The 56,808-nt window shown below is 74.3% G+C and carries 48 protein-coding genes and 4 pseudogenes (1 of these 52 only partly in view); 26 read left to right on the top strand and 26 right to left on the bottom strand.

The genetic code is table 11. The annotated features are described in order from the left end of the window. Window positions 1-479 precede the first annotated feature (479 nt). Both AB0953_RS26250 and AB0953_RS26255 read left to right on the top strand, forming a co-directional pair. Window positions 480-2,324, top strand: a complete 1,845-nt coding sequence (locus tag AB0953_RS26250; RefSeq protein ID WP_366862024.1) for an ABC transporter ATP-binding protein — start codon at window positions 480-482, stop codon at window positions 2,322-2,324. A 799-nt stretch (window positions 2,325-3,123) separates the two neighbouring features. Then, the gene (locus AB0953_RS26255) at window positions 3,124-3,342 is read left to right on the top strand and encodes a hypothetical protein (protein ID WP_366862149.1); all 219 of its coding nucleotides are present in this window, start codon (window positions 3,124-3,126) and stop codon (window positions 3,340-3,342) included. Window positions 3,343-3,379: 37 nt separating this feature from the next. On the opposite strand, the pseudogene AB0953_RS26260 reads toward AB0953_RS26255, so the two are convergent. Further along, window positions 3,380-3,619, bottom strand: a pseudogene (locus tag AB0953_RS26260) (AAA family ATPase); the annotation flags it as partial. A gap of 94 nt (window positions 3,620-3,713) precedes the next feature. On the opposite strand from AB0953_RS26260, the gene AB0953_RS26265 reads away from it, so the two are divergent. Then, the gene (locus tag AB0953_RS26265) at window positions 3,714-4,466 is read left to right on the top strand and encodes a hypothetical protein (protein WP_366862025.1); all 753 of its coding nucleotides are present in this window, start codon (window positions 3,714-3,716) and stop codon (window positions 4,464-4,466) included. Between the two features lie 315 nt (window positions 4,467-4,781). Here the strand turns inward: AB0953_RS26265 and AB0953_RS26270 are convergent, their stop codons facing one another. Continuing rightward, on the bottom strand, window positions 4,782-5,258 hold the full coding sequence (locus AB0953_RS26270) for a hypothetical protein (protein ID WP_366862026.1): 477 nt from the start codon (window positions 5,256-5,258) through the stop codon (window positions 4,782-4,784). Window positions 5,259-5,464: 206 nt separating this feature from the next. Beyond that, window positions 5,465-5,725 carry a hypothetical protein gene (locus AB0953_RS26275; RefSeq protein ID WP_366862027.1) on the bottom strand — a complete coding sequence of 87 codons (261 nt, stop codon included), beginning with the start codon at window positions 5,723-5,725 and terminating at the stop codon, window positions 5,465-5,467. Between the two features lie 55 nt (window positions 5,726-5,780). On the opposite strand from AB0953_RS26275, the pseudogene AB0953_RS26280 reads away from it, so the two are divergent. Next, window positions 5,781-5,888 (top strand): annotated as a pseudogene (locus tag AB0953_RS26280) (IS5/IS1182 family transposase); the annotation flags it as partial. Window positions 5,889-6,021: 133 nt separating this feature from the next. On the opposite strand, the pseudogene AB0953_RS26285 reads toward AB0953_RS26280, so the two are convergent. The 5 genes and pseudogenes from AB0953_RS26285 to AB0953_RS26305 form a co-directional block, all read right to left on the bottom strand. Continuing rightward, window positions 6,022-6,137: pseudogene (locus AB0953_RS26285) on the bottom strand (IS5/IS1182 family transposase); the annotation flags it as partial. Between the two features lie 91 nt (window positions 6,138-6,228). Continuing rightward, the gene (locus tag AB0953_RS26290; protein ID WP_366862028.1) at window positions 6,229-7,728 is read right to left on the bottom strand and encodes a cellulose binding domain-containing protein; all 1,500 of its coding nucleotides are present in this window, start codon (window positions 7,726-7,728) and stop codon (window positions 6,229-6,231) included. A 262-nt stretch (window positions 7,729-7,990) separates the two neighbouring features. Next, on the bottom strand, window positions 7,991-9,430 hold the full coding sequence (locus tag AB0953_RS26295; protein ID WP_366862029.1) for a hypothetical protein: 1,440 nt from the start codon (window positions 9,428-9,430) through the stop codon (window positions 7,991-7,993). A 517-nt stretch (window positions 9,431-9,947) separates the two neighbouring features. After that, complete coding sequence (locus tag AB0953_RS26300) at window positions 9,948-10,412, bottom strand: hypothetical protein (RefSeq protein ID WP_366862030.1); 465 nt, start codon at window positions 10,410-10,412, stop codon at window positions 9,948-9,950. Continuing rightward, window positions 10,409-10,984, bottom strand: a complete 576-nt coding sequence (locus AB0953_RS26305) for a MarR family transcriptional regulator (protein WP_366862031.1) — start codon at window positions 10,982-10,984, stop codon at window positions 10,409-10,411. The genes AB0953_RS26300 and AB0953_RS26305 overlap by 4 nt, the downstream gene beginning before the upstream one ends. A 364-nt stretch (window positions 10,985-11,348) precedes the next feature. On the opposite strand from AB0953_RS26305, the gene AB0953_RS26310 reads away from it, so the two are divergent. The 3 genes from AB0953_RS26310 to AB0953_RS26320 all read left to right on the top strand — a co-directional run bounded on the left by AB0953_RS26310 (window position 11,349) and on the right by AB0953_RS26320 (window position 16,078). Continuing rightward, a complete protein-coding gene (locus AB0953_RS26310; protein ID WP_366862032.1) occupies window positions 11,349-12,551 on the top strand; it encodes an MAB_1171c family putative transporter in 1,203 nt (400 codons plus the stop codon). Between the two features lie 5 nt (window positions 12,552-12,556). Next, the gene (locus tag AB0953_RS26315; protein ID WP_366862033.1) at window positions 12,557-14,152 is read left to right on the top strand and encodes a pyridine nucleotide-disulfide oxidoreductase; all 1,596 of its coding nucleotides are present in this window, start codon (window positions 12,557-12,559) and stop codon (window positions 14,150-14,152) included. A 495-nt stretch (window positions 14,153-14,647) separates the two neighbouring features. Further along, window positions 14,648-16,078, top strand: coding sequence for an amidohydrolase family protein (locus tag AB0953_RS26320; protein WP_366862034.1), 1,431 nt, complete (start codon window positions 14,648-14,650; stop codon window positions 16,076-16,078). A 35-nt stretch (window positions 16,079-16,113) separates the two neighbouring features. Here AB0953_RS26320 and AB0953_RS26325 read toward each other — a convergent pair whose 3' ends face one another. From AB0953_RS26325 to AB0953_RS26345, 5 genes are all read right to left on the bottom strand, one after another. Further along, window positions 16,114-18,552 carry a SpoIIE family protein phosphatase gene (locus AB0953_RS26325; RefSeq protein ID WP_366862035.1) on the bottom strand — a complete coding sequence of 813 codons (2,439 nt, stop codon included), beginning with the start codon at window positions 18,550-18,552 and terminating at the stop codon, window positions 16,114-16,116. A gap of 524 nt (window positions 18,553-19,076) precedes the next feature. Continuing rightward, complete coding sequence (locus tag AB0953_RS26330; protein ID WP_366862036.1) at window positions 19,077-20,186, bottom strand: glutamate--cysteine ligase; 1,110 nt, start codon at window positions 20,184-20,186, stop codon at window positions 19,077-19,079. A 158-nt stretch (window positions 20,187-20,344) separates the two neighbouring features. Next, window positions 20,345-21,091 (bottom strand): ZIP family zinc transporter, encoded by a 747-nt coding sequence (locus AB0953_RS26335; protein ID WP_366862037.1) that lies wholly within the window; start codon window positions 21,089-21,091, stop codon window positions 20,345-20,347. 160 nt (window positions 21,092-21,251) lie between these two features. Next, window positions 21,252-22,229 (bottom strand): cytochrome c oxidase subunit II, encoded by a 978-nt coding sequence (locus AB0953_RS26340; RefSeq protein WP_366862038.1) that lies wholly within the window; start codon window positions 22,227-22,229, stop codon window positions 21,252-21,254. 357 nt (window positions 22,230-22,586) lie between these two features. Further along, window positions 22,587-22,940, bottom strand: a complete 354-nt coding sequence (locus AB0953_RS26345) for a hypothetical protein (RefSeq protein ID WP_366862039.1) — start codon at window positions 22,938-22,940, stop codon at window positions 22,587-22,589. Window positions 22,941-23,402: 462 nt separating this feature from the next. On the opposite strand from AB0953_RS26345, the gene AB0953_RS26350 reads away from it, so the two are divergent. From AB0953_RS26350 to AB0953_RS26360, 3 genes are all read left to right on the top strand, one after another. After that, window positions 23,403-24,809, top strand: a complete 1,407-nt coding sequence (locus AB0953_RS26350) for an MFS transporter (RefSeq protein WP_366862040.1) — start codon at window positions 23,403-23,405, stop codon at window positions 24,807-24,809. A 32-nt stretch (window positions 24,810-24,841) separates the two neighbouring features. Further along, entirely contained in the window at window positions 24,842-26,854 is a 2,013-nt protein-coding gene (locus tag AB0953_RS26355; protein ID WP_366862041.1) for a GAF domain-containing protein, read from the top strand. Between the two features lie 310 nt (window positions 26,855-27,164). Further along, on the top strand, window positions 27,165-27,878 hold the full coding sequence (locus AB0953_RS26360; protein WP_366862042.1) for a hypothetical protein: 714 nt from the start codon (window positions 27,165-27,167) through the stop codon (window positions 27,876-27,878). 65 nt (window positions 27,879-27,943) lie between these two features. Here AB0953_RS26360 and AB0953_RS26365 read toward each other — a convergent pair whose 3' ends face one another. Then, entirely contained in the window at window positions 27,944-28,846 is a 903-nt protein-coding gene (locus tag AB0953_RS26365; protein ID WP_366862043.1) for an MBL fold metallo-hydrolase, read from the bottom strand. A 101-nt stretch (window positions 28,847-28,947) separates the two neighbouring features. Between AB0953_RS26365 and AB0953_RS26370 the strand changes: the two genes are divergently transcribed. Next, on the top strand, window positions 28,948-29,904 hold the full coding sequence (locus AB0953_RS26370; RefSeq protein WP_366862044.1) for an AraC family transcriptional regulator: 957 nt from the start codon (window positions 28,948-28,950) through the stop codon (window positions 29,902-29,904). A 14-nt stretch (window positions 29,905-29,918) separates the two neighbouring features. On the opposite strand, the gene AB0953_RS26375 is transcribed toward AB0953_RS26370, so the two are convergent. Next, entirely contained in the window at window positions 29,919-30,578 is a 660-nt protein-coding gene (locus AB0953_RS26375; RefSeq protein WP_366862045.1) for a DUF4360 domain-containing protein, read from the bottom strand. Window positions 30,579-30,796: 218 nt separating this feature from the next. Here AB0953_RS26375 and AB0953_RS26380 point away from each other — a divergent pair, with 218 nt between their 5' ends. The 6 genes from AB0953_RS26380 (at window position 30,797) to AB0953_RS26405 (ending at window position 38,170) form a co-directional block, all read left to right on the top strand. After that, the gene (locus AB0953_RS26380; RefSeq protein WP_366862046.1) at window positions 30,797-32,752 is read left to right on the top strand and encodes a galactose oxidase-like domain-containing protein; all 1,956 of its coding nucleotides are present in this window, start codon (window positions 30,797-30,799) and stop codon (window positions 32,750-32,752) included. Between the two features lie 447 nt (window positions 32,753-33,199). After that, window positions 33,200-35,197 (top strand): RICIN domain-containing protein, encoded by a 1,998-nt coding sequence (locus AB0953_RS26385; protein ID WP_366862047.1) that lies wholly within the window; start codon window positions 33,200-33,202, stop codon window positions 35,195-35,197. Window positions 35,198-35,406: 209 nt separating this feature from the next. After that, window positions 35,407-36,057, top strand: a complete 651-nt coding sequence (locus AB0953_RS26390) for a hypothetical protein (RefSeq protein WP_366862048.1) — start codon at window positions 35,407-35,409, stop codon at window positions 36,055-36,057. Between the two features lie 67 nt (window positions 36,058-36,124). Then, a complete protein-coding gene (locus tag AB0953_RS26395; protein ID WP_366862049.1) occupies window positions 36,125-37,006 on the top strand; it encodes a pirin family protein in 882 nt (293 codons plus the stop codon). Between the two features lie 170 nt (window positions 37,007-37,176). Next, entirely contained in the window at window positions 37,177-37,536 is a 360-nt protein-coding gene (locus AB0953_RS26400) for a DUF6204 family protein (protein ID WP_366862050.1), read from the top strand. Window position 37,537: 1 nt separating this feature from the next. Beyond that, window positions 37,538-38,170 (top strand): class I SAM-dependent methyltransferase, encoded by a 633-nt coding sequence (locus AB0953_RS26405; RefSeq protein WP_366862051.1) that lies wholly within the window; start codon window positions 37,538-37,540, stop codon window positions 38,168-38,170. A 116-nt stretch (window positions 38,171-38,286) separates the two neighbouring features. Here the strand turns inward: AB0953_RS26405 and AB0953_RS26410 are convergent, their stop codons facing one another. Beyond that, window positions 38,287-39,789: an MFS transporter gene (locus tag AB0953_RS26410; protein WP_366862052.1), complete on the bottom strand. Its 1,503-nt coding sequence runs from the start codon at window positions 39,787-39,789 to the stop codon at window positions 38,287-38,289. A 139-nt stretch (window positions 39,790-39,928) separates the two neighbouring features. Here AB0953_RS26410 and AB0953_RS26415 point away from each other — a divergent pair, with 139 nt between their 5' ends. Next, window positions 39,929-40,366 carry a MarR family transcriptional regulator gene (locus tag AB0953_RS26415; RefSeq protein ID WP_366862053.1) on the top strand — a complete coding sequence of 146 codons (438 nt, stop codon included), beginning with the start codon at window positions 39,929-39,931 and terminating at the stop codon, window positions 40,364-40,366. An 83-nt stretch (window positions 40,367-40,449) separates the two neighbouring features. On the opposite strand, the gene AB0953_RS26420 is transcribed toward AB0953_RS26415, so the two are convergent. From AB0953_RS26420 to AB0953_RS26440, 5 genes are all read right to left on the bottom strand, one after another. Then, window positions 40,450-41,037 carry a HutD family protein gene (locus AB0953_RS26420; protein ID WP_366862054.1) on the bottom strand — a complete coding sequence of 196 codons (588 nt, stop codon included), beginning with the start codon at window positions 41,035-41,037 and terminating at the stop codon, window positions 40,450-40,452. Next, the gene (locus AB0953_RS26425; protein WP_366862055.1) at window positions 41,034-41,741 is read right to left on the bottom strand and encodes a hypothetical protein; all 708 of its coding nucleotides are present in this window, start codon (window positions 41,739-41,741) and stop codon (window positions 41,034-41,036) included. Before AB0953_RS26425 ends, AB0953_RS26420 begins: the two co-directional genes overlap by 4 nt. A gap of 69 nt (window positions 41,742-41,810) precedes the next feature. Then, the gene (locus AB0953_RS26430) at window positions 41,811-42,197 is read right to left on the bottom strand and encodes a hypothetical protein (protein ID WP_366862056.1); all 387 of its coding nucleotides are present in this window, start codon (window positions 42,195-42,197) and stop codon (window positions 41,811-41,813) included. A gap of 103 nt (window positions 42,198-42,300) precedes the next feature. Beyond that, window positions 42,301-43,143, bottom strand: coding sequence for an NAD(P)-binding domain-containing protein (locus tag AB0953_RS26435; protein WP_366862057.1), 843 nt, complete (start codon window positions 43,141-43,143; stop codon window positions 42,301-42,303). A 40-nt stretch (window positions 43,144-43,183) separates the two neighbouring features. After that, complete coding sequence (locus AB0953_RS26440; RefSeq protein WP_366862058.1) at window positions 43,184-44,545, bottom strand: FAD-dependent oxidoreductase; 1,362 nt, start codon at window positions 44,543-44,545, stop codon at window positions 43,184-43,186. Window positions 44,546-44,793: 248 nt separating this feature from the next. On the opposite strand from AB0953_RS26440, the gene AB0953_RS26445 reads away from it, so the two are divergent. After that, window positions 44,794-45,852 carry a PHP domain-containing protein gene (locus tag AB0953_RS26445; protein ID WP_366862143.1) on the top strand — a complete coding sequence of 353 codons (1,059 nt, stop codon included), beginning with the start codon at window positions 44,794-44,796 and terminating at the stop codon, window positions 45,850-45,852. A gap of 93 nt (window positions 45,853-45,945) precedes the next feature. Here the strand turns inward: AB0953_RS26445 and AB0953_RS26450 are convergent, their stop codons facing one another. Then, a complete protein-coding gene (locus tag AB0953_RS26450) occupies window positions 45,946-46,395 on the bottom strand; it encodes a hypothetical protein (protein ID WP_366862059.1) in 450 nt (149 codons plus the stop codon). A gap of 243 nt (window positions 46,396-46,638) precedes the next feature. Between AB0953_RS26450 and AB0953_RS26455 the strand changes: the two genes are divergently transcribed. The 3 genes and pseudogenes from AB0953_RS26455 to AB0953_RS26465 all read left to right on the top strand — a co-directional run. Further along, window positions 46,639-46,827 carry a DUF6381 family protein gene (locus AB0953_RS26455; RefSeq protein ID WP_366862060.1) on the top strand — a complete coding sequence of 63 codons (189 nt, stop codon included), beginning with the start codon at window positions 46,639-46,641 and terminating at the stop codon, window positions 46,825-46,827. A 97-nt stretch (window positions 46,828-46,924) separates the two neighbouring features. Continuing rightward, on the top strand, window positions 46,925-47,434 hold the full coding sequence (locus AB0953_RS26460) for a DUF664 domain-containing protein (RefSeq protein ID WP_366862061.1): 510 nt from the start codon (window positions 46,925-46,927) through the stop codon (window positions 47,432-47,434). Window positions 47,435-47,446: 12 nt separating this feature from the next. Continuing rightward, window positions 47,447-47,707, top strand: a pseudogene (locus AB0953_RS26465) (carboxylesterase family protein); the annotation flags it as partial. A 303-nt stretch (window positions 47,708-48,010) separates the two neighbouring features. Here the strand turns inward: AB0953_RS26465 and AB0953_RS26470 are convergent. Further along, a complete protein-coding gene (locus AB0953_RS26470; protein ID WP_366862062.1) occupies window positions 48,011-48,658 on the bottom strand; it encodes a hypothetical protein in 648 nt (215 codons plus the stop codon). 218 nt (window positions 48,659-48,876) lie between these two features. Here AB0953_RS26470 and AB0953_RS26475 point away from each other — a divergent pair, with 218 nt between their 5' ends. The 4 genes from AB0953_RS26475 to AB0953_RS26490 all read left to right on the top strand — a co-directional run bounded on the left by AB0953_RS26475 (window position 48,877) and on the right by AB0953_RS26490 (window position 51,749). Continuing rightward, window positions 48,877-49,239 (top strand): MarR family transcriptional regulator, encoded by a 363-nt coding sequence (locus AB0953_RS26475; protein WP_366862144.1) that lies wholly within the window; start codon window positions 48,877-48,879, stop codon window positions 49,237-49,239. After that, entirely contained in the window at window positions 49,236-50,657 is a 1,422-nt protein-coding gene (locus tag AB0953_RS26480) for an MFS transporter (RefSeq protein WP_366862063.1), read from the top strand. The genes AB0953_RS26475 and AB0953_RS26480 overlap by 4 nt, the downstream gene beginning before the upstream one ends. A 40-nt stretch (window positions 50,658-50,697) precedes the next feature. Then, the gene (locus AB0953_RS26485) at window positions 50,698-50,991 is read left to right on the top strand and encodes a DUF1330 domain-containing protein (RefSeq protein WP_366862064.1); all 294 of its coding nucleotides are present in this window, start codon (window positions 50,698-50,700) and stop codon (window positions 50,989-50,991) included. A 185-nt stretch (window positions 50,992-51,176) separates the two neighbouring features. Further along, entirely contained in the window at window positions 51,177-51,749 is a 573-nt protein-coding gene (locus AB0953_RS26490; RefSeq protein ID WP_366862065.1) for an XRE family transcriptional regulator, read from the top strand. 4 nt (window positions 51,750-51,753) lie between these two features. On the opposite strand, the gene AB0953_RS26495 is transcribed toward AB0953_RS26490, so the two are convergent. The 3 genes in view from AB0953_RS26495 to AB0953_RS26505 are tightly spaced (at most 41 nt apart) and all read right to left on the bottom strand, a layout consistent with a single transcriptional unit that may run on beyond the window. Continuing rightward, window positions 51,754-52,965 (bottom strand): acyltransferase, encoded by a 1,212-nt coding sequence (locus AB0953_RS26495; protein ID WP_366862066.1) that lies wholly within the window; start codon window positions 52,963-52,965, stop codon window positions 51,754-51,756. A gap of 41 nt (window positions 52,966-53,006) precedes the next feature. Then, complete coding sequence (locus AB0953_RS26500; protein WP_366862067.1) at window positions 53,007-54,920, bottom strand: hypothetical protein; 1,914 nt, start codon at window positions 54,918-54,920, stop codon at window positions 53,007-53,009. Continuing rightward, a protein-coding gene (locus tag AB0953_RS26505; protein WP_366862069.1) for a DUF5682 family protein crosses the window boundary here: on the bottom strand, window positions 54,917-56,808 show its 3' portion. Its footprint extends 1,699 nt past the window's final position; only the last 1,892 of its 3,591 coding nucleotides appear in the window; the start codon falls outside the window, past its right edge — the gene reads right to left on this strand; it ends in the stop codon at window positions 54,917-54,919. Before AB0953_RS26505 ends, AB0953_RS26500 begins: the two co-directional genes overlap by 4 nt.

The raw sequence follows: 56,808 nt of genomic DNA on the forward strand, positions 1-56,808 counted from the left end.
CGGCCCGGCGCGGGCGGGCGCGGCCCGGCGCGGGCGGGCGCGGCCCGGCGCGGGCCGCGCAAGGCCTTTCCGGTGGGCGCCCCCTTCCGGCGGCCGGTTCCGGCCAACCTGCCCGGCGCGGGAGCCCGGCAACGCAGGCGGCGTCCGACGACGGCCGCCGGGCCGCCGGTGGTGTCGGCGCGGGCAGGTCGGCCGGATCCCGCTGCTCCGCCCTCCGGGCTGCGCTCTACTCGCTCCTCCCGGTTCCCCCGTGACAGCAGCCGCCCTCCCCCGACGCCGGGGGAAGGGCTACCTCGCGATGCCGTCGTCCACGGGTGAACCGGCTTCCCTCATCGGCGAGTTGGAGGAGAGGCGACATGTACCGGAAGCAGGCCGGCAGGAAACCGGAACCCGGCGCCGCAACATCCGCAGTACCCGCACAGCCCGGACGGCCCGCACAGCCCACGCCCCCCGCACCCCCCGCACCCCCCGCTCCGCCGGTGCTGCCCGCACCGGCGGAGATCACGTTCACCTGGGGGCAGCACAACCAGGCCATGGAGCGGCTCTCGCTCCGGCAGATGGCCCGCCGGGTGCCGGCGGCCCTGGCCCAAACCGCCCGCCTGGCCTGGGCGGTGAACCGCACCGCCTTCGCCTGGCTCGTCGGCGCCCAGGTCCTCGGCGGGATCTGCACCGCGGCCGCCCTGGCCGCGGTCTCCCGGGCCATGGGCCCGCTGCTGGCCGGCGGCTCCGTCGAGCAGCGGCTCTCCGGTGCCGCGTGGCCCCTGGCGGCCGCGGCCGCCATGACGGCCCTCGGGGCGCTGTCCTCCATCGCCTCCGGGAGCGCGGCCCGCCGCCTGACCCCCGGGATGTCCACGACCGCCGACCTGGCCATGGTCGACGCCCACATGGACGTCGAGCTGTCCGCGTACGACGCCCCCGACTTCAGCGAGCGCTCGGAGGCGGCCGAGACCGGCTCCGCCCGCTCCTCGATGCTGATGCAGGACGCGCTCGGCTTGACGGGCGGCCTGATCGACATGCTCGCGGTGGCGTCGGTGCTGTCCGTCGTCCACCCGGTACTGCTGCCGCTCCTCCTGCTGTCGGTCGTGCCGCGCGGCCTGGGCTCGGTCTTCGCCGCCCGCCTGGACTACCGCCTGCACAACGAGACCATCGCCTCGCGCAACATCCGCCACATGATGCGCTGGCACCTCACCACCCCGAAGCTGGCCGACGAGCTGCGCGGCAACGGCATGCGGGCGTACGCCCACCACTGGTACGCCGCGGTCTGCGCCCGCATCGACTCCCGGATGGTGAGCTCCGCCCCGCGCTACCTGGCCGTGTACCTGGTCGCCGCCGTCGTCTCGGGGCTGTTCACCGTGGTGACGTGGATGTCCCTCGGTGCGCTGGTGGTGTACGGGTACATGGCCGTCGGCGCGGCCGGCACCGCCATCGTCGCCATGCGGACCTCCACCGCCGCGCTGTCGCAACTGGTGGTCTACGGGGCGGCCATGTTCCAGCACGCCCTGTACCTCGGGGACTACGCCGCCTTCATCGCGCAGGCCGCCGAGCAGTCGGGGCCGCGCGGGCCGCAGGCGCTCGACGCCCCGCGGAACATCCGGCTGGAGGGGGCCACGTACACCTACCCGGGCAAGGAGACCCCGGCGCTCGGTCCCGTCGACCTCACCCTGCACCGCGGCGAGGTCGTCGCCCTGGTCGGCGAGAACGGGGCGGGCAAGTCCACGTTCGTCCGCCTGCTGACCGGGCTGACGGCGCCGACGGCCGGCACGGTGACCTGGAACGGCGTGCCGACGTCCGAGGCCGACCAGCGCACGGGCTGGGAGCACGTCGGGCTCGTCACCCAGTCGTACGGGTACTGGCCCTTCTCCGCACGCGAGAACATCACCCTGGGCCGGCCGGACCCGCGCGGCGAGGACGCGGTGTGGGACGCCCTGGCCGCGGTCGGCATGAAGGACGCGGTCGCCGCCTTCCCCGGCGGCCTGGACACGCTTCTGGCCCGGTCGCTGTGGGGCGGCCACGAGCCGTCCGGCGGCCAGTGGCAGCGCATCGCGTGCGCCCGCGCCTTCCACCGCCGGCCGGCGCTGCTGGTCATGGACGAGCCGACGTCCGCGATGGACCCGCGGGGCGAGCACATGGTCTTCTCGGGGCTGCGGGACATGAAGGAGGACCGCATCACCCTGATCGTCACGCACCGCATGGAGAACTGCCGCCTCGCCGACCGCATCATCGTCCTGGACGGCGGCCGCATCGCCGAACAGGGCACGTACGAGGAACTGCTCCGCCTGGACGGCTCCTTCGCCGAACTGGTCCGCCTCTCCACGGACCGCTGACCCCGCCGACCGGCAAGGGGGGCGGAGCCCGGGCTCCCCGCGCTCCGCCCCGTCGCCATGGCTGCGGCGGCACGGTAGTCGATCCACTCGACGTACCGGGTGCCGCAGGTGCTCCAGTGCGTCGGCGACGTCCTCGTCGTGGCCGGCGGCGGCCGCGGCGAGATGCCAGGCCCGCCGGCCGGCCCGATCCCCGTCGGCGGCGGTGCCGGCACGGGGAACGCCCCGAGCCCCGGCCTCCACCTCCGCCTCGGCCTCCGCTTCGGCCTCCGCTTCGGCGGCGGCGGACCGCCGCCCGGGAAGGCACGGGGCGCGCCGTCGCCCTCACCGCCGCCCGCGCCCCCGTCCCCGCCCGCCGGCAGCAGCGCCTCCGCCAGCGCCCGGTGCGCGGCCGTCCGCCGGGACATCCCGGCCCCCTGGTACACGGCGGCCCGTACGAGCGGGTGCCGGAACACCACCCGGCCACCGGCCAGCCCGGTCAGCCCGGCCTCCTCCGCCGGGGCGAGGTCCGCGGCGGCGGCCCCCATTCCCGCTTGCGCGCACACGATCAGGGCGAGGGCGCCGGTGTCCTCCGCCGCGGCGACCGTCAACAGGGCCCGGGCGCGGGCAGCTCCCTGATCCGGTCGTCGAAGATCCGCTGCACGCGCCAGGAGGCGGGCAGTACGGCGGTTCCAGCGGCAGTACGGGCAGTCCGGGGCCGCCGAACACGGCCGGGCCGGAACCGGTCCGGGCCGCGAAGACGAGGGCCACCCGTTCGGCTCCGAGCCGGCGGGCGGCGAAGACGAGCGCTTCGGCCCGAGTCGTGGTCGAGCCAGTGCGCGTCGTCGGCCGGCACCACCACGGGCCGGTCCCCGGCCGGTTCACCGAGGAGCGTGAGCGTGGCGGCGCCCACGAGGAACCGGTCGCCGTCCGCTCCGGGTACGCCGGCACCGCTGCCCACTGCCCCGCCCACTGCCCCGCCCACTGCCCCGCCCACTGCCCCGCCCGCGCCGGCGGCCGGATCGGCCGCTGCGCGCAGTGACTCGGCCTGCCGCGCGGGGAGCCGGGCCGGCAAGCCCCAGTACCTCGCGCAGCACCACCTGGAGTCCGGCGTACGGCAGCGCCGCCTCGGACTCGACTCCGGCGCCCCGCAGCAGGCGGGCCCCGGCGGCCGGTGCGGACGAGGCCGCCGACTCCGGCAGGGCGCTCTTCCCGGCGCCCACCTCGCCCCATACCACCAGTGCCGCGCCGCGACCGTCACGCGCCTGGGACAACACCCGGTCCAGCGACGCCAGTTCGGCTGATCTCCCCCTCAGCACACGTCCCAACCCAACCGGACGTCACGGCCCAGCCGTAATGACCCCGTGACCGGGACGTTGCCGGAAAGCCGGAAGTGATCACTAGGGTGTTGAAGTGAGCACAGCAACAACGCCTCCCGGGCCGGCGCGCCGGCCCGCGCGGATCCTGACCATCGCCCTGGGCCTGATCGTCGCGGCGGTCGTCTTCTACGTCCTCAAGCCGACGGCCGAGCCGTCCGCGAAGGACGGCGGGGCCGGACGCCCCGCGGCGGCTTCCGCATCCGCTTCCGCAACGGCGGCGGCGCCGTCGACGTCTTCGCCGGCACCCGCCGCGGCCGCCGCCGCCAAGCCGTCCGACCGCCCCATGATCGCCCTGTCCGACGCGTTCCCGGCGCAGGTTCCGGACGGCGCCGGCGGCTCCTTCACCAAGGTCGGGGCCGCCGTGCTGAAGTCCTGCGTCGAGCCCGACTCGGTCGGACCGGTCCTCGCGGGCCACATCGCCCGGAGCAAGGGGTGCGTCGGCGAGCAGGTCGCGCTCTACAAGGACGACCGCGGCAACCAGTTCAACCTGGCCGTGTTCACGATGAAGGACCCGCTGGACACCGTGCACCTGGTGACCCGGCTGGGCGCGGCCTTCGACGACTACGAGGTGGGTGCGCAGGCCCCGCCGCCGGGCTCGGGCCTGCGCACCCTCCCGCCGGACAGCGGCATGGTGCAGTCGTTCACGGGTCAGGGCCGGGCCATGGTGGTGGGCCTCGGCCAGTGGTCCGACGGCGGCACCCGGGACTACCAGCGCCTGGTCGAGCGCCTCGACCCCTTGCTGAAGGCCGTCTCGGCCCGCGTGGCCCGCTACGAGACGACCCCCTGACCCCCGCCCGCCCCGCCGCCCTCGGACCGGATCAGCCGGCATCAACGGCGTGATTCGGTCCCACGTCGCACCAGGGATCGGGCCGGATCCGCATCTTCGCGGCGCAGCGCGGTCACCTGCCAGCGCGCGTGCTGCATGCCCCTCTGTGTCGCCCCCGCGCAATCCTGTCGCGCCGCTCACATTCAGTCTCTGAGATCTGCCCGAACCTCGGCTTGGAAGCGGGCTGAAGATCTGCGCGCCGCGCACGGGTCGAACACCATCTCGCCCCGCCGGGTAGGCCGTCCAATGCGGCAGCACTCCGCGAGCCATCGGCCCTCAAATCCATTGCTCGATAAACTGGATCAAATATTCCTCGAGCCCTTCTATCGGATACACTCGCCCGAGAAGGTCGTCATGCCGCTCAGGCGCAGCCTCTTGCCCCTTGCGCCACACAATGAACTCATACTCGCTGTTCGGCGCCAAGGAAAAAGACCCGTGGGGCCCATCAAGCGTATAGAGCGTCGCCTTACCGCTATATGTCAGATAGCACCCGCGACCGATCTGCTTGAAGCCCGAAGGCGTCTCCGGTCTCTTCTTTCGAATTTCAATGGCGACCAACGGCCGGTGGGTTCCGACGAGGCTCACGATGCGGACAGCACCGCGAGCAACGCGAACCGGGACTTCGTCAATCTCGAGTTCAAGCCAGGCAGGAGATGAAAGCTCACTGTCGAGCCTGTCCTCTTGAATACCGAAGAAGGAACGGTCGATTGCTAGCTTGAATACTCCCCTGTACAGGGCATCGTCGTCCAGCATGACAGTAGGATACTGACCTCGTTTTAGAAAGAAGCTCTCACCTGAGAGTTGTCCCGTAAGGACGCGAGGCTGAGGGTCAGACTGTGTCCGGGCGGCACCGATGGCACCGGCCGAGCGAAGCGAACGCCCGAGATCTCCGGTGAGGATGCGGGAGCGCCGCCACCACCACAGGTTGGGGCCGGGGATCCTGTGAAGCTGGTCGAGCGCTATTCCGTCGTCGTCGATGGTGGCGGCCCTGTACCGGTCGTCCAGAGCTTGATCTGCGGGGTCCAGAGCTGGACAATGCGGTCGTCCAGCAGGAGCCACGCCAAGTGCAGCCAGTCTCGGCAGTAGAGGTCGTGGGTGTACTCGTAGATGGCCTCGCTGTACCCGCGTTCGATGGCGCCCACCAGCGTGGCCCATGCGTTCACTCTCTCAGCGACCGTGAATACCGTCCGCCAGCCGCGCTGGTGCAACAGCTTTCCCACCTCGGCTTCCGTAGCCACAGGTGTGAGGCATGCCGAATCCATCCGGGCGACAGACCGCATCATTGACCACCTCCGACCGATGCCGGCGCTTCAGACCCGCAAGCGGGTCGCCAAGGACACCGTGCTCATCGTGGACGGCACCCTGGCGCCCACCCGGGATCACCATCGCAGACGGCGGCCACCCAGGAGCCGGACTCGTCATCCCGCATCGCCGCGAGGGGGGGCCAGGCAGGCCGCGCCGTTGTTTGAGCCTGTTGATGCAGCGCTCGACCGTGTTGCACAGGAACGACGGCGAGGATCAGCCGTTTGTGGGCAGTCCGAAACGAGCCGAGTTTGTGGCGCGGGTTCCGGCCAGGGGGAGTTGGCGGCGGTGGTAGGCCCACCGCCGACCGAGGATCGGATCGGCCGGCATCAGCGGCGCAATCCGATCCCCCGTGCTGTGGTTGATCACTGGTCCACGGGAACATGCGATCAACTGGTCAACCCACCAAAGGCGACACGCGCTAGCCGCGGGAGGCGAAGGCCTTCGTGAAGGCCGACGGGCTTTGGAGGATGGAGGAGCAGGTGGCGTCCGCGGAGTTCTTGGCGCCGCCGGGGCACTGCTGGTCGCGGGCCGCCGACCACATGGAGAGCCAGGCCAGGCCCTTCGTCCGGGCGAAGCCCGCCAGCTGCGTGGCGTCCTCCACCGTGAATATCTCGCTCGCCACGTCGTTCACGCCGATCATCGGGGTCACCGCCACCGTCTTCCACGCGGCCGCGTCGGAGAGCCCGAGGACCCCCTTGATCTGCGCCTGGGTGGCGGTGGCGGCCTGGATCGCGTAGCCGCCCATGTCGCCGCTGTACGCCGGGCCGTAGTCCATGGCCATCACGTTGACCGCGGAGACGGCCACGCCGTTGCGCTTGGCGTTGGCGAGGAGGTCGATCCCCGGCTGAGTCAGGCCCTCCGGCATGACAGGAAGGGTGAAGGACACCTTCAGCCCGGGGTGCTTCTGCTGGAGCTGTGCGATCGCCTGGGCGCGGCGGGTGTTGGCGGCGGTGTCGGGCAGGGCCGCGCCCTCGATGTCGAAGTCGGCCTTGGTGAGCCCGTACGCGTCGACGACCTTGCCGTACGCGGCCGCGAGGTCGGCCGCAGAGGAGCAGGCCAGAGCCAGTTCGGAGCCGGCGGCGCCGCCGAAGGACACGCGGACGTCGCCGCCCTTGGCGCGCAGGGCCGCGATCTGGGACGCGACGCGGTCGTCGCCGAGGGCGGTGATGCCGCCCCACCGGGGTTCGCAGCCGCCGCCGGAGGTGATGAAGGCCAGGTTGAACTCCTTGACCCCGGTCCGGTCGGCGGTGGCGAGCAGGTCGTAGGCCGGGTAGAGGGAGGTGTCCACGTACGGGGCGAACGGCGCGGCCTGCGTGGTGCCGCCGCCCGGGGGCTTGGTTGCCGTCGCGGTTGCGGTGGGCTTGGGCGCGGGCGTGGTCGGTGCGGCCGTGGCGGTCGGCGCGGTGGACGCCGTGGGGGTGGGCGCGGCCGTGGGCGCGGTGGTCGGGCGGCCGGTGGGCTGCGGGGTGGGTCCGGAACCGGCCGAGCACTTCTCCTTGTTGATGAGGCAGCCGGTGGGGTTGCCCGGCGCGCCCTGCGTCGCGGAGGTGACGAAGCCGACGGTGGTGGAGGCGCCGGCGGCCAGTCCGGTCGTGGCCCAGCGGGGCGGCTTGACGGTGACGTGGCTGCCGCTGACGGTCTGCTCGCCGTTCCACAGCGAGGACAGGGCGGTCCCGGCGGGGAGGTCGAACTCCAGCGTCCAGTCGGCCAGCGGCTTGTCGCTGTTGTTGGTGATGACGTACTGGCCGGTGTAACCGGTGTTCCAGCTGCTGGACTTGGTGAAGGAGGCGCCCAGGGAGGCGGCCTGGGCGGTGCCGGTGAGCGTGACCGCGATGCCGCCGACGGCGGCCGCGAGGGCGAGAGCGCCGGCTGCCTTGGCCGGACCGGTGGCCTTGCGGCGGTGGGAGGTGCGGGACATGGGTGACTGCCTGCCTCATCGGTGCGGGGATGGGGGGACGGGGCAGCACGCTAGCGATCCGGAACCGGACAAAACGGCGGTTCAAGGCGTCGGGCCCGGATCTTGAGGCCCGCTTAAGGAAGGCATCGGGGAGGGTTAACGCGGGCGCGCCCGCGTCGCCCCGCCCGGAAACGGCCCCGCCCCCGCCGGCGGCCGGCTCGGTGCCGGCAGGGGCGGGGGCGGGGGTGGGGGGAAGGGGGCGGGGCAGCCTGGGCCTCCGGGGTCAGACCTTGCCGCTCGCCAGGGGCCATTCGCGGTTCAGGGAGCCGAGCGGGATGCGGCGCTCGAAGACCGGAGTGCCGAAGAGGGAGAGCTGCAGGTGCAGGTTGCCGCTCAGGTCGAAGCCGCCGTAGACGGCCCACGCACCGCTGACCGAGGTCTTGCCGTCGGTGGAGGCGGTTGCCTTGGCGTCCGCCTCGCCGCGCACGTAGGGGGCGAAGTCCGCGCTGACGCCGACGGCCCCGTACAGGCCGACGGAGGCCTCGGCTCCGATGGCGCCCTTGACGCGGCCGGTGGCGGTGACGCTCGCCTTCACCGGCGAGCTCTGCACGGCCGAGGTGCTGACCGGGGTCCAGCCCTTGCCCGTGGCGTAGCTGCCGCCGACGCGGAAGTCGCCCTTGACGTCCTGCGAGACCTCGAGGGTGACGCGGCCGTCGGCCTCCACCTGCACGTAGCAGGTCAGGTCGAGGTTGACGACGACCGGGACCGGGCCCACCTGGATGACCGGGGCGCTGTGCAGCTTCGCGAACGGCAGCCGCTTCGGGGAGCCGGTGGTCGCGGCGGCGTGGCCCTTGAGGCTCCACTGCGAGGACCAGTCGCCGCTCATGCCGAGGAAGGCCGAGCGCGGGCCGGAGCCGCCGGATCCGTCGTAGGCGAACTCCACGGTGGGGGCGAGCTGGACGAAGCCGGAGACGGAGGCGCCGGCCGAGACGGGCGCGTCCGGGGCGGTCTCGATGGGCGCGTTCACGTCGAGCCGGAGGTTGCCGAGGGGCAGCTTGGCGCCCTCGGGGCCGAAGCGCAGGCCCTGGCTCTTGGCCCAGGAGAAGGTGACGCCCTTCATCAGGGGCTCGACGGTGACGGACGCCGGGTCGACGGGGACCTTGCCGTTGGCCTTGTCGTCCTTCAGGACGGAGGACAGGGGCGTGGCCGCGGTCTTGACTTCGGTGCCGCGGTCGTTCTGGCCGACGACCTCGGTGACCTTCGCCAGGAGGCCGTTGGGGGCGCCGGGGGCCGGCGCGCTGGCGATGACGTCGCCGACGGCGACGGGCTTGTCCGCGGATGCCGAGGCGGACGCCGACGGCGACGCCGGCTTGCCCGGCGTGGGTGAAGCGGACGAGCGAGCCGAAGGGGCGGTGGAGGCGGGGGCCGGGGAGGCCTTGGCTATGACGGCCCGGCCGCTCGCCGGGTCGTACGAGGCGACCTTGAGCGAGGACTTCTCGGGACCGCCCTTGCCGGTACCGACGCGGGCCACCTCCGTCGACGCCGGCCCGTCCTGCGGGGCGGCGGCCACCTCGAGCTGCTGCGTGCCGTCGGCGGCGGGTGCGAGCGCGGCGGGGGCGGCGGGCTCCGCGGCCCCGGTGTGCGTCGTGGACGAGCAGCCGGTGGCGGCGAGCGCCAGCGTGGTGATTCCGGGAAGGAGGAGGCGTCTGGCGAGCATGCGCACGTGCATAAAACCTTCAGTTGGGGGGAAGTGGCGCTACCGACGGGTAACGCGAAGGCCGATCATGCCAGGCGCAGAAGGGGGTTCCGGTACGTCACCGGGGGAGACCGGGGAAATCCAGCCACCGCTGCCCACAACCACCCGTAACGGGCCGACTGCGCGAAGGTGATTTCGAACAGGGGTAGTTGACCCTTGGACCGGTTGACCCGGTCGGCAACTCGCCTGCCGGAAGGGGTCCTTGGCGCGTCCCCACGCAGACGGGACGGGGCAGGAGCCGGTCGCGGCGGGCGGGTCATTCGAGGAACCGGGCGACGGTGCGAGCGGGCATCCGGCCTGGGCGCCGAGGCGGTCGGAGGCGGTCGACCGGCCGGACGCACGGCCGGAAGCAAGCGCCTGCACGGTGTACCGGACGCGGGCGGCGGCAGGCCCGCCCGGACCGCGACACCGGCGCCGCGTCGCCCCGCGCCCGCCGGCGCGGCCCGGCCCGGCGCGGCCCGGCCGCCCGGCGCGGCCCCCGATGTCAGTGCGCGGCCGCGGCCGCGGCCGCGGCCTGCATGACGGCGTGCCAGGGGGTGGCGTCGAAGATCAGGCGGATGCTGTCGATCCGGCCGTCCGCGGTCAGGCGGAAGTGCTCGGCGGTGCGCTGGATGCCGATCGCCGGGACGGCGGTGTGGACGTCGTACACCAGGGTCGCCTCGGTGTCCGCGTACAGCTCGCTGACCAGGTCGACGCCGGTGACGATCTGCAGGAAGGCCTCCAGCCCCGCGAGGTGCTCCCGGGCGCCGTCGGAGGCCATGAGCGGGCTGCTGAAGCGGAAGCGGTCGGCCAGTGTCTCCGCGGCTGCGGACACGTCGCCGCGGAAGCGGGCCTCGTGGTAGGCCCGTACCACGGCGCGGGCGTTCGGCGGGGGCGCGGGCGAGGGCGTCGCCGTGGACGTGGGGCCGTTTGTGGGCCCGGCCATGGGCCCGGTCGTGGGCGCGGTCATGCGGTGGGGTTTCCTTCGGTTGCGGCGAGGTGGGCTGCGATGCGCTGCTGGTTCTCCACGAGCCGCAGGCACAGGTGGCGGAGCTGGTCGAGCTCGGTGTCGGTGAAGCCGTGGAACACCGCGGCCATGGCGCGCTCGGTGGGCGCGCGGAACGCCTCGAGCCAGGCCAGGCCGGCGGGCGTGATGCGCGCGAGGACGGACCGGCGGTCGGCCGGGTCGGGGTCCCGGCGGACGAGGCCCTCCTTCTCCAGGGTGTCGACGAGCCCCGTGGCGTTGCGCGGGGTCATGCCGGCGGCCCGGGCCAGCTCGCCCGGGTTCGCCCCGGCCTCGCCGACGGTGCGGAGCCTGACCAGGACGTCCAGGGCCCCGGCGCTGAGGCCGCGGCCCTCCGAGCCGTGGGAGCGGAGCCGTTCGACGGCCTTGTGGGCGGCGCGTGCGGCGGCGGCCGCCTCCAGCCGCCGCGTGTCGCCGTCGGCGGCGAACTCGGTCATCGATGCACGGACTTGGGGGTCGTACAGGAGCCCGCCGGCATCGTGGGCCAGCCCCTGCGGAAAATTGTTTACCTGCTTCATAATGAACTAGTACGCGATCTTGTGGCCGTGCGTCAAGGCCGGAGGTTTTCAGCCAAACGCACGCGCAGGAATTTCGTGCGAACCAGTGCGAACCGGCCCGCTGCGCGCCGGTGCGGCAGCCCCAAGGCCCTTGCATCGGCCACCGATTGATTGCATCGGCGATCCATTCCGTGATCTAGTTGCCCCGCAGGTCGTCGGCATGTCCCGACCCGAGACACACCCCTTCGCACACGCCTGGAGGGTCTTTGAGAGACGGGCACGGGGGCCTGGCCGAGACCATGGACGCACCCGAAGTCCCCCTGTCCAAAACAGGACGTGCGACCGGGGAATCCCGCCCGAACCGCGGGTGGCGTGGCGGCTGCTGATGCGCGGAGGGGACTACTTCATACCGGCCACCGCCATGGGCCTCGCCCTGGCGGCGCGTCTGCCTGCGCTCGTACGGGGCTGGCGCTCGCCCATGGTGCGGTCGGTCTGCGCGCTCATCGCGATGGGGGCCACCGGTTGGTTCTTCGCGGCGCCGCCCGTCGTCGCCCGCGTCAACCGCGCGACGGGGGTGCCGAACTTCAGCGCGGTGCTCGTCTACTGCATCGTCCTCGGGTTCTCCTGCTCCTCGCTCGTCCTCGTCATCCACTGGCGCGGCGGTCCGGCCGACACGGTGCGCCGGCACGTGCGCGGCTGGATCCTGGGAACCGTCGCGGCCGCCGCGGTCCTGGCCGCCCTCTTCGCGCTCGGCGACGCACCCGTGGAGCGCCGGCGCGACTTCGACACGTACTACGCCAACACGCCCTACGTCCGCGAGATGATCGTGGTGTACCTGCTGGCGCACACCGCGACCGCCGTGGTCGTCAGCGTCACCTGCTGGCGGTGGGCGTCCGAGGTCTCCTCGGGCTGGGTCCGGTACGGGCTGCGCACCCTGGTCACCGGGTTCGCCTTCAACCTCGCCTTCGGCGTGCTGAAGGCCGTCGCGGTCGCCGCCCGCTGGCTGGGCGCGGACCTGGACGTGCTCAGCACCAGCGCCGCCCCGCCCGCCGGCAGCATCGGGGCGGGTCTCGGCACCTGCGGCTTCCTCATGCCGCTGGTCGGGCCGCGGCTGGAGGAGACCTGGCTGGCGTGGCGGTCCTACCGCCGTATGTATCCCCTGTGGCGGGCCCTGTACGCCCACCCCGAGGCGCGGTCCTGCACGGTCCGGCTGCCCTGGTGGTCCGGGATCGAGCTGCGCGCCGTCCAGCGGGCCACGCAGGTCGCCGACGGCATCCACGACCTCTCCCCGTACATCGACCCGGCACACCGCCCGCGGTGGGAGCAGCAGGCGGCGGCCTCCGGCTGCGCCGCGCACGAGGTGGACGTCGCGGCCGACGCCCGCATGGTGCGGGCGGCCCTGAGGGCCCGGCAGGACCGGCAGCGGCGCGACACCGGCGGGGACCCCGCGGCCCGCACCGTGCCGCACGTCCGCCCGGACCTCGGCGGGGCCGGCCACGAGTGGTTCGGCCGACTCGGCGCCCACTTCGCCCGGCTCGACGCGCCGCGCGGCCCGCTCGGTGCCGGATACCGCTCCGGAAACGGTTGACACGCATGCCTGCGAACCCCCTTGCCGGTCCGGCCGCCTCCCGTCGCCGGGGCCCCGCTCCCGGTCCGCGGACCGTCCTGGTGCTGGGCGCAGGACCGGCCGGGCTGCTGGCCGCCGCCGCGCTGGCCCCGTACGCGCAGGACGTACTGGTCGTGGAGCGCGACGCCCCGGACTCCGCCGGCCTCCCGGACCCCCCGGACCCCGCGGACCCCGCGGACCGCACGGGCGACGAGGAGAACCGCACCGGAGACGGGAAGCACCGCACCGGAGACGGGGAGCGCCGCACCGACGACGACGGGCGCCGCACCCGCGCCACGCGCCGCGGACTCCCCCAGGCGCAACACGCCCACATGCTGTGGTCCGGCGGCGCCGACGCCATCGAGGCCCTCCTGCCGGGAACCACCGCCGCATGGCTGGGCGCCGGGGCCAACCGGGTGCCCGTACCGGCGGCGATGGTCGCCCTGTCCCCCGGCGGCTGGTACCGGCTGTGGCCGGAGTCCCACTACCTCATCGCCGCGAGCCGGCCGCTCCTCGACGCCGGAGTCCGCTCCCGGCTCCTGGCCGCCCACCCGAACGTCCGCTTCCTGTGCGGCGCCCGGCCCACCGCCCTGCTCGGCAGCGCGTCCCGGGTGACCGGCGCCCGGATCCGGCACGACGACGGCACGGACACCGAGGTCCCGGCCTGCGTGGTCGTCGACGCCACCGGGCGCGGCTCGCGCGCCCCGCACTGGCTCGCCGCGCTCGGGCTGCCGCCCGCGGCGTCCGAGACCGTCGATCCGGGCGTCGCCTACGCCACCCGCCGCTACAAGGCGCCCGCCCCGACCCGGGATTGGCCCGTGGTGACCGTGCAGGCCGATGCCCGGCTGGGCGGGCCGGGCCGGTTCGGGACGGTTCTGCCCGTCGAGAACGACGAGTGGCTGGTCAGCGTCTGCGGGAGCCGCGGGGGCAACCCGACGGGCAGGAACGAGGACTTCGAGCCGTTCGCCCGCGGGCTGCGCAGCCCCCTGGTAGCCGACCTGATCGCCCGGGCCGAGCCCCTCTCCGACGTGGTGCTGACGCGGTCCACGGCCAACCGCCGGTTCCGCTACGAGAAGATGCCGCTGCCGGCCGGCTTCCTCGTGCTCGGCGACGCCGCCTGCGCGCTCAACCCGGTGTACGGGCACGGCCTCTCGGTGGCGGCCCAGGGCGCCCTCGCGGTGCGCGGCACCGCGGCGAGGGCCGCCGGGAGGATCGACTCCCCCGCCTTCACCCGCCGCGCCCAGCGCGCACTGGCCCGCCCGGCCGCCGCCGCGTGGCTGCTGGCGAGCGGGGGCGACCTCCACTTCCCCGGCTGCACGGGCAAGTCCCCCGGGGCGCTCGACGGCCTCGCGCAGCGGTACATCAACCGGCTGATCCACACCGCCACCGGCAACCACACCGCCACCACCGCACTCACCGAGGTCATGACGCTGCGCTCCGGCGCCGGCACCCTCTTCGGGCCGCGCGTGGTGTGGGCCGCGGTGACGGGGCCGGGGCAGCCCCGGCTGAGCGGCCCGCCCCTGCCGCCGGCGGTCGCGGAGGTCCTCTCCCGCGCACCCCTGCCGGAAGCCCGCCACCGCTGACGCCGCTCGTCAGGCGCAGGTGACGGTCACCTCGCCGCTGCCGCCGTTGCCGGAGAAGCCGATCGTGAACCGGCCGTTCGGGGGCTGCTGCTCCGTCCGGCCCCCAGGGTGACGACCTGTGAGGCACCGGCGGCGAGCGATCCTCCGCCCCGGCCGGACATCGGCGGGAACGCTCCTGCCTGCCTCGGTCGGGACGCTGTCATCTTCGCCGACCGGCTCCGCGCGCTCCAGCCCCGGTCACCTCCACCGCGGGCGGGCCCTCGCGCCGGCACGGCCGGGCCCTGCGTCCGTCTTCGCCCGCCGGGGTGACGGGGCGTCGGGAACGGCAGGGCCGGCCGGCGCAGGCGCTTGGAGCGGAAAAACTTTTCCACCGACGTCTATCGAAGGGGCGTTCGCCGGGAATGCTGCGTGTAGTCTCCCGCCTCCGCTCGACGCTTCCGTCCCAGCGTCCGCCCGGGCGGGCCTTCCGTTCTGAGCCTCGGGAGGTAACACGCCATGCAGTCGGTCCCCGTTCCGCCGTCCGCCCCCACCCGCCGCGATCTCCTCGCCGGCCTCGGCCTGGCCGCCGCCGCCCCGCTCCTCCTCGGCGCCACTCCCCGCCCCGCCCGGGGCGCGCAGCCCTCCCGCCCGTACGCCCCGGGCAGCCGGACGGTCCTGCTCCGCAGAGCCTCCCTGGTGCTCACCATGGATCCCGCCCTCGGCAGCGGTCCGCTCGGCGCCCTCGAACACGCCGACGTCCTGATGCAGGACGGCGCGATCGCCGCCGTCGGCACGGCGCTTGCGACCCCCTCCGGCGCCCGGGTGGTGGACGCCTCGGGCAAGCTGGTCATGCCCGGGTTCGTCGACACCCACAACCACCTCTGGCAGGCGGTGATCCGCGGCGGGTGTACCGACCGGGACCTGTTCGGCTGGTTCCAGGGGTGTACCGACCCCCGGCGCGGCCGCCTGACGCCCGCGGCCGTCCACAGCTTCGTCCGGCTCGCCGCCCTGGACGCCGTCCAGTCGGGCGTGACCACTCTGGTGGACTGGGTCGACATCTTCTCGTACGACCTCGTCGAGAGCTACGTGCGCGCCCTGGCCGAAACGGGGGTGCGGTTCACGTACGCCATGTTCCCGCCGGCGCCCGGCTCGCCGCTGGTCGCGAAGGTGAAGAGGGAGCTCGTCGACCCGGTGCCGCTCGCTTCCTTCCAGGTCGCCACCCATGCGGCGCGGGCCGTCGAGTCCCACAACCGGGCCCACTGGGAGACCGCCCAGGACCTGGGCGTCATGCTCAACTCCCATGTCCTGGAACGGCCCGAGCAGCGCGCCGACGATCCCTTCGGGGTCCTCGCGGACATCGGCGCGCTCGGTCCGCGGCTCCTGGTCAACCATGCGATCCACCTGACGGACGCGGAGATCGCCGCCGCCGCGGACCACGACGTGCGGATGGCCCACTGCCCGCTCAGCAACATGCGGCTGGCCTCCGGCATCATGCGGCTGTCCGAGCTCGGCCGCAGGGGCGTCAAGGTCGGGCTGGGCCTCGACGGCGGTACGAACGACAGCTCGGACTTCCATGCGCTGATGAAGGCGGCCATCGGCCTGCAACGCGCCCGCACGAGCGAGGCGGGGGTGTTCCCGCAGGTGCACGACGTCCTGCGGATGGCCACGCTCGGGGGCGCCGAGGTCCTCGGCCTCGCGGACCGGGTGGGCTCCCTGACCCCCGGCAAACGGGCCGACGTCGTGGTGGTCGACCCGGCCGCCCTGAACTTCGCACCGCGCTTCGACTGGATCGGCCAGATCGTCTTCAACGGAAGACCCGAGAACGTCGACGCCGTGTTCGTGGACGGGCGGGCCCTGAAGCTCGGCGGCCGGCTGGTCGGCATCGACACGGACCGGGTCGTACGGGAGGCCGAGGCCGCCGCCGCCCGCCTGCGCGCGGCCGGATGAACGGGTGCCCGGCGCAGCGGGCCCCGCCCGGTGCGTCAGCCGCGCGCGCGGCGGCAGGGCAGCTCGGCCCACACCTGCTTGCCGCCGCTGAGCGGCACCGAGCCCCAGGCCGTCGTCACCGCCTCGACGATGAGCAGCCCGCGGCCCCCGGTCGACTCCCAGCTCACCGAGACCGGCCTGACCGGGCTGCGCGGCGACGCGTCGTTCACCGCGATGCGCAGCCGGTCCGCCGACAGGGTGAGATCCATCCCCACCTCGCCCTGCGTGTGGGCGACGGCGTTGGTGACCAGCTCGGACACGACCAGCAGGGCCGTGTCGAGCTCCTCCTCCACTCCCCAGGAGCGCAGGGTGCGCGCGGTGTACCTGCGGGCGTGCAGGACCGCGTTGGGCAGCCGCCACACCGTCCAGTGGCTCCGCATCGGCCGGCTGCGCGTGCCGTCGTAGCGCAGGATCAGCAACGCCACGTCGTCGTCGCGGCGGCCGACGGCGAGGACCAACTCGTCGGCGGCCGCTCCGGCATCGCCGGGGTCGGCCGCGGCGAGCACCTCGCACACCCGCCGCATGCCCTCGTCCAGCGGCAGCCGGGCGGACTCGACCAGGCCGTCCGTCAGGAGCACGAGCAGGCTTCCCGGGGTCAGCCCCACCTCGGTCATCGGGAATTCGGCATCCGGGAGTACGCCGAGGGGCGGGCCGCCCTCGACCGCCACCTCCCCGGTGGCGCCGTCGGGCCGGCGCAGTACCGGCGGCAGGTGGCCGGCCCGTACGACCCTGGCGATGCCCTCCTCCATGTCGAGGTCCACATAGCCGCAGGTGGCGAAGAGGTCGGTCTCCATGCCGACGAGCAGGCGGTTGGCCCGTGCGACCACCACGTCGGGCGGGTGGCCCTCCACCGCGTAAGCCCTGACCGCCGTGCGCATCTGTCCCATGATGGTGGCGGCCCCGGCGCTGTGCCCCTGGACGTCCCCGATGACGAACGCCACGTGGCCCTCGCCGAGCGGAATGACGTCGTACCAGTCGCCGCCGACCTCCAGGCCCGCCGTCGCGGGCAGGTAGCGCGCGACGGCGACTCCGCCCGGCAGCTCCGGGAGCTTGCGGGGCAGCAGGCTGCGCTGGAGCATGGTGGCGAGTTCGTGGCCCGCGTCCAGCGCGTGGGCGCGGACCAGGGCCTGCCCCACCAGCCCCGCGGCCGCGGTCAGCAGCGACCGCTCCTCCGGTCCGAACCGGTGCTCCGCCTCCCAGCCCACCAGGCAGACCCCGACCATCCGGCCCTCGGCGGGCAGCGGCAGCACCGCGAGACCGCCGGGCCCGACGCCGAGCAGACCGGGCTCGAGGTCCGCGTCCGGCGGCCACAGGCTCATGTGCCCCCCGCGCAGCGCGCTCTGCAGGGTGGGGAGGTCGCTCAGCGACGCGTCGGGCCACTCGGAGCGCCATTCCGAGCGCCAGACCTCGGGCCAGGCATCGGGCTCCGGAGGGTCGAGGGCGGTGATGATGAGCCGGTCGGGCTCCAGTTCGCCGACCGCGACCCGGGCGGCCCCCAGCGGCTCGCGCAGGGCGGCGACCGCGAGCCGGCTGACCTCCCGGATGGTGGCCGCACCCGCCAGCGTGGCCGACAGCCGCTGCACGAGGGAGACCTCGTCGGCGCTGGGGCGCAGGTAGGTGGCATCGGCCACCACGCCCAGGACGCGCTGCGGCGTGCCGTCGGGGTCCACCTCCACGCGGCAGCGCAGTCCGAGCCAGCGCAGCTCGCCGTTCGGGCGGCGGATGCGGAACGCCAGCTGCTGCCCGTCGGCGGTCAGCCGGTCCGGCTCCACGATCGCCATCAGGGCGGGCATGTCGTCCGGGACGGCGCAGGCGAGCAGGGTCTCCACCTGCCCGTCGAACTGCTCGGGGGGCAGACCGAGCAGCTCCAGCACGTGCGCGTGGGCCTCCATCCGCCCGGTGGCCAGTTCCAGGATGAACGCGCCGCCCTGGTGGGGCACCAGGGACTGGCCCAGGTGCGCCTGCGGGGACTTGCGCCCGGCGAAGCGGGCGGCGACGGATTCGAGTCCGGCGGCCACCTGGTCGGCGTAGAGCTCCAGGAGGCTGCGGTCGTCGGCGCTGAAGCCGTCCCCGACCTTCCCGGCGACGACCAGGCACCCGAGCTCCTGCTCGCCGTGCCCCAGGGGCAGCGCGCCCAGCGAGATGGTGGCCGGCGGGTCGGGGCCGCCGTTCCGGCCCGGGACCCGGGTGGGGAAGTGGTGGGGGTCCTCCTCGATGAAGGTCGCGAGCTCCCTGGGGGTGAGCCACAGCGGCCTGCCGGAGCGGAAGGCGTTGGCGGCGGGCGAGTGTCCGGCCACGGCGAGGATCGCGGGCAGCCCGTAGAGGACGCGGCGGTTCCCGGTCAGCTCGGCCAGGTGGAGCTCCCTGCCCTGGTCGGCGACCACGTAGACGGCGGCGAGCTCGGCGCCGCAGAACGCAAAGCGTTGACCGGTCACTGTCCGTGTCGCCTCCTTCCGAGGCCTCCGCCGACCGCTCTCCCTCCATGCTGTGGCGCCCGGGACGGTCCGGGCGAGTCGGAACACGCCAGGCCCGCCGGTTCCCCAGCCCGAAAGGATGATCCACCCGTACTCCAGCCGCTCGACGACCTCGGGGGCGTCGGGAGGGGGCACGGGGGGCCGAGGTGGAACTGGTTTCTCGGGGTGGCGGAGCCGGGCCGATGCCCGGGGGCGGCGCGCCGGTGCGGCGAACGGGCCCGGCCGAGACGTCTCGTCTCGTCCGGGTGGCGTGCGCGGCCCGGTCCCGAGCCGCGCCCGGGCTCAGGACCGGGCGAGGGTGAGTGCGTCCCTCACGTCTGTCCCACTCCCGCCGCCGACGGCCGGGTGCGCCGGGCCCGAGCGGTGGGGGCGTGACCCGTCCCCGGCAGGCAACAGACTCCTCCGGGCCCCCGCGCGATCAACGCAGACTTCGTGCACCGATCGACAACCCCGCGGTCATCGATCTTGCGGCCGGCGCGGCGCCGTCACTCCCCCGTGGTCAGCCGGGCGCAGCGGGAGACCACGGCGGCGAGGTCGCCGGTGGTGCGCAGCAGCTCCCGCTGGATGCGGGCGCCGTTGCCGCGGCGCAGGAGCTCCTCCAGGCCGGCCTTGACGCGGTCGGAGTCGCCGTTCTCGTCCAGGGCGTCGCGTACGTGGTCGTACAGCGCCCACGCGACCGCCTCGCAGGAGTCCTCCCGCAAGGTGGCGGGGTGGACCAGCCCGCCGTCGATCCCCGACCGGGCGGCGCGCCAGGCGGCCAGCCGGAGCAGGCTCGTGTCGACGTGGGAGGGGGGCCGGCCCTCCTGCCAGGCCCGCGCGGCCGTGTCCACCAGGCCGCGCACCAGGGCGGCCACCAGGACGGTGGTCGAGGCGTCCAGGCAGACGTCCGCCACGCGGATCTCGACGGTGGGGTAGCGTTCCGCCAGCCTCGCGTCGAAGTAGATCATGCCCTTGTCGCGCAGCACGCCGCTGTCGACCATGGCCCGTACCCGCTCGTGGTACGCCTGCGCCGATCCGAAGGGATTGACCGGGCCGGCGGACGGCCAGCGGTTCCAGACCCTGCTGCGGTAGCTGCCGTAGCGGGTGTCCGCACCCTGCCAGAACGGGGAGTTGGCGCTCAGCGCGGTCAGCACGGACAGCCACGGCCGGATCCGGTCCAGGACGGCCACGCCCTCCTCGTCGGAGTCGACCGACACGTGCACGTGGCAGCCGCAGGTCAGCTGCTCCTGGGCCGGCAGGCCGAACTGCCGGGAGATCCACTGGTAGCGCTCGCCGACGCTCAACGTCGGCTCCACCTCCAGCGGACAGGTGGCGAGCGCCGCCACCCGTACGCCGGCCGCCGCGGCGTGCCTGGAGGCCTCGGCCCGCCACCGGCGGATCTCCTCGTCGAGCTCGCCCATCCGGGTCACCGGCCGCGTCGCGAATTCGACCTGCTCCTGCTGGAGCTCCTTCTCCAGGGGGATCTCCCCGTCCGCCCCGGCGGCCCGGCCCCCGGACAGCAGGGCGGAGGCCAGGACCGCCCCCGCCGATGCCGCCGGCTCGCCGGTCTCCGAGTCGACCAGGAGCAGTTCTTCTTCCACACCGACGCTTCGCATACCGTCCCGTCTTCCCTCACTCGTGCCTCATGGTTCCCTCGCACGTCTGGCTCTGCCCCGAAGCGGGCCCGTCATGCACGGCCGGTCGACCCCGGTCCCCCGAAGGCACCACGGGGCGGGCCTGTCCGCCGCGGGGACGGCCGGGTCCCGGGCGCGGGTCAGGCGTGCGACAGGGCGAAGGCGGTGAGGAAGCCGAGGACGGTGGTGAGGCCGGAGAGGAGGTGGGCGTTCTCGAACGCCTCCGGGATCATCGTGTCCGCGATCATGGCCAGGATCGCTCCCGCCGCCACCGCCGTGATCGCCGCCATCACGGTGTCGGAGGCGCCCCCGAGCAGCGTGTAGCCGGCCAGCGCCGCCAGCCCCGAGATCACCGCGATCGCCGCCCACAGGGTGAAGACGTACCCCCGGCTGCGCCCCGCCCGCTGCATGCCCGCGGCGCTCGCCATTCCCTCGGGGAGGTTGCTGAGGAACACCGCCGCCACCGTGGCCGTCCCGACGCTGCCGCCGCCCAGCAGGCCGGTGCCGATGACCACCGACTCCGGCACGCCGTCGAGCAGCGCCCCCAGGGCGATCGCCGTGCCCGAGCCCGGCTGGTCGCCCTCGGACGGCTGCTGGCCGCCCGACCTCTTGCGGTGGCGGGCGCCGCGCGCGGCGAGCAGCGCGTTCGCCAGCGAGTACACGCCCGCCCCCGCCACCGCCCCCAGGGCCGAGGGGGCGAGGCCGCCCTGCTCGTACGCCTCCCCCATCAGGTCGAAGGACACCGCGGAGATCAGCACGCCGCTGCCGAAGGCCATCACCAGGGCCACCCACCGTGCGGGCACGCGGAAGAACGAGCCGAGGACGGCGCCGACCAGCAGCGCGCTCCCGGCCAGCAGACCCCAGCACCCGGCCGCCAACGCTCCCACGGAACCCTCCTCACAGCTCGCCTTCACCGCCGGTCGCGTATACCCGCACGCGCCGGTGCGACGCGTCCGGTGCGTCATGCGCGGGCCGGACGGCCGCCGCGCCACGGGCGTTGTACGCGGTGAAGGGGCCTCCCCCGTGGGGCGGAGGGCCGCCGCGCCGTCAGAGCTTGCGCGGTTCGTTGTTCTTGACCGGTTCGGGGATGTTGACGCCGGCGGGGATGAAGCCGCGATGTCCGGCGGCGGCAAGGGCCGCGAGGTGCATCCGGTACCGCTCCGGCGAGACGACCTTGGCGTTGAAGAGCATGCGGGAGTGGTCGACGCCGCACAGCTCCGCGCACTTGCCCCTGAAGGTGCCCTCCTCGCTGGGCGTCACCTCGAAGACGTTGACGTTGTGCCCGGGAAACACGTCCTGTTTCATCAGGAACGGCAGCACCCAGAAGGAGTGGATGACGTCCCGGGAGGTCAGGACGAAGCGGACCTTCTCCCCCTTCGGAAGCCAGAGCGTGGGACCGGGGTTGCCCGTCTGCAGGTTGCGCGAGCCGGGGATGCCGACGTCGTAGACGCCCTCCGCACCCGGCGGGAAGGCAGCGCTGTACCGGGCCGGGATCACCCTCAGGGCGGGGGCGGCCTTCGCGTCGCCGGTGCCGGCGCTGCCGTCCACGTCCTCGATGTAGTTGAAGCCCCAGCTCCACTGGAAGCCGACCACGTTGATGGTGTGGGCGGGCTTGGCGGAAAGGCTCAGGAGCTTCGCCTCGTCACGGGCGGTGAAGTAGAAGAGGACCGAGACGATGATCAGCGGGACCACGGTGTACAGGGCCTCGATGGGCATGTTGTACCGGGTCTGCGGAGGGATCTCGACCTTGGTCCTGGTGCGCCGGTGGAAGAGCACGGCCCAGAGGATCAGCCCCCACACGAGCAGCCCGACGACGAGCGCCGCCGCCCAGGAGCCCTGCCACAGGGACAGGATCCTGGGTGCTTCCTCCGTGGCCGGGTAGGGCATCCCCAGACGCGGGAAGTCCTGCCACGTGTACTCGCAGCCGGAAACGGTCGACAGGACGAGGGCCGCCAGGAGCGTCTGCCCCGCTCTCCGCCGCGTCGAGCCCCGTCGTGCGTCGCGGATCCAGCCCTTGCCATTCACGTAGTGCCTCCCGAAAGGTACGGACGTGCTGCGGCAGGGCCGCGGCGGGCAGGCGGGATCCCACCCTCCGGACGGCCCCGCCAACCGCAGCGCAGCGACCATTGTGGGGACGTGCGCGGCACACCGGCCCCGCGGACGAGCGGCGACGCGCCGCATCCCACCCGTTCGGCCCAGCGGCGCCCGAGGGGGGCCCGGCAGGCCGGAGGCCTTCGATGGCGCTCCTGACGGACACCGAACCGCCCGCCGTATGGTGATCGGCGGCACGCGGGACGGCCGGTGCTTGTGATGACCCGCCACATATGCCGCGTACTGGGGACTTCTACGTTGGCAACTGCCGTCATCCAGTGGGGAGCCGTCTCACGACCAGACAAGTCGACCTTCGGTGAACCGACAGACCGGTGAGCTCCCGTCGGCCATCCTCGTCAGCGTCTCCGCCACGGAGTCGAAATACTGGGCCATCGATTCGTACTCGCCCGTGACGGTGGGGTCACCCACGAACCACCTGCCGACGCGCCCGTCCCGCACATGTGGCAGATCCAGATTGTTCTGCAACAGCCACGTCCGCAGGTCCCCATGCAGGCAGATCCCCATCCGTTCCTCGGCTGCCGCGAGCATCTGCCCCGTAGCGGGCCCTGGCAGATCTGCGTGATCGGCCGGCGCGTGCTCCCGAACAAGAGTCATCACACGCAACCAACTCTCCGTCACACTCATCGCCCTCTGCCCTCGGTCCTCTCTCCAGGGATGTCTCCGTCCGCCGGACCAGGTTCCTCTTCTCCCGCGCGCTCGGGCCGGTCCACAGCGCGACGATCACCGCAGGATCCTCCTGCTCGGGAACACAGCCGCGGACGTAGTACGGCCCGGCGATGGGAGTGTCCGTGTCATGCCAGAGGGCTGCGGCGAGAGCACGCTGCGCGCGGGCCAGGCAGCCCTCTGAGCAGGTCAGTTCACCCATGACGGACATGTCGATCAGCCGGCAGCTCGTGATGCCGTGCAGCCGCGAGAAGATACGGAGGGGGTGGTTCCGGGGGCGGGAGGCAGCCATCGAGGGTTATGTGGGGGCGGCGCACACAAGATGGCCTGCGATTGTGATGGTCTGCCACATATCCCGCTGACCTGCGGACTTCTACGTTGTGGCGACACCGACGTCCCCGCAGACCCCTGGAAGTGGTGCACATGGTCTCCCCCGCAGCGAGCAGAACGAGCCCGTCCGGCATACGGAGAATCGTTGCCGCGAGTCTCATCGGGACCACCATTGAGTGGTACGACTTCTTCCTGTACGGCAGCGCCGCCGCCCTGGTGTTCAACAAGCTGTTCTTCCCCTCCACCGATCCCCTGACGGGCACTCTGATCGCCTTCATCACGTACGCGATCGGCTTCCTGGCCCGGCCGCTGGGCGGTGTGGTGTTCGGCCACTTCGGGGACCGGGTCGGGCGCAAGAAGCTGCTCGTGCTGAGCCTGCTGCTGATGGGCGGGGCCACGTTCGCGATGGGGCTGCTGCCCACGTACGCGAGCATCGGCGTCGGCGCGCCCGTGCTGCTGACCGTCCTGCGGCTGGTGCAGGGCTTCGCGCTCGGCGGCGAGTGGGGCGGCGCGGTGCTGATCGTGTCGGAGCACGGCGGCGACCGGCACCGCGGGTTCTGGGCGTCCTGGCCGCAGTCCGGTGCGCCCGGCGGGAACCTGCTGGCCACCGGCGTGCTCGCGCTGCTGGCCGCCGTGCAGTCGGACGCCGCGTTCCTCGCCTGGGGCTGGCGCGTGCCCTTCCTGCTCTCCGGCGTCCTCGTGATCGTCGGCCTGTGGATCCGCCTGACCGTCTCCGAATCCCCGGTCTTCCTCGCCGCTCAGGCCAGGGCCGAGGCGGACGCGGCACGCGGCGCCGGGCGCAAGGCCCCGGTGGTCGAGGTGCTGCGCCGCAGCCCGCGGCAGGTGCTGACCGCCATCGGCACCCGCTTCGGCGAGAACATCTCCTACTACGTCCTCACCTCCTTCCTGCTCGTCTACGTCACCACCCACCTCGGCCTTCCCAAGAGCACCGCCCTGAACGCCGTCCTGATCGGCTCGGCCCTGCACTTCGCCGCCATTCCCGCCTGGGGCGCGCTCTCGGACCGGATCGGCCGGCGGCCGGTGACGCTGATCGGCTCGGTGGGGATGGCCGGGTGGGCGTTCGCGTTCTTCGCGCTCGTCGACTCGAAGTCGTTCGCCGTCATCACCGCGGCCGTCACCGCCGGGCTGCTGCTGCACGGCGCCATGTACGGGCCGCAGGCCGCCTTCATCTCGGAGATGTTCGACACCGAGGTCCGCTACTCCGGTGCCTCGCTGGGCTCCCAGCTCGCCTCCATCGCCGCGGGCGCCCTCGCACCGATCATCGCCGTCGAACTCCTCAAGGACTACGGCTCGTCCGTCCCCGTCTCCCTCTACCTGTGCGCGGCTGCCGTCGTCACCACCGTCACCGTGGCCGTGGCCCGCGAGACCAGGGGCCGCGACCTGGCCGCCGCGCAGGCGGGGCCGCGTACGCCTGCGGGCGCCGCCGCCGACCCGGCCGCGTACGGGAGGACCGGACCGACCACCCCCGACCCGGCCTGAGCCGGCCCGGCCCGCCACGGGAGAATGCCGCCATGACCTCCGCGAAGGACCCCGACCCCGCGCCCGGCCCGGCGGCGGCCGCCCTGCGGGAACTGCTCGGCCTGCTGCGCCAGGGGGCGCCGGTCGAGCGGTTCACCGGGCTCGCACAGCAGGTGCGGGCGGCGGGCGCCGGGCCGGCCGAGCAGGCGCTGGTGGAGGAGGCCGCCCAGGTGGCGCTGGACATCCGGCGCACCCTGGACCAGCACCGGCGGCGCCAGGCCGAACTGACCGCCCTGTTCGACACGGCGGGCGACCTGGCCGCATTGCGCGATCCGGATGCGGTGCTGCGGGCCATCGTCCACCGGGCGCGCATGCTGCTGGGCACGGACGTGGCGTACCTGACCCTCAACGACCCCGCTGCCGGCGACACGTTCATGCGGGTCACCGACGGCTCGGTGTCCGCGGCCTTCCAGCAGCTGCGCCTCGGCATGGGGGAAGGGCTCGGCGGGCTGGTGGCCCAGACGGCCCGCCCGTACGCGACGGCCGACTACCGCACGGACGACCGCTTCCGGCACACCCTGGCCATCGACCACGGGGTGCGGGAGGAGGGGCTGCGGGGCATCCTCGGGGTGCCGCTGCGGGTCGGGACCCGGGTGATCGGGGTGCTGTACGCGGCCGATCGGGCGGTGCGGGACTTCGCGCCGGACGCGGTGGCCCTGCTGGCCTCCCTCGCCGACCACGCTGCCGTGGCCATCGACAGTGCCCGGCTGCTGGAGGAGACCCGGGCCGCGCTGGTCGAGCTGGGGGTGGCGACGGAGACGGCGCGGGCCCGCAGCGAGGCGCTGCGGCTCGCGGCCGAGACCCACGACCGCCTCACCCGGCTGGTGCTGCGCGGCGGGGACGTCGCGGACGTGGCGCGGGAGGTGGCGGGACTGCTCGGCGGCGGGCTGGCCGTGCACGACGCCGACGGGGCCGAGCTCGCCCGGGTCGCATCGGGAAGCGGATCCGCCGACCCGGGCCCGGCCGGTGTCCAGGACCTGCCGGCGGGCGGTCCGCCCGCCGGGGCGCTGGCCGCTTCGCGGGCCGGCGGGCGCGCCGTGGCGGTCGACGGGGTGTGGGTGTGCGCGGTCCTGGCCGGCCCCGAACTCCTCGGCAGCCTCACCCTCGGCGGGCGGCCCGACCTGTCCGACAGCGAGCGGCGGCTGTTCGAGCGGGCCGGGCTGGTGACGGCGCTGCTCCTCCTGCTGCGCCGGTCCATCGCCCACGCCGAGGACCGGGTCCGCGGGGAGCTGCTGGGCGACCTGCTGGCCGCGCCGGTGCCCGGCCGGATCCGCGACACCGGGAGCCAGACGCTGCGGGCCCGCAAGCTCGGCGTCGACCTCGGCCGCCCGCACGCCCTGGTCGTGCTGCACTGCGACGCCGCGCTGCGGTCCCGGCTGGCGGCCGAGGCGGCCCGGCACGCCCGCGCCCGCGACGGCCTGGCCGGGCTGTTCCAGGGGCGGGTGGTCCTCCTCGCCCCGGCGGGCAGCCCGGGCGCCCTCGCCCGCAGCCTGGCCGCCGACCTCGGGCAGGCCCTGGGCGCTCCGGTCACCGCGGGGTCCGCCGGTCCGGCCGCGGGGCCCGAGGAGCTCCCGGGCGTCTACGCGCAGGCGCTGCGCTGCCTGGAGGCCCTGCACGCCCTGGGCCGCACCGGGCACGGCGCCGGCCTGGCCGACCTGGGGTTCCTCGGAGTGCTGCTCGGCGACCGCGCGGACGTGGGCGCGTACGTGGACCGCGTACTGGGACCGGTCCTGGAGTACGACGCGCGGCGCGGCACGGAGCTGGTGCGCACCCTGGAGGCGTACTTCTCCGAGGGCGCGAGCCTGGCCCGCACCAAGGACGTCCTCCACGTGCACGTCAACACGGTGGTGCAGCGCCTGGACCGGATCGGGCGGATCCTGGGCGCGGACTGGAACACGCCCGAGGGCGCCCTGGAGATCCAGCTCGCACTGCGGATCCTGCGGGCGGGCCCGGCCCGCCCCGGCCGCGCCTTCCCGCCGGCCGCCGACGGGCCTCGCCAGAGCTGAGACCCCTCCGACGGGACGGAGACGGCGGCCTTCGGTCGCCCGCGCGCGGCGGCCCGGGCTCCGGTCGACACCGCCAGAGCGGAGCGGGATCCTGAGAGGGAATCGACGCGCTCCGGCGTCGTCCTCCCTGCGCCACCAGGCCATGGGAAGAGGGCCACGAGCCGGCGCACCCGTCGTGGGAGCCGCTGCCGGCCGGGCCGCCGCCGCGAAGGCCCGGTCGCCTGTGCCCCGGTGCAGGACCCCACCGCCGCCGGCGCCGCCGTGCTCGCGCCCCAGAGCTTCTGCACCTGACCCCCACTGGAGACAAGCCATGACCCGGCGCCCCCGTCTCGTCGCCCTCAGCCCGCTGATCGCCTGCTCGGTCGCCCTCTGTCCTTACGCTGCTGCGAACACCACGGCCGCCCCGCAGGCAAGGGGCGGCCCCTCCTGCACCGTGGAACCGTTCCCCGGCGCTGCCGATCACGTCAACGTGAAGGGGAGCGGATTCGGCGGGAAGGTCGTGGTCAAGGAGACGAGCGGCAAGAAGGAGGTCACGGTCGAGGCGAACGCGGAGGGAACGTTCGAGGCGGCGGCTCTCCCGGCGGGCTCCTACGCCGCCATCCCGATCGGGTCGCAGAGCCAGAGCTACCCCTGCACGCAGACCGGGGGCAAGACCAAGACCGAGGCAGACGACCCCAAGGCCGAGTACGACAAGGGCTTCCAGTTCGCCTTCCAGCAGATCAAGGCGAACTGCCAGGCCACCCCGCCCAAGACCACCGGGGAGGTCGACCCGAACTGGCAGAAGGGCTACGACAAGGGCGCCGAACTGGCGGCCAACACCTTCTGCAAGGGCCAGAGCGGCAATCCCAAGGCCGGCAAGAGCGCCGAATGGGTCAAGGGTTACGACCTCGCCTTCGGCAGGATCCAGGCGAACTGCCAGGCCACCCCGCCCAAGACCACCGGGCAGGTCGACCCCGAGTGGCAGGCGGGCTACGACAAGGGCGCCGAGGACGCGGCCGCGAAGTTCTGCACGCAGGCCCCGTAAGCAGGCCTGGGGGGCGCCGCGAACGGGCAGGGCCGGGCCCGGGACGCCGGCCGAGACGAGGGAGCCTAGGCGGCCCACTGCCCCAGGGTGAACGCGGCGCCGTTGCGGCGGACCTCCACCGCGCCCGTGCCGCCGAAGTGGGCGGGCACCACCAGCTCCCGTTCGTCGGCGGCCCGTTCGAGGACCCGGCGGCGGGTGGCTGCGGCGCCGGCGGGGTCCATGCAGAAGCAGCTGTTGCAGGAGGGGTCGAGGATCTGCACGGGGCTGTGGAGCATGTCCCCGACGAAGACGGCCCGTTCCCCGCCGGAGTCCAGGCGCAGCACGCAGGAGCCGGGGGTGTGCCCCGGGGCGGATTCGAGGGTGAGGTGCGCGTCGATGCGGTGGGCGCCGTCCCACAGTTCGGCCTGTCCGGCGCGGTGGACGGGGGCGATGCTGTCCTCGTAGATCAGCCGGTCGTCCTCGCGCAGCCCCTTGCCGTACGAGCCGGCCGGGCCGAAGTGGGCGTCGTCCGCGGCCGGGATCAGGTACCGGGCGTTGGGGAAGGCGGGCACCCACGCGCCGTCCGCGGCGACGGTGTTCCAGCCGACGTGGTCGCCGTGGATGTGGGTGTTGACGACGACGTCGACGTCCTCCGGGCGGACGCCCGCCCGGGCCAGGTCGGCGAGGAAGTCGCCCTGCCGGTGGTGGAACTGCGGCGTCCCCGGCCGTTCGCGCCCGCTGCCGACGCCGGTGTCGACCAGGACGGTCCGCCCGGCACTGCGGATCACCCAGCTCTGGAGGGCGAGGACGGCCAGGTCGCGCTCCGGCTCCCAGTGGTCCGGCGCCAGCCGGTCCTCGTTGTCCCGCCACAGGTGCGGGTCCGCCTGCGGTACCAGGTCGGGGGCGGGCACGAACGGCCCCTGCCACTCGACGACCTTGATGATCTCGACATCGCCCAGGACGATGCTCTGCGTGTTCTCGTTGGTCACGCCGTCCACGCTAGGAGCCGCAGCTGAGGTGCTCAATGCCCGTACGGCTCAATCGGATACGCGGGCGTCTCACTCCTGACGGCACCGGATACGCTGGACGGGTGGACGTGGTGAGCGATGCCATTGCGGCGGTGCGGGTCGGGCAGCCGTCCTCGCAGCGGGTACGGGTCCGCGGGAGCTGGTGCACACGCTTCGCGCCGTACGAGGGGGCCGGCTTCCACGTCGTACTGGAAGGCAGTTGCTGGATGCTGCCGGAGGGCGGCGCGCCGGTGTCCCTGGGTGCGGGCGACGCGGTCCTGCTGCCGCACGGTACGGGGCACGTGATGGCCGACTCCCCCGCCGACGCGGCGGCGGTGGCGCGGGCGGTGCCGTTCGAGGCGCAGGCCATCGGTGGGCCGGCGGCGGAAGGGGCACCGGACGGGCCCTGCGGGGCCGAGCCGGGCGGCGCCGCTCCGGGCAGCAGCGTGGAGCTGCTCTGCGGCAAGTACCGGCTCGACCGCAGCCGCGCCCACCCGCTGATGCGGGAGCTGCCTCCGGTCGTCCACCTGCCCCACCGCGTGGGCCGCCATCCCGAACTGCGGGCTGCGATCGACCTGCTGGGCGGAGAGCTGGGGGCCGCACGGCCCGGTTCGGCCATGGCCGTCCCGAGCCTGCTCGACCTGCTGCTCGTCTACATGGTCCGCTCCTGGATGGCCGAGGACGCGGCCGGGGCCTGGTCCGCGGCGCTGGGCGACCCCGTGGCGGCCGCCGCACTGCGGGTGCTGCACGCGGATCCGGCCGCGCCGTGGACCAACGCGCGCCTGGCGGCGGAGGCCGGGGTGTCACGGGCCACGCTGGCACGCCGGTTCGGCGCCCTGGTCGGGCGGCCGCCGATGGCGTACCTCGCGTGGTGGCGGCTGACGTACGCCGCCACCTTGCTCCGCGACACCGCCGACCCCCTGGCGGCGATCGCGCGGCGGGTCGGCTACGGCACCCCGTACGCCTTCTCGCACGCGTTCAACCGGGAGTTCGGGACCACCCCGGGCCGCTACCGGGCCCGGGTGGCACGGCTCGCCTGAGGCGGGGGCGCGCCTCAGCGGCGGACCGGGCACTCCTTCCACTGGAAGTGGTAGACGGTGTTGATGCTGCCGTCCGTGGAGTCGACGGCCATGTAGCTGGTCTCGCTGCTGTCGGAGGTGCCGGCCTCGGCGCGCAGTTCGGTGTTGATGTTGAAGTTGCGCTTTTCGCCGCAGGGGGCGAAGACGAGGGCCTGGATGCCGGTGGTGTCGGTGACCTGCCAGTTGTCCTGGAGGGCGCCGTGGAACTGGTGGGTCCGGGAGGCGGTCTGGCTCATGCCCTGGAAGTAGTAGCTGGCCTTCTGCGTGCCGATCGCGCCGTTGGCGAGGCTGCCGTAGCCGCGGTAGTCGACCTTCGACACCGCGTAGGTGAAGCCCTGCGGGACGTTCACGACGAGGGAGAGGAGGCAGTTCTTGCGGCCTTCGGTCACGGGGATGCCGGGACCGGCCTGGGCCAGGTAGTCGCTGTAGGTGACGGTGAAGGCCGAGTTGTCCTGGGAGACGGCGACGGCGGCGGTCCCGGGCCGGCAGCCCGAGCCGTTGACCGTGGCGACGTCGACGGTCACCTTGCCGGCGGGTGGGGCCGTGGGGGCGGCGGCTCCGGCCGAGGGCGAGAGCGCCAGCAGGCTTCCGGCGACGGCGACGGCGGTCAGTGCGGTGCGAAGTGGCTTGGTCACGAGCCCATGGATAGCCGCGGGGCGCGGCCGCCGATCACGGGCGGGCACGCGGGCTCACCCGGTCGGGCGGCCCGGTTCACCGCAGAATCGTTTCTGCATCGCGGATCCCACGTCCGAACGGCCCTACTGCGCACCCGATCCGGTACCCCCGCCGAGCCTTTTCGGGCTTTTTGTCCGATTCGCCTAGGCTGTGCGGCCTCGAATGAGGGAGGACGCTCATGGCCGGTCGGTTCGCGCGGCGGTCCGCCGTGCTCTGCGCTGCTGCGGCCCTGACCGCACTGGCGGCAGCGGCACCTCCGGCCGCGTCCCTCACGGCGCATGACCCGTCCGGCGCCCACCACGGCGGCTCCGGCGTCTCCAGCCTCTCCGGCCCCTTCAGCCTTCCGGGCCTTCCGGGCCTCCCCGGCTCCTTGGACCCCTCCAACCCCTCCGGCCCCCTCGGCGCGGCCGCCCCGCACGCGCCGGTCGCACCGGACGCCGCCGAGGCCGCCGTCCTCGGCGCGGAGCACGCCCGGGCCCACGCCCAGCGGCGGCAGGCGGCCGCCGGCGCCGAGGAGTACCCGCAGGCCAAGCGCACCGCCGGCCTGGCCGCCCTGGCGGACTCGCAGCGCAAGGCCAACGCGCCCTTCGCGGCGGCGCGGTCCGGCCGGTTCACGGAGTTCTTCCCCTCCCCCGACTTCGGCGTGCACGCCGCCCTGCTGCCCACCGGCAAGGTGCTGCTCTTCTCCTTCGAGCGGGTGGAGGTCAACCCCACCAAGGAGACCGGCCCCACCGACCGGATCGGCCGGACCAACGCGGGCCGCGCCTACCTGTGGGACCCGGCCCGCGGCACCGGAGCGCGGGCGTTCACGAAGGTGGAGCCGCCGACCGTCCTGATGCCGGACGGCACCTACGCCCCGCGCCCGGCGCCGTTCTTCTGCGCGGGGCACGCCTATCTCCCCAACGGGATGGTCGGGGTGTTCGGCGGCAACACGGGAGGCAAGGGCGGCAGCGGCGCCAAGCTGTCGTTCGTCTTCGACCCGTGGACCGAGACCTGGTTCCGCAACCAGGACATGTCCGTCGGCCGCTGGTACCCGTCGGTGGTGACGGGCGCGGACGGCCGGCAGATCATCATGTCCGGCCAGTCCGAGCGCGGTACGGGCACCCCGACCCCGGTCGTGGAGCGCTTCCCCGCGCTGCGCCATCCCGTGCCCTGGCGTCCGTACGACATCCCGGTCGGGCTGGCGGCGGAGCGGCTGCGGTCGGACGCCCCGTTCCGCAACGACTACCCGCACCTGTTCTCGCTGCGCGACGGCCTGGTCTACGGGCTGGGCCGGGACGCCGACCAGCAGTGGCGGTTCGACCCGGTCAAGGAGACCCGGACCGACCTGCCCCGGCGGCCGGCGGACTTCCGCGGGTACGGCTCGGCGGTGCCGCTGCCGGCCGGGCTGCGCGGCCCCGACTCCGTACTGGTGCTGGGCGGCGATCCGAAGGACCCGAACACCTACCGGCTGGCGGGCGGCCACTGGACCACCGAGGAGCCGCGGGCGTTCGGGCGCACGCAGGACGACACGCTGATCCTGCCGGACGGCACGCTCATGACGGTCAACGGAGCCCTGGACACCCGGGATTACGGGTACGGGCCGTTCAATCCGCGGGCGGACCTGAAGTACCGGCAGATCGAGCTGCGCGACGCGCAGGGCCACTGGCACCTCGGGCCGGCGCAGCGGCTGCCGCGCGGCTACCACTCCAACGCCCTGGTGCTGCCGGACGGGCGGGTGCTGGTCACCGGCGACGAGCTCCAGCAGATCGCCAACGACCCCGACATCCGGGACGGCATGGACGGGAGCATCGAGCTCTACGAGCCGGCGTACCTGCACCGGGGCGCCGGCCGGCCCGCGCTGGACCGCGTGCCGGCGGGCGAGCTCGCGTACGGGGCGGACTTCGAGGCGGTGAGCTCGACCGCGGCCTCGGTGGCCCGGGCGGTGCTGCTGGCACCGACCACCGTCACGCATGCGGTGAACACCAGTCAGCGGCACCTGGAGCTGGCCGTCACGGGGGTGCACGGCAGCACCGTGGGGCTGCGAACGCCGCCGAGTGCAGCCGATGCCCCGCCCGGCTATTACATGCTGTTCCTGCTGGACGCAAAGGGAGTCCCGAGCACCGCGCAGTGGGTGAAGCTCGGCCGGAGGTGACGGTCCGGCGGAAGGTCTGCGGTGCGGGCCCGGCCCCGGCGGGCATCTTCCTGCGGCGGAGCAAAGGATTCCTCACAGCTCGTGACAGAAGCAATTCGGCTGGTGATCTTTAGATGAATCCCTGACTGAATTACCGTCAACAAGCCTTCCGCGCTTATTTCGATTTGATAACGAGATGGCCCAAAAGGCCTGGACCATTGCGCCCCTACGCGCGTAACTCCCCTCCTCTCAAAGGGAGTTGACTGTTCATCAAATCGAACGTCGAGGTAACAGTCAGATATCTCGAAGCCCATTCCCGTTTGTCCGAATTCTCCACCGCGCCCGTCTGGCAGCCTTCTGCGCACCCACTCCTCCGACCAAGGATTTGAGGTGCGCATGACGGGACACCGTCGAAGGAAGCGTGAACACCGGCGCAGACCGCGCCGCCTGATACTCATCACCGCCGCCATGGCATCGGCGGCGGTGATAGCCGGGGGCATTGCCTACTCCGGACTCGGCGACAACGCCCAGGCCGGGACCACCGTCCAGGCCGACGGGGCCGCGGAGGCCACGCCGGCCGCCGCACCGGCCCGTGACGCCGAGCCCGCGCCCATCACCGGCGAGCCGGCCAACGACGCCGCGCGCGGCATGGTCTACGACGGCCTCAAGGCCGCGCCCAAGGGCGACAAGTGCGTGGGTGTCTACCGCACGGAGGCCGGGCTGTGCAGCCACGGCCCCGACGCCCCGCCGAAGGACGTCGACATCAAGGCCGACGTCGCCCCCGCCGTGAAGACCAAGGCCGTGGCGGCCGATCCGGCCCGCCCCGAGTCCGGCGAAGCGGCTGCCGCGGAAGGCAGCGGGCGTCCTCAGGACGCGCCCGCCGCCGACGCGAGCTCCGCCAAGGCCGCCCCCTCCGCAGCTCCGGCCCCGCAGCCTTCGGGCAACGGCAGCCAGGCCGTGGCCGCAGGGCCCGCCGGGCAGACCGTCCAGTGCGACGGCGACGGCAGCAGCGGCAACCGCGTCCAGGTCGTGTACGTCCACGGCCCCGACCGCGACCGCTACTCCGAGTACTTCGCCTCGTTCCGCAAGTGGGCGGCCGACGCCGACCTGATCTACTCCACGAGCGCCGAGGAGACCGGCGGCGTCCGGCACATCCGGTTCGTGACGGCCTCCGACTGCACGCCGACCGTGCTCAACATCGAGCTCCCGGCCTCCGCCCTCTCCGAGTTCAGCGCCACCAACAACGCGCTGGCCGCCAAGGGCCTCGACCGCCGCGACCGCAAGTACATGATCTTCGCGGACACGCAGGTCTACTGCGGCATCGGCACCTTCGCCGGCGACGAGCGGCCGGGCCAGAACAACCTGAGCAACTTCGGCCCCTCCTACGGGCGTACGGACTCCGGCTGCTGGGGCGGCCACACCGCCGCGCACGAACTGGGCCACAACCTGGGTGCGGTGAACAACAGCGCTCCCAACACCAGCCGCGGCGCGCACTGCACCGACGAGTGGGACGTCATGTGCTACTCGGACACCCCGTACTACCCGCAGATGCGCAACGTCTGCACCAACCAGGCGTCCGAGAACATCCTGGACTGCAACCACGACGACTACTTCCACACCAGCCCCAAGCCGGGCAGCTACCTGGCCACGCACTGGAACATCGCGGACAACCAGTTCCTGATGAAGGGCAAGGGCGGCAACACCACCGACCCGAGCCCGAACCCGAAGCCGACCCAGAAGCCCACCCCGACCCCGACGCCGACCAAGAATCCGACCGGCGGACCGAACGTGACGGCCGGTCAGATCCAGTCGACCTCGGTCGTGGTGAGCTGGCCCAAGGTGGACGGCGCGGTCTGGTACCAGGTCCTGCTCAACGGCAAGCACCTGACGTGGGTCCAGTCGCAGGCCCTGCGCATCTACAACCTGCAGCCGGGCACCGAGTACAAGGTCGCCGTCTCGGTGCGCGACGCCGCGGGCCGTGACACCGGCGCCGGCAAGGCCACCGTGTTCAAGACGACGGGTGCGGGCGGCGGCACCACCACCCCCGGCGCCCGCTACACCCTCGGCAACGGCAGCACCGGCATGTCCGCCGAGCTGTGGGGCGGCCGCAGCGCCGACGGCACCGTGCTCGTCGGAGCGCGCGCCAACGGCTACGCCCAGCAGCAGTGGCTGTTCGAGGACGCGGGCAGCGGCCTGGTCCGGATCAAGTCCGCCGTCTCCGGCAAGTGCCTGCAGACGGGCGGCGCCCCGGCGCCGGGCATGTGGATCGCCCAGCAGCCCTGCGGCAGCGCCTCCACCCAGCAGTGGAAGCTGAAGAGCAGCGGCAGCGCCACCACCGTGACGGACCCGAGCGGCGGCTACGCCCTCACCGTGAGCAGCCGCCCGTACTACGGCGACTGGCTCCTGGACCTGCAGCGCGCCGACGGCCGCGCGACCCAGGTCTGGACGGTCCAGAAGGTCGGCTGACCTCCCCCCGGCCGGCCTTCTGCCGGCGGACGGCCGTCCCCCTATGCGGCCGTCCGCCGGCTCCTTCGCCTTCCCCCTTCCCGGCCTTCTCCTCGGCCTTCCCGCCTCTCCTCACCTTCGCCACACCGCAAGAACCTGCACCGCGCTGCGCCGGGCCGCTGCCCGACGCGCAGCGCCTCGCATCCCACCGCACAGGGAGCACCACAACGATGCGTACGCGCCACGCCTTCCCCGTCCGCCGCGCCGGACTCGGCGTCCTGTTCCTCGTCCTCGGCCAGGCCCTGGCCGCGCCGACCGCGGCCCACGCGCACGGCGACACCGTCAAGGTCGTGATCACCGGGCAGCGCGAGGGCCACCTCACCACCGACATCACCTGGGAGAACGACGGGGACGCCATCGAGGAGGCGGTCGCGGCCACCGTGGACGCGACCAGCCCGGACGGCGCCCGGACGCTGGGTCCCTGGAAGCTGGTCCGGGACAACGGCTCGCGCATCGGGTGGAGCACCGCCGAGGTCCTTCCGGCCGGCACCTGGAAGGTCTCCGTCCACGTCGGTTTCCCCTCGCTCGGCCACGCCGAGCGCGAGGTCTCCGTACCGGTGGTGGACCCGGCTCCCGGCACCTCCCCGAGCGGCGCGCCGGCCTCCCCCGCCCCGGGCGGATCCACCGCCCCGCCGGCGCCGTCGGTCGCGGCCCCCGCGCAGCAGTCCCCCGCGCCGCAGTCCCCGGCCCCCGCCGCCTCCGCGGCCGCCGAGGGCAGCGACAGCACGGTGTGGTGGACGACGGCGGGTGTGGCCGTGATCGCCGTGGCGGGCGCCGCCGTCGGCGTGCTGCTGCGCCGCGCCCGGGCCCGCAGGCGCTGATCCTGCGACCTGACAGCGAAACGGCCGCGCTTTGACACCCCTGAGCGCGGTGCCGTTCATTCGGTGCATGGACATCACCACAGCCGCCGTACGCTCCACCGCTCGGGTGGTCCGCCCCTTCCACACCTACGAGGGCGAGGGCTTCCCCGTCCGCCGCCCCTTCCCCCAGCCCGAACTGCCCCTGGTCGACCCGTTCCTGATGGTCGACCAGGTCGGCCCGCACGTCCTCGGACCGGGCGAGGCCAAGGGCGCGCCGCCGCACCCCCACCGGGGCTTCGAGACCATCCAGTACGTCATCGAGGGCGCCATGGAGGACATCGACTCCGCGGGGCACAAGCGGGTCATGAACCCGGGCGAGGTCCAGTGGCTGACCGCCGGCTCGGGCCTCGTCCACCTCGCCCGACCGACCCCGGAACTGCTCGCCGAGGGCGGCCCGCAGCACCTGCTGCAGATCTGGCTGAACCTGCCGGCCCGGCTCAAGGCGACACCGCCGCGCGTGCAGTACGGAGCCGCGCCCGGCGCGATCCCCACCGTCGCCACCGAGGACGGCGGCGCCGAGCTGACCGTGATCGCGGGGTCGACGCACGGGGTGAGCGGCCCCTTCGACACCCACACCCCGGTGCTCGTCGTGCACGCCCGCCTGCGGGCCGGCGGCCGCGCCGAGTTCGGCGTCCCGGCCGGGCACAACGCCATGCTGTACGTCCTGTCCGGAACCGCGGCCACACCCGACGCCGAGCTGCCCGACGGCCACCTGGCCATCCTCGCCCGGGACGGGGAGCGGTTCGCCGTGTCGGCACCGGAGGCGGCGGCCGAGGTGCTGGTCCTGGCGGGCGAGCCGCTCCGCGAGCCGGTGGCGCGCAGCGGCCCGTTCGTCATGAACACCGCGGCCCAGATCCGCCAGGCGCAGATGGACTACCAGCGCGGCCTGATGGGCCACATCGACATCTGAGAAGGACCTGAGCGGTCCGAGGGATCCGTGGGATCCGTGGGATCAGAGCGATCCGAGTGATCCGTGGGGTCCGAGGGCCCCCGGACCAGCACCGTGCGGCCGCCCGGGGCGCGGCCCGGACGAACGGAAATTGCGGTGCACGGGCGATTCGCCCCACCTAGGCTGCCGGGATGAGTTCCCGCACCTTCCGCATCACCGTCCGCGGCTCCTTCGACGGCCTGACCGCCGGCCAGCGGGCCGAGCTGCTCGCCGCCGCACCCGAGCACGACATGCTCCGGGCCGCCTTCACCCCCGAGGGCCACCTGACGTACGACATCGCCGCGCGCCCCTTCTTCACCTTCCGCTTCCTCGACGGGGGCGAGGCCGAGGAGGACATCCTCGAGGCCACGGCCCGGGCCGAGCTCGCGGCCGAGAGCTGGCTGAGCGAGCGCGGCTACGGCTTCAAGGGCCTCAAGTCCCAGGCGCAGGACCTCTCCCTGGCCCCCCTGGCGAAGCGGCAGCGCCAGGCGGCCGCCCGCGGCGGCGCCTGACGTGGCGGAGCACCACGACGCGACGAGGGCGGCCTACGACGGCGTCGTCGAGCTGTACGCCTCGTTGTTCGCCGACCGGCTGGAAACGCGGCCGTTCGCGCGGGCCATGGTCGCCGCCTTCGCCGAGCTGGTGCGGGCGTCGGGGAACCCCCTGACGGCCGACGTGGGGTGCGGGCCCGGCCATCTGACGGCCATGCTGGGCGATCTGGGGCTGGACGCCTTCGGGCTCGACCTCTCCCCCGCCATGGTCGAGCACGCCCGGCGGGCCCATCCGGCGCTGCGGTTCGACGAGGCGCGGATGGAGGCCCTTCCGGTCGAGGACCGGGCGCTCGGCGGGGTGCTGGCCCACTACTCGATGATCCATACCCCGCCCGCGGAACTGCCCGCGCTGCTCGCCGAGCAGGTGCGCGTACTGGCGCCCGGGGGCCTGCTCCTGGTCTCGTTCTTCGCGACCGACGGGGCCGAGCCGGTCCGCTTCGACCACAAGGTGACGCCCGCCTACAGCTGGCCGGTGGACCGGTTCGCCGCGCTGCTGGCCGCGGCCGGGCTCGTCCCGTTCGCCCGGCTGCTCCACGACCCGGCCTCCGAGCGGGGCTTCCTCGATGCCCACGTGCTGGCCCGCTTCGAGGGATGACCCGCGCATGGCACGACGGTCAGACGGTCCCGTGCGGTCGCGCCGCCACGGTCGAGGGGACGGCATCCGCGAACGGTGCCGTCCCCCCGACCGTGGCGGAGCTTGCCGTTCGGCCCTCAGACCCGTTCGGCCACCTTGGCGTCCGTCGCGGCGGCGGGCTTGGCGACCTCGACGGTGCGCGGCCCGTGCTGGCCGCGCAGGCCCAGCCAGCCGATGAGCGCGACCAGGGCGAAGGCCGCGGCCCCGATCCAGAAGGTGAGGGTGAAGCCGGACTCGGCGGGCAGCGGCGGCACGCCGGCGGGCAGGTGCCCGATCGTCTTCGACGCGAGGATCGTGGTGACGATCGCACTGCCGATCGCGCTGCCCGTGGAGCGGGAGATGGAGTTGATGCCGTTGGCGATGCCGCTCTGGTGGGGAGGGACGCTCGCCATGATGACGGCGGGCATGGCCGCGTAGCCGAAGCTGACGGAGGCGCCGACGACGATGCCGGCGCCGATCACCGAGGCGGTGTGGCCGTGGTCGAGGGCGAGCCAGCCGAAGCCGAGGGCGCCGAGGGCGGAGGCGAGGCCCAGGGCCGTGCGCGGGCCGCGGTGGCGAACCAGCTGGCCGCCGATGGGCGAGGCGAGCAGCGAGACGATCGCGCCGGGCAGCAGGAACTCCACGGAGGCGCGCAGGATGGAGGCGCCGAAGCCGTAGCCGGTGAGCTTCTCGGGCATCTGGACGAGGTAGGAGACGCCCAGGAAGTTCGCGAACATGCCGAACCCGACGAGGATGCCGGCCAGGTTGGCCATGAGCACCGGGCGGTGGACGAACATCCGCATGTCGACGAGCGGCTCGCTGACCTTGAGCTCGGTGAACACCCAGACGACGGTCATGACGGCGGCGCCGGCGAAGCTGCCCAGGGTCCGGCCGGAGGTCCAGCCCCACTCGTGGCCCTGGGAGATGGGCAGCAGGAGCAGCAGGAGGGTGGCGCCGAGGGTCAGGGCGCCCAGGAAGTCGGTGCGGCCGCCGGTCTTGTGGCGGGTCGCGGGGACCAGGAAGGCCACGGCGAGCAGGGCGACGGTGGCGAAGCCGGTCGCCATCCAGAAGGCGTTGCGGTAGTCGGCGCCGTCGCCGGAGGTGAGCAGGCCGGTGGCGACGAGGGCGAGGCCGCTGCCGAAGGCGAGGGTGCCGCTGACCAGGGCCATGGCACCGGGCAGCTTCTGCGGCCGGACCTCCTCGCGCAGGACGGAGAGGGCGAGCGGGAAGATCGCGGTGGCGGCGCCCTGGAGCACGCGGCCGAGGATCAGCAGCGGGAGCGAGCTCGCCACGGCGGCGATCACCGAGCCCGCCACCATGACGCCGAGGACGGCCACGAGCGTGGGCTTCTTGCCGTGCTGGTCGCCGAAGCGGCCGAGGAGCGGGGTGAAGACGGCGGCGGAGAGCAGCGTGGCGGTCGTCACCCAGCTCACGTTGGCGGTCGAGGTGCCGAGGTCGGAGCGGATGAGGCCCAGGATCGGGACCGGCAGGGTCTGCATCATCGACACGACCATGGCGGCAAGGCTCAGGGCGAAGACGATGACCGTCTCGTTCCGGGTCTTCGCCTCGGTGGGGGCGGGGGCGGCGGGGGCGGTGCTCATGTCCGGGAGGAACCTTCTCACTGCTTCAGGTCGCAGATGTTTCATGTCATCAAGTACTTCGACGACACTAGAGGCAGATACTTAAGGTGGTCAAGTAAACAATTGATAATGTCAACGATCGTCGGTACGCTCTCGCGCCATGAGCGCCCCCACTCCCGAACCGCCCGGCAAGCTGGAACTGCTGGAACTGCTCGCCGCCATCGGCGCCGCCCAGTGGCGGGACTTCGCCGCGGCGGCGTCCCGCTACGGGCTGACGTCGACGCAGGCCAGGGTGCTCGCCCAGCTGCACGGGCCGGTGCCGATGCGCGGGCTGGCGACGCTGCTGGTGTGCGACGCGTCGAACGTCACCGGGATCGTGGACCGACTGGAGGCGCGGGAGCTGGTGCGCCGCGAGCCGGACGCTGCGGACCGGCGGGTCAAGAACGTCGTCGCGACGGACGCGGGACGGGAGATCATCCGGCGGGTACGCGAGGAGATGCAGGCCACGCACGGCGCCCTGGACACCCTGACCCCGGCCGAGAGCGCCACCCTCCACACGCTGCTGAACCGGCTCCGGCCGACGCTGGAAGACGCCTGAGCCCGGTTCCGCACGCCGCAGCCGGCCCCATCGGCGTGAGCACGCGTGATCCGCGGCGGGCCCCGGGGAGCCGGGCCGCGCGGTCAGGGGGTCGGCAGGTGGACCACGGCCGTGGGGGTCGGGGCGTGGAGGACGCCGGCGGCGGGGGTGCGCAGGAGGGCCGCGTCGTGGCGGGCCAGGGGGACCGTCCGGCCGTCGGGGAGGGCGAGCTGCGCCGGCCCGGCCAAGGGCACGATCAGCAGCACCGCGTGCGGGGCGGCGGCCACACGTAGGGCGCCTCGGACCACCGCGGTGTCGACCGGCGCGAGGCCGCGCCGGTGCATCACGTTGAAGTTCACGACCGGCCCGTCCAGGAGCCGGCCGTGCGTGGGGACGTCCCCCGCGAAGTGCTCCGGCGCGTACCGCTCCGCGACCGGGCGCACGGCGCCCGCCGTCGTGAGGGACATGCCGGCGCCCTCGGCCAGCGTCAGGATGCGGTCGACTCCGGGGAAGGACGAGAACGGGCCGTCGGCTGCCACCTCCGCCAGGCTTACGCGCCACGCGAAGCCGTCCATGCCGGCCCCCTCGGGCCAGGCGGCGATCTCGCGGGTCACTCCGCCGCCGTTCTTCCAGGGCACGGCCTGGCGGTCGGCGGCGCGCAGGAGGGTCACCCCGCCGTCGGTGCGGGTCATCCCGTCGCCCCTCCCCGGCCGGCGGCGGCCACGGGCAGGGAGGCCGACGCCGCGCGTTCGAGGTCGGCCGGGCTGCCCTCCACCGCGTCGGTGTCGACGGCGTACACCATGAGCGGGCTGCTGCCCGTCGGGGCCTGCGCAGCGGCACGCAGCCGGTAGCGCTCGGTGCGCACCGCGCCCGCCGCGAGGGGCGCCCCGCCCTCGTGGAGGTGGGCCGGCTTGACGTCGCCCGCCATGCGCAGGGCCACGGGCCGCCACACCCCGCTCGCCGGGTCCCGCCGCTCCAGCAGGAAGGATTCTGCGGGCCCGCCGGGCAGCGGCTCCATCTGGAAGGCGACCAGCAGGTGCCGGTAGGCCTGCGCACGGCCGCCCCGCAGGGTCACGGTGAATTCCCTGGCGGCGCCGCCGCGGGCCAGGTCCAGTCGCCCGCCGGCGGCGGTCACGGCCAGGGTCGTACGGGCCGGCGGCGGTGCGGCGGCATCCTGCGGCGCAGCGGAGGCAGCCGCGGGTGACGGCGGGGGCGACGGCACCGGCGGCGCCGCCTCCCCGCTCGGCGCGGCGGTGGAGGACGCCCCGGCGGCCGGCGAGGGCGCAGCAGGGGCCGACGGCGCGGCAGGGGTCTGCGGCGGGGCCGAGCAGGCGGCCAGCCCGGCCGTCAGCACAGCTGCGGCGATCAGCAGACGGGGTCTGGTTCTGGCGTGCACGCCCGGCCCTTCCACGGCTCCGGTGGTTCGGCCAAGGAACCTAGCAGAAGCCCGCCCGCCGGATCCCTTCTAGAGCAGGCCCAGCCCGCGCGGGGGGACGAAGAGGTGGGCGGCCCGGTGCTCGGCGCCGACGAGGGCGGCGCCGGCGGCGAGGTCGGACGCGGCGGTCTTCTCGACCCGCTGGCGGTGCTCGGTGCACCGCTCGCACCCGGCGGCCCAGTCGGGGAGCAGCTCCTCGTGGGTGAGGGCCATGTGCCGGGCCAGCCGGATCCGCGAACCGGGCCCGCTGTCCATGGGGTCCCAGTCGACGCCCCGCTCCCCGGTGAGGAAGAGCTCCGCCGTGGCCTCCTGGATCTCCTTCATGGAGCGGTAGAGCCGTGCGCACTTGGCGCAGCCGAACATCCAGGCCGGCGGCAGCGGCCACACGTCCTCGGGATTGAGGTCATCGGCACTCATGGGTGCCACGGTAGTGGCCGCGTACCGTCCGTGCAGCCGATCGGGCGCACTGCCCCCGGCCGGGTGGGGCCGGCCGTCGGCATCGGCCGGCCGCCGCCAACCGTCAGGCCCTGAACTCCTCTTGGCGCACCGGCGACGCGGCGGCGAGCGCCGCGGCGACGTCCCGGGCCCCTGCGCGCAGTCCGTAGACGGGGGTGCCGGGCTGCTGGCGCCAGGAGTCGTCCAGGCCGCCCGCGTCGACGGTGTCGAAGCCGAGTTCGTCGATCAGGGCCCGTACGGTCCGCTTCGCGGCCTCGTCGTCGCCGGCCACCGGGACGGCCATGCGGTCGGGCGCCCCGGCGGGCCGGGGACGGTCCAGGAGGTCCTGTGCGTAGGTGCCGTTGAAGGCCTTGACGACGGGGTGGCCGAGGTGCCGCTCGGTCCAGCGGCTTTCGGTGAGGCCCTCGTCCTCGATGGCGGCGATGCGCCCGTCGCGCCGGCGGGGGTAGTAGTTGCCGGTCTCGATCAGGGCGAACCCGTCGGCCGCGCCGTCGAGGATCCCGGAGGGCAGGTCGGGCACGTTCTTCAGGGGGATGCTGACCACGACCACCTCGGCGCCGCGGGCGGCCTCCGTGACGGCGACGGGCGTCGCCCCGGTCTCCTTCGCGAGGTCGGCGAGGGTCTCGGGGCCGCGGGAGTTGGCCACGGCCACCTCGTGCCCGAGGGCGGTCAGGCGCCGGGTGAGGTTCCCGCCGATGTTGCCCGCGCCGATGATGCCGATCTTCATGGGGCCTCCCGTGCTCGCCGGTCGTCCGGTCGTCTTCCGGTCGTCGTCCGGGTCTCCGGTCGTCCGGCCCGGACGCTTCCGCGTCGGTCGGACCAACCACCGGCAGCCGCCCCGCATTCCGTCCGCCCCGCACCGGCGGGTACGGACGTATGTGCGTGCGGCGGCGGGGGTACGCCTCATCGGACCCCCGCCGCCGCACCGAACCGTGGTGCCGACTGCCTTACGCGCCGCTGGCCCGGAGCATGTCCTCGCGCTCGACGATCTTCACGCGCTCGCGGCCCTGCGGCTCGCCCAGCGCCTTCTCGGCGGCGTCCAGCTTGTACCAGCCCTCCCAGGTCGTGTAGCGGACGCCGCGCTCGGCGAGGAAGGCCTCGACGGCCTCCGGGGCGGGCTCGGCGGGCGTGTGCAGGCGGCCGGCCGCGTGGTCCTCCAGGAGGTTGGCGATCGTCTCGTTCGCATCGCCCTTCGTGTGGCCGATGAGTCCGATGGGGCCGCGGCGGATCCAGCCGGTGACGTACGTCGACTGCAGGTGCTCGCCCGCCTCGATGACGCGGCCGCCCTCGTCCGGGACGGTGCCGGAGTCCACGTCCCAGGGCAGCTTGGGCAGTTCGTCGGAGAGGTAGCCCACGGCGCGGTAGACGGACTGGACGTCCCAGTCGGTGAACCGGCCGGTGCCCCTGACGTTGCCGGTGCCGTCGAGCTCGGTGCGCTCGGTGCGCAGGCCGACGACCTTCCCGTCCTCGCCGAGGATCTCGGCGGGCGACTCGAAGAAGTGCAGGAAGAGCTTGTGCGGGCGCTCGCCGATGTCGCGGATCGCCCAGTTCTCCAGGGTCTTGGCGACCATGTCCGCCTGCTTGTTGGCGCGGCGGGTGGCGATCGAGCCCTCGTCGTAGTCGATGTCCTCCGGGTTGACGATGACCTCGATGGTGGGCGAGTGGTCGAGCTCGCGCAGCTCCATGGGGCTGAACTTCGCCTGGGCCGGGCCGCGGCGGCCGAAGACGTGGACCTCCAGCGCCTTGTTGGCCTTCAGGCCTTCGTAGACGTTGGCCGGGATCTCGGTGGGGAGCAGCTCGTCCGCGGTCTTGGCGAGGATGCGGGCGATGTCGAGGGCGACGTTGCCGACGCCGAGGACGGCGACCTTCTCGGCCTCCAGCGGCCAGGTGCGCGGGACGTCCGGGTGGCCGTCGTACCAGGAGACGAAGTCGGCGGCGCCGTAGGAGCCGTCGAGGTCGACGCCGGGGACGGCGAGGGCGCGGTCGGCGGTGGCGCCGGTGGAGAAGACCACGGCGTCGTAGAACGAGCGCAGTTCGTCGAGGGTGATGTCGCCCGGGTAGTCGACGTTGCCGAAGAGGCGGACCTGCGGCTTGTCGAGGACCTGGTGCAGGGCGGTGATGATGCCCTTGATGCGCGGGTGGTCGGGGGCGACGCCGTAGCGGATCAGGCCGAAGGGGGCGGGCATCCGCTCGAAGAGGTCGATGGAGACACCCGGCTCGGCCGCGGCCTCGGACTTCAGCAGCGCATCGGCGGCGTAGATTCCGGCGGGGCCGGCACCGACGATTGCTACCCGCAGGGGGCGAGGCATGACAGGTTCCCTTCGACCGACAAAAACTGGATCAAGGGGAACCCTAAACTAAGGTCACCCTAACCCGGCACCCGCCCCCGGTTTATGCCCCCATAAAGAAACCTTATGACCTTCCCAAGCTCCCCTTGGGGTCAGTCGGCCGCGACAGCAGGAGGGAAAACGTAAGGAATCGGGCATACGGGGAATGAGTCAGGGCGGGCTGGCGGCAGGGGGGAAGGGACGGGCGGACCGGGAGGTGCCCCATGGATGTGGATCCGGTTGCCGCACTGGAGCGGATCGCGTTCCTGCTGGAACGCGCTCTTGCGCCCTCCTACCGGGTGCAGGCCTTCCGCAGGGCGGCCGCGGCCCTCGTGCAGCTGGGCGAGGACGAGGTGGTCCGGCGCGTCGCGGCGGGCACCCTCGAGGACGTCAAGGGCATCGGGCCGAAGACCGCCCGCGTGGTCCAGGAGGCGGTGGCCGGCGAGGTCCCGGAATACCTGAAGAGGCTGGAGGACGAGGCCGCGGCGCACCCCGAGGGCCCGCCCGCGACGCCCGCCGCCCGGGCGCTGCGCGCGGCCCTGCGCGGGGACTGCCACCTGCACTCCGACTGGTCCGACGGCGGCAGCCCCATCGAGGCCATGGGCCGCGCGGCCGCCGGACTCGGCCATGCGTGGGCCGTGCTGACCGACCATTCCCCGACCCTGACCATCGCCCGGGGCCTCTCGCCGGAGCGGCTGCGCGAACAGCTCGCGGTCGTCGCGGAGCTCAACGAGACCTGGGCGCCGTTCCGGCTGCTCACCGGCATCGAGTGCGACATCCTCCCCGACGGCTCCCTCGACCAGGAACCGGAGCTGCTGGACCGGCTGGACCTCGTCGTCGGATCCGTCCACTCCAAGCTGCGCATGGAGGCGCCCGCCATGACGCGCCGGCTGCTGACCGCCGTGCGCAACCCGCTCATGGACGTCCTCGGGCACTGCACCGGACGGCTGGTGACGGGCCGGGGGCGCCCCGAGTCGCAGTTCGACGCCGAAGCGGTCTTCGCCGCGTGCGCCGACTCCGGGACCGCCGTGGAGATCAACAGCCGGCCCGAGCGGCTCGATCCGCCGCGGCGGCTGCTGCGGCTCGCGGTGGAGACCGGGACGCTCTTCGCCATCGACACCGACGCCCACGCCCCGGGCCAGCTGGACTGGCAGCTGATCGGCTGCGAGCGCGCCGTCGCCTGCGGGGTGCCGGCCGAACGCGTGGTCAACACCTGGTCGGAGCAGGAGCTGCTGGACTGGACCCGCACCCGCCGGCCGCCGCACCGGCGGCGGGCGAGAGCGGCCTGAGCGCCCGGCCGGCGCGCCGCAGCCGCCCTCGCTCCGGCCGACGGCGCTGTGTGCCGCCGGTCCGTCCGCTCGCCGTTGCCCAGCCGTCGGTGCTCATCCTCCGGGCGCCCCGCGCCGGTTCGCCAGCGCCAGCCCCGCCAGCAGCGCGACGACCGCGGCGCAGAGCACCGCCGTCACCCCCGCCGCCCGGCCCAGGGACGCGCTCACGGCACCCCCGAGCGGGGCGAAACCGGTGACCCCGCCGACGACGTGCAGGGCGACGACCCCCACGGCGGCCGCCGCCGCGGCCCGCCAGGCCCCGTCGGCGTCCCGCACCGCGAGCAGCGCGCCGAGCCCCAGGCACACCACCGCCGCCGCCAGGGGCAGCAGGGCGGCCGGGCTCGCGGACGCCAGCGCCGCCGGGTGGCCCGGCAGGTGCAGCACGCCGCAGCCGAGCAGGGCCGCGGCGACCGGCCGGCGCAGGGCCCGGCGCAGCACGCCGGTGCGCGGGCCCAGCAGGGCGACCAGCTCGCCCGCGCCGCGCACGGGGTCGGGATCGTTCATGGAAGGCTCAGCTCCGTTCGGCGACGCGTCACGGCACCGCGCGGTGCGCCGGTCGGCGTGCGCCATGGCAGCACACACCCGGTCCCATTCACCGCGACCGCGCCGCACCGCGCCACCGCAGGGCGGGCAAACGGGGGACCCGCGGCGCCGTCCGTCACGCGGGGCGACGGTTCGAGATGCGCGCCCGCGGCACGGCTGTTTCGCTGAATCCGCTCTCCTTACCCCCACACCCGAGGAGTGGTCATGAGCGGTGCAGGCGAATCCAGCGGGCGCGTACGGCAGTTGCGCGAGAAGGCCCGGGAGCTCAACTCGGCGGCGGAGCGCTCCACCGATCCGGACGAACGGCGGCGCCTCCAGGAGAAGGCGCACCGGCTGCAGGAGCAGAGCGAGAAGGAGAGCAAGATCGACGATCGGGGTATGGACCCGATGTAGCAGGGCGTGCTCACGGCTTCGGCCGGCGGCAGAGAACCGCCGGCCGCTGCCGCACGCCCGGCGGTTCGACCGACACGGCGATGTCTGGGGATGGCGCATGAAGGCGACGCAGGTACTGGCCGACGGGTACGCGCGGATCTCGGAGGTGGTGCACGAGACGGTCGAAGGGCTGTCGGCCGATCAGCTGAACGCCCGGATCGATCCGGGGGCGAACTCGATCGCCTGGCTGGTCTGGCACCTGACACGGGTCCAGGACGACCACGTGGCGGACGCCTCGGGCCTCGAACAGGTCTGGACGGCCCAGGACTGGGTGTCGCGGTTCGCGCTGCCGCTGCCCGCCGAGGCCACCGGCTTCGGCCAAACGGCCCGTCAGGCCGGCTCCGTCCGCGTGGAGACGGGCGAGCTGCTGCTGGGCTACTTCGACGCGGTCCACGAGCAGAGCACCGCGTTCATCCGCTCGCTGGCCGCCGCCGACCTCGAGCGCGTCGTGGACGAACGCTGGGACCCTCCGGTCACCCTCGGGGTCCGCCTGGTCAGCGTCCTCGCCGACGACCTCCAGCACGCCGGCCAGGCCGCGTACGTACGGGGCGTACTGGGCCGGCGGTAGGCCGGCGGCCGGGTGCACCCGACGCCCGAGAGGCGTCGGTATCGGTTCGACGACCGGGACGCGCCCCACTTCACCGGGCTGCCGGAGGTGGCGGGGTTCCCGTTCGGGGCGGCACACGGGTTCGAGCTGTCGTACCTGTTCGACAGCGGGGTGGTGCTGACCGGGGCGCAGCGGGAGCTGTCCGACCGGATGACCGGCTACCGGACGGGCTTCGCCCGCACCGGTGTCCCGGCGGCGGCCGGCGCTCCGGCGTGGCCGCGCTTCGGCTCCGCCCGCTCGGTCCTGTCCCTGGCCCCGGGGTCGGGCGGCCGCCGGGCAATCAAGCCTCGCCGGCGTTCGAGGCGCGGGTCCGGGCAGCGCCCGCTACCCGGCGAAGCCGGGATTCCCCCACCTACCGGGGCTCAGCCCCGCACCCCGCGCCTCACACGCCGGCGAGGCTGGAGTTGCCCGAACCACGGCTTCGAGGCCCTCGGGCATTGCCCGGCTTCGGCTTCCGGGGCTCACGGGGATGGCCCGGAGCCCGGCCGTCGCGTGGGGCGGGCGACGGCGGGCGCCGGCCACCCGGCAACGCGGCGGTCACCACGGCGTGGTGGCCACCTCGCGGCCCTCCGTCGACCTGACGACCAGCGTGCCGGTGTCCCCGTACACCTCGTGCCGCCACGCGCCGAAGACCTGCGCCACTCTGCGGCCGTCCTCCGCCTCGCCCTTGCCGACGGACTTCGTCCGGAAGGTGACCTGCGCCTCGCCGCCGGCCCCCGCCCTGCGGACCCGTACCTCCTGGGCGGGCGCGGTCGGCATCATCGCGTCCGCTCCCGTGCGGTGCCCGGCGAAGTACGCGTTGAACTCGCGCGTCATGTCGTACCAGCCGGCGGCCACGCACGGGCCGCCGTCCGTGGGCGGCCCCGGGCTGCCGGTGTCCTGGTCGGTGGGCGGGTCGGGCGGGCCCGTCTCCTCGTCCGTCGGCGGGCCGGGACTGCCGGTCTGCTCCTCCGTGGGCGGGCCCGCGCTGCCCGTCTGCTCCTCCGTCGGCGGATCGGCGCTCCCGCCGTCCGCGCGGTCCGTCGTCAGGTCGAGGCCGCAGGTGTTCGCCGAAGGCGGTGGCGGCGCAGCCGGCGGTCCTGCCGCGGTCCGGGCTGCGGTCCCGCAGGCCGCCAGCAGCACGCACAGCGCACCCGCCGCCGCGGCCCGCCGGGCCCTCGATGCGGTGGTCCCCGTCATCGGCATGTGGGTCCTCCCCTCCCCCTCACCCACGGAGAGGGAATCCCGCGCCTCTCGGTTCCCTCGTACCGTCAGCGGCCGGCGGCCGTTTCCATAGACTGTGAATATAAAAGCGCTATGCTTCGGGCATGAGTCGTCACGACACCGCCCCCGGCGCGACCGCCGCCATCGGGGCGGCCCTGTACGGCCTGGCCACCAGGGCTGCGAGACGCCTGCCCCGGGACATGAGCCTGACGTCCGCCGCCACCCTGGCCACCCTGGACCGGACGGGCCCGCGGCGCATCACCGATCTGGCCGCGGTCGAGGGCGTCACCCAGCCCGCGATGACCGCCCTGGTCCGCGTCATGGAGGGGTCCGGCCTGGTCGAGCGGCGGGGCGACCCGTCCGACAGGCGGGTCACGCTGGTGTGCCTGACCGAGGCCGGCGCCTCCTATGTCCGGAGGCGGCGCCAGGCGGGCGTCCACGCGTTCGAGCGGTTGATCGGCGAGCTCACCGGCGACGAGGTCGAGGCGCTGGTGGCGGCCCTTCCGGCGCTGAAGCATCTGGCAGAGCTCGAAAGCCAGGACCGCGAAGGGCCGAAGCAGTGACCGGGCAGCCGGTCGGCGGGGTCGCGGCGCAGGCGTTCCCGGCGGCGCGTTCCGAGGCGCGGCTGCTGGTGCCCGCCCTGGTGTTCATCGCCCTGGTCGTGGCGGCGGTCGCCAGCCTCGGGACGCCGCTCATCACCAGCGTGGCGACTTCGTTCCACGTCCCGCTCGGCAGCGCGCAGTGGACGCTGACCGTCGCGCTGCTCAGCGGCGCCGTCGCCACGCCGGTCCTGGGCCGGCTCGGAGCCGGCCCGCACCGGCGGGCCGTGGTCCTCGCCACGCTGGCGGTCGTCGTCGCCGGCAGCGCCCTCACCGTGCTGCCGCTGCCGTTCGCGTGGCTGCTGGCCGGCAGGGCGGCCCAGGGCGTCGGGCTCGGGCTGACGGCGCTGATGATGGGCGTCGCCCGCGACCACCTCCCCGAGGAGCGCAGCGCGGCCGTGATCGCCCAGATCTCGGTGGTCTCGATCATCGGGGCCGGCGTCGGCTACCCGCTGGCCGCACTGCTCGCCGAGCTCGGCGGGGTCCGGGCCGCCTACGGCCTCGGCCTGACCGTCACCGCCGCCGCCCTCCTGACCGCGTGGCGCTCCATGCCCGAAGCCCCCGAAGGCCGCTCCGCCCACGTGGACGTGGCAGGCGCGGTCGTCCTGGCCGCTGCGCTGCTCCTGGTGCTGTTCCTGGCCGGCGAACGGAACCTGTGGAGCCGGCACCTCGCCGTGGCGGCGGCCCTCGCCGTCGTCGCGGTGGTGCTGCTCTGCGCCTGGGCCGTCGTCGAGCTGCGCAGTACGACGCCCCTGGTCGACGTGCGGGCGGTGCGGCACCCGGCGGTCGCCGGGGCGAACCTCGCCGTGTTCGTCGGCGGGATCGGCATGTACCTCCTGCTCACGCTCATCACCCGGTACGCGCAGACGCCGCACGGAGCCGGCTACGGCTTCGGGCTGACGACCTCCGCCGCCGGGCTGGTCCTCGTCCCGTTCTCGGTGCTGGGGTTCGTCGCCGGCAAGCTCACGCCCCGCGTCCGGACGCGGATCGCCGACCCCCTGCTCCTGGCCGGCAGCGCCGTCGTGGTCGGCGGCGGGTTCGCCCTGTTCGCGGCGGCGCGGTCGGGCCCGGCCGAGCTGTTCGCCGCGATGGGCGTGCTCGGCTTCGGTGTCGGCGGCTTCTCGGCCGCGATGCCCGGCGTGATCCTGGCCGTCACTCCCCAGAGCGAGACGTCGAGCGCCATGGGCTTCAACCACGTCGTCCGCAGCGTCGGCTACTCCCTGGGCAGCGCCGTCGGCGGCATGGTCCTCGCCGCGGGCACCGGCCCCGGCCACCTCTTCCCCGACGACAGCGCCTACACCACCGCGGCGCTGGTCGGCATCGGCGCCATGGCGATCACGACGCTGACAAGCCTCGCTCTCGCCCGCCTGCGCTCGTCCTGAACCAACCCGTACGTCATGAACTCACCACACTGGAGGTTCGATGCCCAAGGGCTACTGGGTCAGCGTCTACCGCACCATTGCGGACCCCGAGAAGCTGGCCGCCTACAACAGGCTGGCCGCTCCGGCCGTCAGGGCCGCGGGCGGTCGGACCCTCGTCCGCGGCGGTCGGGTCGTGGCGCATGGTGCCGGGATCGCCGAGCGCACCGTCCTGGTCGAGTTCGACAGCTTCGAGCAGGCCGTCGCGGCGTACGAGAGTACGGCCTACAAGGAGGCACTGGCCGCCCTCTCCGACGGCGTCGAGCGCGACTTCCGCATAGTCGAGGGCATCGACTGACCGGGGTCCGGTCGGTTCTTCACCCGGCCGTCCTGGAAAGCGGCGTCGAACGCCCCGTCCGTCCCCGGCGGCGGGCCGTGCGGCCCGGACGGTCCCGTGCTGCCGGACGGGGCGGCCCCACGGTGCTCCCGTCCGGCCCGCACGGCCCGCACGGCCCGCACGGCCCGCAACGTAGGGTTGCCGCTATGGCAAACGACGACGCCGCGGTGCTCGCCGCCGTGGGTCCGCGCCTGCGCGACCTGCGCAAGAGGCGCGGGATCACCCTGGCCCGGCTGGCGGAGAGCACCGGCATCTCGGTCAGCACCCTGTCCCGGCTGGAGTCCGGCGAGCGCAGGCCGAACCTGGAGCTGCTGCTGCCGCTGGCCCGCGCGCACCGGGTGCCGCTCGACGAGCTGGTGGGGGCGCCGCCGGTCGGCGATCCGCGGGTGCGGCTGAAGCCGATCAAGCGGGCGGGGGCGACGATCGTGCCGCTGACCCAGCACCCGGGCGGGCTGCAGGCGTTCAAGATGGTCATTCCCCGCACGCGCCGTGTGCCGGACCTGCGGACGCACGAGGGGTACGAGTGGGTGTACGTGCTCAGCGGCCGGCTGCGGCTGGTCCTCGCCGAGCGGGACCTCGTCCTGAAGCCGGGCGAGGCGGCGGAGTTCGACACCCGGCTGCCGCACTGGTTCGGCAGTACCGGCGAGGAGGCCGTGGAGCTGCTCAGCCTGTTCGGGCCGCAGAGCGAGCGCGTCCACGTCCGCGCCAAGCCGCGCTAGCGGATCAGCGGGCCGCGGGGATGCGCTCCACTTCGGGGGCCGGCGGCTGCGCCGGGATCCCGGGGACCAGGGCAGCGCGCGGGGTGTTCCTGCGGATGTCCTCCACGCCGCGGCGCAGCCCGGCGCGCAGCAGCCGGCCCAACGGTCGTTCGACCAGGCGGTGGATGAGCCAGGCCAGCCCGGCCATGACCGCGGTCACGCCCAGGACGAGCGGCAGGGGCGGGACGTCGCGGCGGAAGTGGTGGATGAACGTCAGCCCGGCCATCATGTGGATCAGGTACAGCGGGTACGTGAGCGCTCCGGCGTGCGGCAGCCAGCGCCACCGGATGCGGTCGAAGGTGCCGAGGGCGATGCCGGCCATGAGGAGGAAGCCGCAGGCGACGATCGCGTGGGCCGGCCAGGCGGGCAGCTGGAAGGCGGTGGTGCGCCCCAGGTTGCTGATCATGCGGCTCTGGACGAAGCTCTGCGCGAGGAGGAACTGCAGCCCGGCGATGGTCCACAGGACGGCGTTGGGCCCGAAGCGGCGCATCAGGTAGAAGGCTATGCCCGCGATGAAGTACGGCGAGAACGACGGGATCGCGAAGAAGGACAGCACGCCGTCCTCGGCCGTGGGCGCCACGATGCCGGCCAGCGTCCAGACCCCGCAGAAGAGGACGCACTTGCGGTAGGTCACGCCGCGCAGGACGACGAGCGCGAACAGCACGTAGAACTTCAGCTCGACGAAGAGGGTCCAGTACGCGTCGTCGATGTGCGGTACGGCCATGCCGCCCTGGAGCATCGTCAGGTTCACCACCACGTCGCGGAACGCCTTCACCCCGCGCACCTCCGGCCAGGCGAACAGCACCGCGGAGGTGAAGGCCACGGCCGCCCAGTAGGCCGGGAAGAGCCGGGAGATCCGGGAGACCGCGAACTCGCCGGCGGTGCGCCCCCAGGCGCTCATGCAGATGACGAACCCGCTGACGAGGAAGAAGAGCTCGACGCCCAGCCAGCCGTACGCGGCGCCCTTGCTGGCCGTGGGGAAGACGGTGCCCACCGGCTTGCCCCAGGCGCTCTCCAGGGCGAGGTAGTGGTAGCACAGCACGGCGAGGGCCGCGATGATCCGGACGCCGTCCAGGGCCGCCAGGCGGGCGCCGCCGCCCGTCTCGGCGCTGCGAGAGGGGCCGCGGCCCCGCCCGGGTGGTCCGGCTGGTCGGGATCTTGGTCTCCAGGCGCTCATAGCGTGGCACTGTACCGCTCACCCACCGGCAGGCTTTGGCCTCAGACCCAGGAGGCGGCCACCAAGGAGCGCTCCGCTGCGGCGAGGTGGACGGCCGCGGCGAGCCAGGCCCGGGCGTACCCGTCGGCCGAGGGGTCGGTGAGGCGGCCGAAGACGTCGCGGGGGCGCCGGTCGGCCTCCGCGGCCAGGGCCGTCGCCAGTTCGGCCGCGGTGGTGAAGCCGGCCCGCCGCAAGGGACCGTACGCGGCGGCGGGTTCGCTGCCGCGGGCCGACTCGGCGACGGCCCGCCGGCCCCCGGCGACGCCGCTCTCCAGCAGGCGGCGCACCCGCCACAGCGGCGAGTCGGCCAGCGGATCCGCAGCGGCGGCGGGCCCCGGCCCGGGAGCCGCGACCGGCTCCGGGGCGGCGGACGGCGGCGGGAAGTGGCTGCCCTGGAGGCGGTCGTAGCCCAGGTCGGCGCGGCCCAGCCACTCCTCGGGCAGCTGCAGCGTGTACGGAGCCCCCGGTACGGGTCCGACGGCGAGGGGCCGCAGCGTCGCGGCCCGGTCCAGGTCGGGGCGGCCCAGGACGCGCAGAGCCAGCCCCGGGCGCTCCGCGATGCGGCGCAGGTTGTCCCTGTGCGGCAGCCCCGGGTGCGGATGGGCCGCGCGCAGCCGGAGCAGCGGCCCCGCCTCGCCGTCCGCCCGGGTCTCGCGGACCAGGAGGTCCTCGCCGGCGGCGCCGACCACCGTGACGTCGCAGCCCAGCAGGGCGGGGGCGGCGGTGTCGGGGCCGAGGCCCTCGGCGGCGGCGAGCTGCGCCGCCACGGCCTCGGCGGCCGGGCGGGAGAACAGGGCGGCGGCCGGCTCCTCGGTCCAGGGCGCGCCGCGCAGCGGGGTGGCCCGCACCCCGCGCCCGGCGCCGAGCCGGCCGTCGGCGGAGACGGTGGCCCCGACGATCCGCAACCCGCCGCGGGCCAGGCCCGCATGGTCGAGGACGGCGCCGCCGAGCGCCACCGAGGCGGAGCCGGCGCCCTTGGCGCGGGCCAGTCCGCCGGGGCGGACGTCGGACACCGAGTGGTGTGCGCCGTCCGCGGCCAGCAGGTGGGTGACCACTCCCCCGTACCCGGTGGCGGAGAGCACCGGCTCGCGGCACAGGCCGAGGACCCGCAGGCTGCCGCCCGGCCGGTACGGGCGGCGCGCCGTGCCGGCGGCGGCCGGGTCGGCGGCGCCGGAGGCCAGGACGGCGGCGGTGCGCAGCAGTTCGCGGAAGGCCGCGGTGAGGTCCGCGAGGCGGTGGGCGCCGCTGCGCTCCCGGGCCGCGCGCAGGCCCCGTACGACGCGCAGTGCGGCGGCCTCGGCCCGGGGCAGCCCGGCAACGCGGGCGGTGTGCGCCGCGCGCAGCAGTTCGGCCTGCACCACCGCGCCGCCGGCCGTGGCCCCGGCGGCGAGGGCCTCGGCCGCCGCCTGCCAGAGGGCCGAGGCGGCCCGTACCTGGGCGGGCGTCAGCGCCACGGCGGGCTCGACGCCTTCGCCGCCGGACGCGGCCCCCGGGCCGAGGGGTACGCCGGTCCCGCCCGGCGGCGTGTCCGGCGCGGGCGCGTCGGGGGTGTCGGGGGTGTCGGGCGCCCCGCCGGCGGGAGCGTCCGCCACGGACTCCGGCTCGGGCGCCGGGTCGGCGAGGGGGGCCGCGCCGAGGACCGCGGCCCGGTGCAGGCAGCGCGGGGCCAGCAGGCAGCTGCAGGAGGCCTGTTCGGCGGCGGTGACGGCGCCGGCCGGGCCGGGCCGCAGCGTCACCACCGCGTCCTCGCCGAAGCGGAGGGTGACGGCGCCGTCCGCGGCCCGCTCGGCGGCCGGGGTACCCGCGGCGCAGTCCGCGACGGCGGCGTCGAGCTTCTTGCGCAGCCGGGCGCTGAGGCCCTCCACCGCTTCGGCGAGGACCTCGGGGGCGACGGACGGCAGGGGTTCGGTGCTCAACGGGATTCTCCACGGAGGCGGTCGCCCACCCAGCGGGCGAGGGCGAGCGGGCTGAGGGCGGCCACCGGCATGCCGGCCGCGACGAGTTGCCGGGCGACGGCCGCCGAGTAGCGGGGGGCGCCGGTGTCGTCGAGCGCGGCGCAGCCCAGCAGGTGGGCGCCGGACGCGGCCAGGGCGCGTACCTCGCCCAGGAGCCCGCCGATCGGGGCGCCCTCCTCGAAGTCGCTGACCACGACGACGAGGGTGCGGCTCGGCACGGTGACGAGGGAGCGGGCGTGCGCGAGGCCCGCCGCGATGTGCGTGCCGCCGCCGACGCGGACCTCCAGGAGCAGCGACAGCGGGTCGTCCACGCGGTCGGTGAGGTCCACGACCTGGGTGGAGAAGGCGAGGAAGTGCGTGGACAGGGTGGGGACGCCGCCGAGGACGGCCGCGGTGAGCGCCGACCAGATGACCGAGGCCTCCATGGACCCGGAGACGTCGACGACCAGGACGAGCCGCCAGTCGGCCTCGCGGCGGGCCCGGGTGCTGAACACGGGCCGCTCGGGCACCACGGCCAGGGTGCCGTCGGGCAGCCGGCGGGTGTGGGCGAGGTTGGCCCGCAGGGTGCGGTCCAGGTCGAGCCGGCCGCCCGGGCGGCGCGTGGGCCGCGGGGTGGCGATCCCGGAGAGCGCGGGGCGCAGCCGGGTGGCGAGCTCGCGGGCCAGTTCGTCGACGAGCCGCCGGACGAGGGGGCGCAGCTTGGCGAGCTGCGCCTCGGGCATGCCGCCGGCGAGGGCGAGCACGGAGCCGAGCAGTTCCACGGAGGGCCGTACGGCGGCCGGGTCGAGCTGGGTCAGTACGTCGCTGCGGCCGGCTTCGGCCGCGGCGGCCAGGACCTCCTCGCGCAGGTCCGTGCCGAACAGCGACTCCAGTTCCTCGGCCCATTCGCGGGCCGTGGGGAACGAGGCCTCCTGGCCGCCGCCGGCTCCGGGCCCGGTGCCGGGGGTGCCGTCCAGGCCGGCGGACCCCTCGCCGCGGCCGGTGCCGTACAGCTCGTCCAGGGCCCGGGCGTAGCGGCGGGCGCCGGCGGGCAGCCGGTCGCGCTGCCGGCCGAGCAGCAGCCGCCACCGGTCGGCGGGGGCGAGCCGCTGTGCGGGGTCCGGCTGCGCGGCGGCGGGTACGGGGGTCCCGGCGGCCCGCGGTGCCCCTGCCTCCGGGACTGTGCGGTGCGGGATTTCGGCCTCCGGGCCCGGGGTCGCCGGGCCCGGCGGCCGGGGCAGGTGCTTCAGGGCCGCGGCCCCGGCGGCGTCGGCGGCGGCCCACAGGGCGAGCAGGGCGGGCGGTGCGTCGAGGGAGAGGTCGACGCGGTCGCCGAGCCGCTCGGCGACGGTGGCCAGCAGCCGGTCGCGGGCGGCGGGGGCCAGCGCGTCGAAGCCGCCGCGCAGGGCCGGGAGCCGGTCCAGGAAGTCCTGGTCGGCGAGGGCCTCGATGCGGTCGAGGACCGGGACGAGGGCGGGCGCGGAGGACTGGAGCAGCGGTCCGGCCGCGGTGAGCAGGCCGCCGAGCCGGCGGGTCAGGGTGCGCCGGGTGTCGGGCGTGGCCGCGGCGTCGATCCACCCGGCGGCGCGCTCCCCGAGGCCGGCGGCCGGATCGAGGTCGAGCAGGACCCGTACCGCGAGGGCCGCGCCCTGCATGAGCGGGGACGCCGAGCCGGCGAGGTCGGCGAGGGCCCCGTCCATGCGCAGGCCGAGGTGCCGGGCGGCGGCCCGGTCGGCGAGGGCGACGAGGGCGCGCGCGTCGGCGGGGTCCTCGCTGCCGGCGAGGCCGGGCAGGGCCCGGACGGCGGCGTCGAGCAGTTCGCCGGTGAGGGCGGAGGCGGTGGCGCGCGGGGCGTCCGCGTCGACCGGGA

The organism is Streptomyces sp. NPDC046866, from assembly GCF_040704625.1.
Lineage (GTDB): Bacteria > Actinomycetota > Actinomycetes > Streptomycetales > Streptomycetaceae > Streptomyces.

Bases quoted from the DNA above. Each gene is read 5' to 3' on its own strand.
- AB0953_RS26305 (WP_366862031.1), bottom strand. From the start codon at position 10,984: ATGAAGCAGGTAAACAATTTTCCGCAGGGGCTGGCCCACGATGCCGGC.
- AB0953_RS26290 (WP_366862028.1), bottom strand. From the start codon at position 7,728: ATGTCCCGCACCTCCCACCGCCGCAAGGCCACCGGTCCGGCCAAGGCA.
- AB0953_RS26345 (WP_366862039.1), bottom strand. From the start codon at position 22,940: ATGAGTGTGACGGAGAGTTGGTTGCGTGTGATGACTCTTGTTCGGGAG.
- AB0953_RS26415 (WP_366862053.1), top strand. From the start codon at position 39,929: ATGAGCGCCCCCACTCCCGAACCGCCCGGCAAGCTGGAACTGCTGGAA.
- AB0953_RS26355 (WP_366862041.1), top strand. From the start codon at position 24,842: ATGACCTCCGCGAAGGACCCCGACCCCGCGCCCGGCCCGGCGGCGGCC.
- AB0953_RS26330 (WP_366862036.1), bottom strand. From the start codon at position 20,186: ATGCGAAGCGTCGGTGTGGAAGAAGAACTGCTCCTGGTCGACTCGGAG.
- AB0953_RS26380 (WP_366862046.1), top strand. From the start codon at position 30,797: ATGGCCGGTCGGTTCGCGCGGCGGTCCGCCGTGCTCTGCGCTGCTGCG.
- AB0953_RS26460 (WP_366862061.1), top strand. From the start codon at position 46,925: ATGAAGGCGACGCAGGTACTGGCCGACGGGTACGCGCGGATCTCGGAG.
- AB0953_RS26395 (WP_366862049.1), top strand. From the start codon at position 36,125: ATGGACATCACCACAGCCGCCGTACGCTCCACCGCTCGGGTGGTCCGC.
- AB0953_RS26450 (WP_366862059.1), bottom strand. From the start codon at position 46,395: ATGAACGATCCCGACCCCGTGCGCGGCGCGGGCGAGCTGGTCGCCCTG.
- AB0953_RS26310 (WP_366862032.1), top strand. From the start codon at position 11,349: ATGCGCGGAGGGGACTACTTCATACCGGCCACCGCCATGGGCCTCGCC.
- AB0953_RS26360 (WP_366862042.1), top strand. From the start codon at position 27,165: ATGACCCGGCGCCCCCGTCTCGTCGCCCTCAGCCCGCTGATCGCCTGC.
- AB0953_RS26400 (WP_366862050.1), top strand. From the start codon at position 37,177: ATGAGTTCCCGCACCTTCCGCATCACCGTCCGCGGCTCCTTCGACGGC.
- AB0953_RS26420 (WP_366862054.1), bottom strand. From the start codon at position 41,037: ATGACCCGCACCGACGGCGGGGTGACCCTCCTGCGCGCCGCCGACCGC.
- AB0953_RS26440 (WP_366862058.1), bottom strand. From the start codon at position 44,545: ATGCCTCGCCCCCTGCGGGTAGCAATCGTCGGTGCCGGCCCCGCCGGA.
- AB0953_RS26385 (WP_366862047.1), top strand. From the start codon at position 33,200: ATGGCATCGGCGGCGGTGATAGCCGGGGGCATTGCCTACTCCGGACTC.
- AB0953_RS26490 (WP_366862065.1), top strand. From the start codon at position 51,177: ATGGCAAACGACGACGCCGCGGTGCTCGCCGCCGTGGGTCCGCGCCTG.
- AB0953_RS26270 (WP_366862026.1), bottom strand. From the start codon at position 5,258: ATGCTGGACGACGATGCCCTGTACAGGGGAGTATTCAAGCTAGCAATC.
- AB0953_RS26475 (WP_366862144.1), top strand. From the start codon at position 48,877: ATGAGCCTGACGTCCGCCGCCACCCTGGCCACCCTGGACCGGACGGGC.
- AB0953_RS26315 (WP_366862033.1), top strand. From the start codon at position 12,557: ATGCCTGCGAACCCCCTTGCCGGTCCGGCCGCCTCCCGTCGCCGGGGC.
- AB0953_RS26350 (WP_366862040.1), top strand. From the start codon at position 23,403: ATGGTCTCCCCCGCAGCGAGCAGAACGAGCCCGTCCGGCATACGGAGA.
- AB0953_RS26320 (WP_366862034.1), top strand. From the start codon at position 14,648: ATGCAGTCGGTCCCCGTTCCGCCGTCCGCCCCCACCCGCCGCGATCTC.
- AB0953_RS26430 (WP_366862056.1), bottom strand. From the start codon at position 42,197: ATGAGTGCCGATGACCTCAATCCCGAGGACGTGTGGCCGCTGCCGCCG.
- AB0953_RS26300 (WP_366862030.1), bottom strand. From the start codon at position 10,412: ATGACCGCGCCCACGACCGGGCCCATGGCCGGGCCCACAAACGGCCCC.
- AB0953_RS26455 (WP_366862060.1), top strand. From the start codon at position 46,639: ATGAGCGGTGCAGGCGAATCCAGCGGGCGCGTACGGCAGTTGCGCGAG.
- AB0953_RS26485 (WP_366862064.1), top strand. From the start codon at position 50,698: ATGCCCAAGGGCTACTGGGTCAGCGTCTACCGCACCATTGCGGACCCC.
- AB0953_RS26495 (WP_366862066.1), bottom strand. From the start codon at position 52,965: ATGAGCGCCTGGAGACCAAGATCCCGACCAGCCGGACCACCCGGGCGG.
- AB0953_RS26435 (WP_366862057.1), bottom strand. From the start codon at position 43,143: ATGAGGCGTACCCCCGCCGCCGCACGCACATACGTCCGTACCCGCCGG.
- AB0953_RS26470 (WP_366862062.1), bottom strand. From the start codon at position 48,658: ATGCCGATGACGGGGACCACCGCATCGAGGGCCCGGCGGGCCGCGGCG.
- AB0953_RS26390 (WP_366862048.1), top strand. From the start codon at position 35,407: ATGCGTACGCGCCACGCCTTCCCCGTCCGCCGCGCCGGACTCGGCGTC.
- AB0953_RS26410 (WP_366862052.1), bottom strand. From the start codon at position 39,789: ATGAGCACCGCCCCCGCCGCCCCCGCCCCCACCGAGGCGAAGACCCGG.